45 protein-coding genes, 2 tRNA genes and 2 rRNA genes (2 of these 49 only partly in view) are annotated in these 57,671 nt (G+C 35.3%); 9 read left to right on the top strand and 40 right to left on the bottom strand.

The features are described from left to right. The 27 genes from C1A40_RS11075 to mraZ all read right to left on the bottom strand — a co-directional run. A protein-coding gene (locus C1A40_RS11075) for a CusA/CzcA family heavy metal efflux RND transporter (protein WP_102995942.1) crosses the window boundary here: on the bottom strand, positions 1–3,162 show its 5' portion. 1,173 nt of this gene lie to the left of the window's left edge; only the first 3,162 of its 4,335 coding nucleotides appear in the window; its start codon is at positions 3,160–3,162; its stop codon lies off the left edge, out of view. Positions 3,163–3,283: 121 nt separating this feature from the next. Then, positions 3,284–3,760 carry a hypothetical protein gene (locus tag C1A40_RS11070; protein WP_241910388.1) on the bottom strand — a complete coding sequence of 159 codons (477 nt, stop codon included), beginning with the start codon at positions 3,758–3,760 and terminating at the stop codon, positions 3,284–3,286. Between the two features lie 188 nt (positions 3,761–3,948). Continuing rightward, positions 3,949–4,890: an endonuclease I family protein gene (locus C1A40_RS11065; protein ID WP_102995940.1), complete on the bottom strand. Its 942-nt coding sequence runs from the start codon at positions 4,888–4,890 to the stop codon at positions 3,949–3,951. A 164-nt stretch (positions 4,891–5,054) separates the two neighbouring features. Continuing rightward, positions 5,055–7,907 (bottom strand): type I restriction endonuclease subunit R, encoded by a 2,853-nt coding sequence (locus tag C1A40_RS11060; RefSeq protein ID WP_102995939.1) that lies wholly within the window; start codon positions 7,905–7,907, stop codon positions 5,055–5,057. Between the two features lie 6 nt (positions 7,908–7,913). Next, a complete protein-coding gene (locus tag C1A40_RS11055; protein ID WP_102995938.1) occupies positions 7,914–8,825 on the bottom strand; it encodes an Abi family protein in 912 nt (303 codons plus the stop codon). A 162-nt stretch (positions 8,826–8,987) separates the two neighbouring features. Continuing rightward, a complete protein-coding gene (locus tag C1A40_RS11050) occupies positions 8,988–10,244 on the bottom strand; it encodes a restriction endonuclease subunit S (protein ID WP_102995937.1) in 1,257 nt (418 codons plus the stop codon). Beyond that, positions 10,244–11,845: a type I restriction-modification system subunit M gene (locus C1A40_RS11045; protein ID WP_102995936.1), complete on the bottom strand. Its 1,602-nt coding sequence runs from the start codon at positions 11,843–11,845 to the stop codon at positions 10,244–10,246. Before C1A40_RS11045 ends, C1A40_RS11050 begins: the two co-directional genes overlap by 1 nt. A 222-nt stretch (positions 11,846–12,067) precedes the next feature. Then, the gene (locus C1A40_RS11040; protein WP_102995935.1) at positions 12,068–12,781 is read right to left on the bottom strand and encodes an ATPase; all 714 of its coding nucleotides are present in this window, start codon (positions 12,779–12,781) and stop codon (positions 12,068–12,070) included. Beyond that, positions 12,778–13,443, bottom strand: a complete 666-nt coding sequence (locus tag C1A40_RS11035) for a hypothetical protein (RefSeq protein ID WP_158651340.1) — start codon at positions 13,441–13,443, stop codon at positions 12,778–12,780. The genes C1A40_RS11040 and C1A40_RS11035 overlap by 4 nt, the downstream gene beginning before the upstream one ends. A 136-nt stretch (positions 13,444–13,579) precedes the next feature. Further along, the gene (locus C1A40_RS11030) at positions 13,580–13,855 is read right to left on the bottom strand and encodes a helix-turn-helix domain-containing protein (protein WP_068603910.1); all 276 of its coding nucleotides are present in this window, start codon (positions 13,853–13,855) and stop codon (positions 13,580–13,582) included. Between the two features lie 606 nt (positions 13,856–14,461). Continuing rightward, on the bottom strand, positions 14,462–15,307 hold the full coding sequence (locus C1A40_RS11020; RefSeq protein WP_102995932.1) for an RteC domain-containing protein: 846 nt from the start codon (positions 15,305–15,307) through the stop codon (positions 14,462–14,464). A 140-nt stretch (positions 15,308–15,447) separates the two neighbouring features. Beyond that, on the bottom strand, positions 15,448–16,707 hold the full coding sequence (locus C1A40_RS11015; RefSeq protein WP_102995931.1) for a site-specific integrase: 1,260 nt from the start codon (positions 16,705–16,707) through the stop codon (positions 15,448–15,450). 221 nt (positions 16,708–16,928) lie between these two features. Next, a tRNA-Arg gene (locus C1A40_RS11010) sits at positions 16,929–17,002 on the bottom strand. A gap of 75 nt (positions 17,003–17,077) precedes the next feature. Further along, positions 17,078–17,527, bottom strand: a complete 450-nt coding sequence (locus C1A40_RS11005) for a GatB/YqeY domain-containing protein (protein WP_102997199.1) — start codon at positions 17,525–17,527, stop codon at positions 17,078–17,080. A gap of 143 nt (positions 17,528–17,670) precedes the next feature. After that, positions 17,671–19,662, bottom strand: coding sequence for a cell division protein FtsZ (gene ftsZ / locus C1A40_RS11000; protein WP_102995930.1), 1,992 nt, complete (start codon positions 19,660–19,662; stop codon positions 17,671–17,673). A 106-nt stretch (positions 19,663–19,768) separates the two neighbouring features. Continuing rightward, positions 19,769–21,097, bottom strand: coding sequence for a cell division protein FtsA (gene ftsA, locus C1A40_RS10995; protein ID WP_102995929.1), 1,329 nt, complete (start codon positions 21,095–21,097; stop codon positions 19,769–19,771). Positions 21,098–21,100: 3 nt separating this feature from the next. Continuing rightward, positions 21,101–21,793 (bottom strand): cell division protein FtsQ/DivIB, encoded by a 693-nt coding sequence (locus tag C1A40_RS10990; RefSeq protein ID WP_338418048.1) that lies wholly within the window; start codon positions 21,791–21,793, stop codon positions 21,101–21,103. 16 nt (positions 21,794–21,809) lie between these two features. Beyond that, a complete protein-coding gene (gene murC / locus C1A40_RS10985) occupies positions 21,810–23,162 on the bottom strand; it encodes a UDP-N-acetylmuramate--L-alanine ligase (protein WP_102995927.1) in 1,353 nt (450 codons plus the stop codon). After that, positions 23,163–24,251, bottom strand: coding sequence for an undecaprenyldiphospho-muramoylpentapeptide beta-N-acetylglucosaminyltransferase (gene murG, locus C1A40_RS10980; protein ID WP_241910387.1), 1,089 nt, complete (start codon positions 24,249–24,251; stop codon positions 23,163–23,165). Positions 24,252–24,257: 6 nt separating this feature from the next. After that, a complete protein-coding gene (locus C1A40_RS10975) occupies positions 24,258–25,451 on the bottom strand; it encodes an FtsW/RodA/SpoVE family cell cycle protein (RefSeq protein ID WP_102995925.1) in 1,194 nt (397 codons plus the stop codon). An 11-nt stretch (positions 25,452–25,462) separates the two neighbouring features. Beyond that, complete coding sequence (murD, locus tag C1A40_RS10970) at positions 25,463–26,851, bottom strand: UDP-N-acetylmuramoyl-L-alanine--D-glutamate ligase (RefSeq protein ID WP_102995924.1); 1,389 nt, start codon at positions 26,849–26,851, stop codon at positions 25,463–25,465. A gap of 38 nt (positions 26,852–26,889) precedes the next feature. Beyond that, positions 26,890–28,131 (bottom strand): phospho-N-acetylmuramoyl-pentapeptide-transferase, encoded by a 1,242-nt coding sequence (mraY, locus tag C1A40_RS10965; RefSeq protein WP_102995923.1) that lies wholly within the window; start codon positions 28,129–28,131, stop codon positions 26,890–26,892. Positions 28,132–28,172: 41 nt separating this feature from the next. Continuing rightward, positions 28,173–29,636, bottom strand: coding sequence for a UDP-N-acetylmuramoyl-L-alanyl-D-glutamate--2,6-diaminopimelate ligase (locus tag C1A40_RS10960; protein ID WP_102995922.1), 1,464 nt, complete (start codon positions 29,634–29,636; stop codon positions 28,173–28,175). Beyond that, the gene (locus C1A40_RS10955; RefSeq protein ID WP_199287702.1) at positions 29,633–31,651 is read right to left on the bottom strand and encodes a penicillin-binding protein; all 2,019 of its coding nucleotides are present in this window, start codon (positions 31,649–31,651) and stop codon (positions 29,633–29,635) included. The genes C1A40_RS10960 and C1A40_RS10955 overlap by 4 nt, the downstream gene beginning before the upstream one ends. 9 nt (positions 31,652–31,660) lie before the next feature. Continuing rightward, positions 31,661–31,984 (bottom strand): FtsL-like putative cell division protein, encoded by a 324-nt coding sequence (locus C1A40_RS10950; protein ID WP_102995921.1) that lies wholly within the window; start codon positions 31,982–31,984, stop codon positions 31,661–31,663. Next, positions 31,984–32,883, bottom strand: coding sequence for a 16S rRNA (cytosine(1402)-N(4))-methyltransferase RsmH (rsmH, locus tag C1A40_RS10945; RefSeq protein WP_102995920.1), 900 nt, complete (start codon positions 32,881–32,883; stop codon positions 31,984–31,986). The genes C1A40_RS10950 and rsmH overlap by 1 nt, the downstream gene beginning before the upstream one ends. After that, positions 32,870–33,340 (bottom strand): division/cell wall cluster transcriptional repressor MraZ, encoded by a 471-nt coding sequence (mraZ, locus tag C1A40_RS10940; RefSeq protein ID WP_067150094.1) that lies wholly within the window; start codon positions 33,338–33,340, stop codon positions 32,870–32,872. The genes rsmH and mraZ overlap by 14 nt, the downstream gene beginning before the upstream one ends. Positions 33,341–33,666: 326 nt before the next feature. Between mraZ and C1A40_RS10935 the strand changes: the two genes are divergently transcribed. Then, positions 33,667–34,431 (top strand): alpha/beta fold hydrolase, encoded by a 765-nt coding sequence (locus C1A40_RS10935; RefSeq protein WP_102995919.1) that lies wholly within the window; start codon positions 33,667–33,669, stop codon positions 34,429–34,431. Positions 34,432–34,473: 42 nt separating this feature from the next. Beyond that, a complete protein-coding gene (gene yihA / locus C1A40_RS10930; protein WP_102995918.1) occupies positions 34,474–35,082 on the top strand; it encodes a ribosome biogenesis GTP-binding protein YihA/YsxC in 609 nt (202 codons plus the stop codon). A 42-nt stretch (positions 35,083–35,124) separates the two neighbouring features. Here the strand turns inward: yihA and C1A40_RS10925 are convergent, their stop codons facing one another. Next, positions 35,125–36,219, bottom strand: a complete 1,095-nt coding sequence (locus C1A40_RS10925) for an ABC transporter permease (protein WP_102995917.1) — start codon at positions 36,217–36,219, stop codon at positions 35,125–35,127. A gap of 9 nt (positions 36,220–36,228) precedes the next feature. Further along, entirely contained in the window at positions 36,229–38,379 is a 2,151-nt protein-coding gene (locus C1A40_RS10920; protein ID WP_102997197.1) for a carboxy terminal-processing peptidase, read from the bottom strand. Between the two features lie 178 nt (positions 38,380–38,557). Between C1A40_RS10920 and surE the strand changes: the two genes are divergently transcribed. From surE to C1A40_RS10895, 5 genes are all read left to right on the top strand, one after another. Next, on the top strand, positions 38,558–39,334 hold the full coding sequence (gene surE, locus C1A40_RS10915; RefSeq protein ID WP_102995916.1) for a 5'/3'-nucleotidase SurE: 777 nt from the start codon (positions 38,558–38,560) through the stop codon (positions 39,332–39,334). Then, complete coding sequence (locus tag C1A40_RS10910) at positions 39,327–39,611, top strand: hypothetical protein (protein ID WP_102995915.1); 285 nt, start codon at positions 39,327–39,329, stop codon at positions 39,609–39,611. Before surE ends, C1A40_RS10910 begins: the two co-directional genes overlap by 8 nt. 45 nt (positions 39,612–39,656) lie before the next feature. After that, the gene (lpxB, locus tag C1A40_RS10905; RefSeq protein WP_102995914.1) at positions 39,657–40,769 is read left to right on the top strand and encodes a lipid-A-disaccharide synthase; all 1,113 of its coding nucleotides are present in this window, start codon (positions 39,657–39,659) and stop codon (positions 40,767–40,769) included. Between the two features lie 6 nt (positions 40,770–40,775). After that, positions 40,776–41,351: a C40 family peptidase gene (locus C1A40_RS10900; RefSeq protein ID WP_102995913.1), complete on the top strand. Its 576-nt coding sequence runs from the start codon at positions 40,776–40,778 to the stop codon at positions 41,349–41,351. Between the two features lie 122 nt (positions 41,352–41,473). Beyond that, on the top strand, positions 41,474–43,414 hold the full coding sequence (locus tag C1A40_RS10895; RefSeq protein ID WP_241910386.1) for a ComEC/Rec2 family competence protein: 1,941 nt from the start codon (positions 41,474–41,476) through the stop codon (positions 43,412–43,414). Positions 43,415–43,455: 41 nt separating this feature from the next. Here the strand turns inward: C1A40_RS10895 and C1A40_RS10890 are convergent, their stop codons facing one another. The 4 genes from C1A40_RS10890 to C1A40_RS10875 all read right to left on the bottom strand — a co-directional run bounded on the left by C1A40_RS10890 (position 43,456) and on the right by C1A40_RS10875 (position 49,456). After that, positions 43,456–44,004 (bottom strand): thioredoxin family protein, encoded by a 549-nt coding sequence (locus C1A40_RS10890; protein WP_102995911.1) that lies wholly within the window; start codon positions 44,002–44,004, stop codon positions 43,456–43,458. Positions 44,005–44,090: 86 nt separating this feature from the next. Then, positions 44,091–45,668 carry a peptide MFS transporter gene (locus tag C1A40_RS10885; protein ID WP_102995910.1) on the bottom strand — a complete coding sequence of 526 codons (1,578 nt, stop codon included), beginning with the start codon at positions 45,666–45,668 and terminating at the stop codon, positions 44,091–44,093. Between the two features lie 15 nt (positions 45,669–45,683). Further along, the gene (locus C1A40_RS10880; RefSeq protein WP_102995909.1) at positions 45,684–47,234 is read right to left on the bottom strand and encodes a peptide MFS transporter; all 1,551 of its coding nucleotides are present in this window, start codon (positions 47,232–47,234) and stop codon (positions 45,684–45,686) included. 29 nt (positions 47,235–47,263) lie between these two features. Beyond that, positions 47,264–49,456 carry a S9 family peptidase gene (locus C1A40_RS10875; protein WP_102995908.1) on the bottom strand — a complete coding sequence of 731 codons (2,193 nt, stop codon included), beginning with the start codon at positions 49,454–49,456 and terminating at the stop codon, positions 47,264–47,266. Positions 49,457–49,796: 340 nt separating this feature from the next. Between C1A40_RS10875 and C1A40_RS10870 the strand changes: the two genes are divergently transcribed. Beyond that, the gene (locus C1A40_RS10870; RefSeq protein ID WP_102995907.1) at positions 49,797–51,164 is read left to right on the top strand and encodes a hydroxymethylglutaryl-CoA reductase, degradative; all 1,368 of its coding nucleotides are present in this window, start codon (positions 49,797–49,799) and stop codon (positions 51,162–51,164) included. Positions 51,165–51,190: 26 nt separating this feature from the next. Beyond that, positions 51,191–52,099: a GYDIA family GHMP kinase gene (locus C1A40_RS10865; RefSeq protein ID WP_102995906.1), complete on the top strand. Its 909-nt coding sequence runs from the start codon at positions 51,191–51,193 to the stop codon at positions 52,097–52,099. Positions 52,100–52,109: 10 nt separating this feature from the next. Here C1A40_RS10865 and C1A40_RS10860 read toward each other — a convergent pair whose 3' ends face one another. From C1A40_RS10860 to C1A40_RS10830, 7 genes are all read right to left on the bottom strand, one after another. Next, complete coding sequence (locus C1A40_RS10860) at positions 52,110–53,201, bottom strand: bile acid:sodium symporter family protein (RefSeq protein ID WP_102995905.1); 1,092 nt, start codon at positions 53,199–53,201, stop codon at positions 52,110–52,112. 201 nt (positions 53,202–53,402) lie between these two features. Continuing rightward, positions 53,403–54,602, bottom strand: a complete 1,200-nt coding sequence (locus C1A40_RS10855; protein WP_102994338.1) for an IS4 family transposase — start codon at positions 54,600–54,602, stop codon at positions 53,403–53,405. Positions 54,603–54,769: 167 nt separating this feature from the next. Next, positions 54,770–55,714, bottom strand: coding sequence for an ISAon1 family transposase (locus tag C1A40_RS10850; RefSeq protein WP_422395598.1), 945 nt, complete (start codon positions 55,712–55,714; stop codon positions 54,770–54,772). Positions 55,715–55,745: 31 nt separating this feature from the next. Continuing rightward, the gene (locus tag C1A40_RS10845; RefSeq protein ID WP_422395610.1) at positions 55,746–56,051 is read right to left on the bottom strand and encodes an ISAon1 family transposase N-terminal region protein; all 306 of its coding nucleotides are present in this window, start codon (positions 56,049–56,051) and stop codon (positions 55,746–55,748) included. A 419-nt stretch (positions 56,052–56,470) separates the two neighbouring features. Next, positions 56,471–56,543, bottom strand: a tRNA-Lys gene (locus C1A40_RS10840). 114 nt (positions 56,544–56,657) lie between these two features. Then, a 5S ribosomal RNA gene (gene rrf, locus C1A40_RS10835) occupies positions 56,658–56,765 on the bottom strand. A gap of 186 nt (positions 56,766–56,951) precedes the next feature. Further along, a 23S ribosomal RNA gene (locus C1A40_RS10830) occupies positions 56,952–57,671 on the bottom strand (it continues 2,099 nt past the right edge of the window).

Genomic DNA, 57,671 nt, shown 5'->3' with positions numbered 1-57,671 from the left:
GATAAAAGCTATAATGGTAGTAACTGTAATTACTTTTTTGTTATCTCTAAAATGGAATGATTTGTTTTCTACCCAATGATACAATATAGGTAAAACGAATAAGGTTAATAATGTAGAAGTTAACAAGCCACCTATTACAACTGTTGCTAAAGGCCGTTGTACTTCGGCTCCAGCTGATGCTGAAATTGCCATAGGTAAAAAGCCTAAAACATCTGTAAAAGCGGTTAACATAATAGGCCTAATTCTTCGTTTAGTTCCTTCTACAATTCTATCTTTTAAGTTTGTTACGCCCTCCTCTTTTAATTCATTAAGTCCACTAATCATAACCAAGCCGTTTAAAACAGCAACACCAAACAAAACAATAAACCCAACACCTGCCGAAATGCTAAATGGCATATCTCTTAACCACAATGCTACGACTCCACCAATGGTTGCCATAGGAATTGCGATATAGATCATTAAAGTTTGAGGTAAGGATTTTAAAGCAAAATAAATAAGAACAAAAATGAGTAAAAGCGCTATTGGCACAACCGTTAGCAAGCGATTACTGGCACGCTCTAAATTTTCAAAAGCTCCTCCATAGCGAATAAAATAACCTGAAGGCAGTTCTAATTTTGCATCTAGTTTAGTTTTAATTTCACCTACCAAAGATTTTACATCACGACCTCTTACATTAATCCCTACATAAGTTCTTCGGTTTGTATTGTCTCTACTGATTTGCATTGGACCAGCTTTGTAACTTATATCAGCTACTTCGCGAAGCGGAATTTGCGCACCAGAAGGCAAGTTGATATACAAATTTTGCACATCTGTTATGTCTTTACGATTACGAGAACTTAATCTAACTACTAAATCAAATCGCTTTTCACCTTCAAAAATAACACCTGCTGTACCACCTGCAAAGGCTGTTTGAACGATTTGATTTAAGGTATTTATTTTCAGTCCATATTGGGCTAATTTATTTCTGTTATAGGTGATTGTTAATTGTGGCAATCCGGTTGTAGCCTCTGCTTTCATATCGCCAATACCATCTGTACCTGCTATAATTTTACTTATTTCTTCTGCCTTTTGCGACAATACATTGATATCTTCTCCATAGAGTTTTATAGCAATATCTTCTCTAACACCTTCAAGTAATTCATTAAAACGCATTTCAATAGGTTGTGTAAATTCATAATTTACTCCAGGAACCATTTCTACGGCTTTTTTCATTTGTTCGATGAGTTCATCTTTAGATGTTACAGTAGTCCATTCGCTTTTTGGTTTCAGTATTACAAATACATCTGCAATATCCATAGGCATGGGATCGGTTGGAATTTCGGCAACTCCAATACGGCTAACAATTTTTTCGACTTCAGGAAATTTAGCTTTTACAATTTGCTCAATTTTTGTCGTTGTTTCAATAGTTTCTGTAAGGGAACTTCCTGGTTTTAAAATGGCATGGAAGGCAATGTCACCTTCATCCAATTGAGGAATGAATTCTCCACCCATTCTCGTGAACATAAAGACTGCAATACCAAATAGCATGACTGCAATGCCAATAATCCATTTTCCTTTATGTAAGGCTTTGACCAACAAGGGTTGGTATTTGTCCTCAACCCAATGCACAAATTTATCGCCATACGACAGTTTGTTATTTTTAGGTGCTCTTAAAATCAAGGCGGACATCATTGGTACATACGTCAAACAAAGTACCATGGCACCAATCATTGCAAATATAAATGTTAATGCCATCGGTTTGAACATCTTGCCCTCAATGCCTTCTAATGCTAATATGGGCAGGAATACTATTAGAATAATTAGCTGACCAAAAAATGCAGCATTCATCATTTTTTTTGAGGCATCGGCAGCAACAGTATCACGTTCTTTTGATGTCAATTTTCGTTTTTTTAAGACTTGAGAAGCTATTAAAAAAACAGTACTTTCTACAATAATTACTGCCCCGTCGACAATGATACCGAAATCTATGGCGCCTAGACTCATTAAATTAGCCCATACATCAAACACATTCATTAGTATAAATGCGAATAATAGCGATAAAGGAATTGTTGAAGCGACTATTAAACCACCTCTCCAATTACCTAATAAAAAAATTAGAACAAATATTACTATAAGTGCACCTTCAACAAGGTTTCCTGACACTGTTGAAGTTGTTTCTGCTATTAATTTACTACGGTCTAACAAGGGTTCGATAATCACACCTTCTGGCAATGATTTTTCGATTTGAGCCATTCGTTCTTTTACATTCTCGATAACATCATTTGAATTTGCACCTTTAAGCATCATTACTAACCCCCCAACAACTTCGCCTTCGCCATCTTGGGTTAATGCGCCATAACGAATAGCAGAACCAAATTGTACTTTAGCAATATCTCCAATGGTAATTGGAATATTATTGATGGTTTTCACGGTGATTTTTTTAATATCATCTAAGCTTCGTACCAAACCTTCACCTCTAATAAAATTAGCTTGATGGTTTTTCTCGATATATGCACCACCTGTGTTTTGATTGTTGGCTTCAAGGGCTTCAAAAACCTCGGTAATTGTTAAGCCGATCGCTTGGAGCTCGTTGGGGTCGACAGCGACTTCATATTGCTTAATTTTGCCACCAATGGCATTAACTTCAACAACTCCCTCTACCATTGCCATTTGACGTTGCACAATCCAATCTTGCATCGTTCGTAAATCGGTTACCGAATATTTGTTTTTATATTCCGGTTTTACTTTAAGAGTGTATTGATAAATTTCTCCCAAACCTGAAGAGATTGGTCCCATTGATGGCTCACCAAAACCATTTGGTATTTGGTCTTTGACTTCGTTTAGTTTTTCAGCCACTAATTGACGTGGTAAATAGGTACCCATATCATCGTCGAAAACTATAGTAACTACAGATAAACCAAAACGAGAAATGGATCGAATTTCCTGAACCTGGGGCAAATTACTCATGGCCACTTCTACTGGGTAGGTTACAAATTGCTCAATGTCCTCGGTCCCCAAATTAGGTGCTTGCGTAATCACTTGAACTTGGTTATTGGTAATATCTGGAACAGCGTCGATGGGTACTTGGGTCATACTCCAAATGCCTGCTCCTATTATGGTAAGCGTTAGCAAACCAATAATGAATTTATTATTGATTGAAAAATCAATGATTTTATTAATCATAGAAAATGTTTTAATTCAGTTAAACTTTTCGATACAATTCTGATAAGAAAATAGAATTGCTCGAAATGAAAAGAACCTTAGAGGTTCAAAATTGGATAGAGTTATCCTTAAAAAAACTGAATTATGCCCTTGGAGGCTGGAAAAGCGATTCCAAATATCTGGAAGTAAAGTTTACTTTATGTAAGTTATACTGTTTTTTCTCATCAAATTTTAGTTGATTGGTTATAGCCAAAGTGTTGTTCGCTATAATTAATACCAAAGGGTGGCAACATTGATTATGAGAATGGACTGGTATATTTTCCTTATCGTGGTTATGAGGATGCTCTTCATTTTCAGTATCACTGGCAAAGTAGTCTTCAACGACATATTCAAGAAAAGAGTCTCCATAGACTTTATGATCTTGATAATGGGCAATGATGCTTGAAATTTCTTTAATTGACCCACAAAAGTCCATATCTAAACTAATTCCTTGAAAAAGGAATAAAATAGACATTGATATGGAAAAGAATATTTTCATATAATTTAAACAAATATATAAATTAATTAATGCAATGGTTGTGCAAAAAACCTCATTCATTTTATTAACTTTTATTTTCAATTTTAAAATCTATGGAAAACACACATTGCTTTTAATTTATCATTACATTTTCAAAAAAGAGTATTGAATATAAAGCTATTGTTTGACATTAACTTTAATAGGTTGGATGATGGTTTGATTGAATAAGCTTAGAAAATAAATTTCTTAACACCTGTTAGTCATCTCTATTGGGGTTAATGTTGGTATGCCTACCTTTTAACCATGGGAACTACAAACTTCTTAGATGCTATCTTGTTTGGCTGATTTTTAACACAGATATGAACCGATTTTATTATGGGATAAATTGCAATTTCAATTTGTGAAAAATCATCAATAGTGAAAATCCCCCAAGTATCAATAGCTTTAGGGCCATTCCAAATTAACGTTGCTAAATAAGGATTGTCGATAAATGGGTTTCTATTACCTTGGTACTCGGCTATTTTATTATTTCGGTATATTTCTTCTTGAGACACCGGATCTTGTTCGTTCCAAGTTAATAGGATATCGGGCAAAGCATCGTTTTTAGAGTAATTGATGGACCCACCTGCAACGGCGGTTGGCAAGCATTGTGTTGGGTAACGTAGATACATATACATGATTATTCTAGCGACATCACCTACCCACTCTTCTCCTGGATAAAAATCACCCATACTAGTTACTGTTGCATTACCAGAACCAACATTGTACATTCTATTGCTACGGTATGAATTCATATCGCTATCGGCTGGCTTTAGATTATGTACATCGGTACCAGCACCTGCATAACTGGTTGCTAATTTTGGTGCTGCTAATGATTTTGGAAAAACATGTTCTCTTGTCCAATAGCCTTTACAAGAGTTTGTATGACAAGATAGACTTTTACTTCGGGTTCTGTGATTTCTAATATTAGAATCGGCATTATTGTAACCATAAACGAGTAGCACCTCAGCAGAATTTACTACCACTAAATCACTTTCTTTTAAGATATCCCAAGTATCGGTACTTGTTGAGGTATAAGGTATTTGGCCTGTATGCGTTTGTGTAATTAGGATTGAAAGCTGCTCCTTTATTTCGATTGGGGTTTTAGTGAAGTCGATGCTATTGTAATACTCTGGGATTTGAGCAAAACAACATAACGGGAAAAGAAAAAGTAGATTCAGTAATTTAGGCAATTGATAAGGGTTACATTTTAAGGGTGTAAATTAGTTGATTTTGGCAGTTAAAACAAGATTTATGATATTGAGATATCCCACTGCGTTCGATATGAAAAGTGTATTTGAAACCCCCATAAGAAAACTCAACTCGGAATTTATTCCTTACATGTTACTGTGTTTCATTAATTATCCATTCCGTTGATGAATGTTTGAATGAAATCTTTAATTTTTTGAGTTACTCTTGTACTTATAGATTCTCTATGCAATACACTTGGGCGTTTTTCTAGGGCGGCAATAACCTCATCTTCAGTAGCCATTCTTCCTGTAAAAAGAAAATCGTTTATAATGTTTTCTACCTTCTCTTGCTTTAAAGCTTCGGTTGTACTTAAATCGGCTAATGCATTTTTAGTTTCTTCTTTCCAATAAGTTTTAAATTCATCTTCTACATTATCGTTATCGGTGATTTTAAGCAGATTGTTTTGGATGAATTTTTCTATTAAAACGCGCTTGCTTCTTAATTCTGATTCGCCTGCTATTAAATCGATAATTTGCTTTTTCTGTTTCGCCTGGTCTTTAGGTTTGGCATCTTTTAATTTAGCTAACAGTTTCATAATGTATGCTACATTGATTTCATCGCGATGGATTAATTCTAATTCGAAATCAATTTCATCTAATATAGATACCGATTCTTTTTGGCTATTGGTTTTAATTTTATCGTAGAGGTCTAAATACTTACTTGTATAATCTGCGAATTCCTGATCTTTCATATAGGTATCATCAAAAGTGAATTCGACGAAAGAAGACAGGATGTTTTTTAACCGCATGATTTCACGAAAGGCTTTGGCAAACTCTAATTCATCATTTTCGGTAACTAAATCGTTTACACTGTCTACCGTTGGCGCAATACTCATTAAGACCTTGTAAGCTTCATTAAATTTCTTTATTTGCTCTTCATATGGCGCTATAATTATAGTTTCTTGAGCGTTCTTATCTGAAAACAAAGCAATGGCGTCGTCGGTGTTTTGTTTTAGGTTACGAAAGGCTAAAATGTTTCCTTGAGATTTCTTTTCGTTTAAGATTCTGTTAGTGCGGGAATAGGCTTGAATTAAGCCATGGTAATTTAAATTTTTATCTACGTAAAGGGTGTTTAAGGTCTTACTATCAAAACCAGTAAGAAACATGTTTACCACCAATAAAATATCAATTTGTTTGTTTTTTACACGCTGCGAAATGTCCTTTTTATAGCTAAGAAAGGTTTTACCGTCTTTAGCCGAATGTTTAGAGCCAAATTGCAGGTTATAATCTGTAATGTATTCGTCTAATTTATCTTTATGAGGCATGATGCCATAAGCTGCTCTAGGTTCTGCTGCCATGGGTTGATCTGGAAAATCTTCTTCTGGAATTTCACCAGTAGCCTCCTTATCTTCTGGATTTGGGGCATAGGAAAAAATTGTTGCAATATTTAGACGGTGTACTCCAGCTTCTTTTTTAGCCTTTAATAGCTCGTAATATTTAATTAGAATATCGACACTGCTTACACAAAACATGGCTGTAAATGCTCTGTGATGTGTTTTACGGTTGTGGTTTGCTATGATGTAATTGGTAATGGAATTTAAATATTCATTACTTTCATATACTTCTTGCTTATTGATATCTTCAACTTTAACATCTTCTATGCCTTCTTTATTTTTGAAAACATTGTAATATTCAATTGAAAATTTTAAAACATTTTCATCTCTAATAGCATCTGTGATTACGTATTGGTGTAAACACTCGTGAAATAGGTTTGCGGTGGTTTGTTTTATGCTTTTTTTACTAATGGCATTTTTAACAAAAATAGGTGTACCCGTGAAGCCAAATAATTGATGGTTGGTAAAGAAATTAACAATACGTCTATGAGTATCGCCAAATTGAGAACGGTGACACTCATCAAAAATAAAGACTATTTTTTCACCTTTTAAAGCTTCGATTTGTTTTTTAAATTTGGCTTTAGATATGGCACTATTCAATTTTTGTATGGTGGTTACTAAAAGTGGCCTACTGTTATCTAAAAATTGTTTTACTAGTGTTTTGGTATCTTCGGTACCATCTATACTTTCTTTATCGAATGCCTGAAATTCTCTAACGGTTTGGTCGTCTAAATCTTGTCTGTCTACTACAAAAACAACCTTTTTAATTTTAGGGTTATGTGTTAATATTTGACTTGCTTTAAAGGATGTAAGTGTTTTACCCGATCCTGTTGTGTGCCAGATATAGCCGTTTTTATCGCTATTTTTTACCCTATCGATAATTGATTCGACTGCATAAAATTGATACGGCCTAAGTACCATAAGAGTTTTATCGCTTTCATGCAGTACCACGTATTTGGTTATCATTTTTGCGATGTGACAAGGCTCTAAAAAGATATTGGCAAAGGGCTCTAATTGTGTGATTTTTTTATTCTTTTCATCGCTCCAGAACGAAGTAAATTTGAAGCTTTGTTTTTGACTATTCGCATAATACTTAGTATCGACCCCATTACTTATAACAAAAATTTGTACGTAATTGAACAGTGCATTATTGAAAGCAAAGGATTCCTTTTGATAGCGTTGAATTTGATTAAAGGCTTCTTTAAGTTCGATACCTCTTCGCTTTAGCTCAATTTGAACTAAAGGCAATCCGTTTATTAGAACAGTAACATCGTAACGGTTTTCTCGTTTGCCATTTATAGTTACTTGATTGGTAACCTGGAACTGATTTTGACACCAGAAATCTTGATTGATAAACTCGATATATGCCTTGTCGCCATTATCTTTTTGAAGGACATATTTATCGCGTAATGTTTTCGCCTTATCGAAAATATTACCTTTAGAAAGGTGTAATAGAATACGGTTAAACTCTGGTGTGGTAAAGGTGGTTTTATTATGCTTTTCTAACTGTGTTTTTAGGTTGCTTAATAAATCATCTTCCGTTTTAATAGTAATTGGTTTATGACCTAGCGCTATTAACTGGCTTACTAAATTATTTTCGAGTACTTGTTCTGGTTGGGTTGTCATAAATTATTATTTCCACAAAGGTTCATTTTGCCAATTGGGTTTCATACCTAAAGCGTTTGGGTCGACGTTAGGGTATTTAACAAACAGGGCATTCAATTTATTAGCGAATTCATTTTTAGGCAAAATCGTATTTAGCATATACCGCATTAAACACATGTGCACATATAGTTTTGAAAACTCATGTTGTTTAGGCACATTTAAAGGGTCTAGTATCCATGGGTTAGGTGGTTTAGGCAATAATTTTACGGTACCTGGTAAATTACGGTTCCATAATCTTGAATGGTGCGCACAAAAGTTACGAATTTGAGCAATAGACTGTAACCAACTTGGCAAATAGGTATGATTTACAGCACCAAAATCTTTAGCTATATCATTTTTAGCTTTAACACCATTTTTTAAATTACCATACAACTTTGATAATGCACCAAAACTGGTTTGCTCTAAAGATTTCCATGCTGGTGGAAACCTACCATCTTCCTTATGTTTTTTAAGGTGTTTTTTTATTGATTCGTCTTTAGTACGGGTTATTTCTTCTTCTAAATTAGAAAGTGTTTTTACTAAGGCCTTACAATCATTAAATAGTTCGAAATTTTGAAACCACCAAGGATCGGATTCATGGGATAAATAGTAAATTAATTTGGTACGTAAACTAATTTCAATTTTCTCTATCACATCAAAAAGCAGGAGCCTGAGTTCGGCATCAAAATTATATAAAGCAATAGCGTCTTCGAATTTACTATTAGGTTTAAATATATGTTTTTCTTTATCGGATTGCATGACATACCAATATTCACCTAAACGGTAATAGCTAATATTTATCAGGTATTTTTCGGCAATACGTGGGTGCTTAATAATTAAACCACGCTCTTGTAGTTGCTCTACTTGTTGGGAAAGTGTAAATGCAGGTTTACTAAACATAAGGTTGATTTTGAGCTAAACGTACCTTATAAAAAGCAAAAGACACACCCTGGGACGCTGTTCTAATGGGTAGCGTGGTGTGTACTGTTGCCACAAAAGTATACTTTTTATACCATTTAGCCATAGGTATTAACATTTTTATTAAAGTTTTTAAATTTTATGCTACACAAACATTTGCTGTAATAAGCCCTTTTTAAAGCTTTGTGCCTTTTCTATTTTGGTGGTTACGGCTTCTATTTTTTTATCGATATCTGTTAAGAAATTAGCGATTTTAATTTGCTCATCAAGACAGGGAATTAAAACTTGTAAATTTTTCATATCAGAACCGTATAAATGATAAACCGTTGAACCTGAAACTAATTTCATTACATCATTTCTAAAATGTTTGATATAATGTGCCAGATATACACCTTCAATCTTTTTAATATCTTGTCTAATAATTAATACATCACCACCCAAAATAACATCTGATTCTTTAATACAACTTGCTGTTGCTAAACCATTAGGTGTAACATCTGAAGTAGGCATTAAAACATCGTTTACCTTTGACAGAATAGTCTTATCATTATCATTTGTTCTACTAATTATATTATCAATTAACTCATTATATTTTGTGAAAAGCTCTCCATAGTGAATACACTTATATTGACCATCACATACTATTTCACTTTTAGGCAAACCTTTTCCTTTTAAAAATTTTACTGATTTACCTAATTTGTTTTTTTGCCAATTAGGAAACTCTTTACCCTCATCATCTTTAAATCGTAATTCTTGATTAAAGATTTTTTGCATGATGCCTTTTTTGTATTGCTCTAAAAGGGTTTTCTTTTTTGTGAGTTGGGTTATTTTAGTATCTACATCTGTAAGGAATGCTGCTATTTTTTGTTGTTCTGGAAGTTGAGGTAAATAAACTTTTAATGATTTAATATCATCGGTTTCTAATTTGCCAGCACCAATACCTGTGCCAACAACCATATTAAGTATTTTATTCTCTTTTGAACAAAACCATTGGTACAAATATTCAACAGTTACTTTTTTGTTAGGAATTAATGACTTTAAATCTTGATTAAAAGCAACATCTTTTTCTGTAATACCAATTGGTATTTTATTATAAAGCATACTACCCCTTACTAAAAGAAGTAAAGTGTTTTTTGGAGCCAATTTAGATCCTCTACTCAACCCCTCCTCTGTTAACGTCCTCTCGGAATTTGAATAAAATTTTCCAAGCATAGAAGATGCACTTATCCAAGGGATATTTCCATTCCAATAATTCGGATTATCTTTTTTTGGAGTACCTCCTGATTTGAACTCTACTAGACTTAATACTTTAACTTCTTTTATTTTTTCCTCAAACTCTGGAAACCTCAACTGTGGTATATTTCGACTAGGCACAATAGAACTTAATTGTTTTTCCATCATTAAAAAGGCGTTTTAATATTTAGCTCAGCACAATAAGAAGCGATGCGTTTATCCGTTTCAGCAATTTCTATATCTAACGCTTGTATCTCTTCTGCAACGGCATTAATATCGATGGGCTCTTCTTCTTCAAAGGTATCGACATAACGGGGGATGTTGAGGTTGTAATCGTTATCGGCTATTTCTTGTAAGGTGGCTCTATAACTGTACTTGTCTTTCACCTCCCTGTTGGCATAGGTGTTTGTAATTTCGGCAATATGCTCTGGTAATAGCTTATTTTGATTGCCTTGTTTTTCGAAATGATTGGAGGCGTCTATAAACAGAACATCTTCGTTTGCCTCTCGGCATTTTTTAAGTACCAGGATACAGGTTGGTATGCTGGTGCCAAAAAAGATGTTTGCCGGCAAACCTATAACGGCATCGATATAATTGCGGTCTTCTATTAAATATCGCCTAATATGGCCCTCGGCACTTCCTCTAAATAACACGCCGTGTGGCAGTACGGTTGCCATGATTCCGTTTTCGTCTAAATGATGTACCATGTGTTGCACGAATGCGAAATCGGCTTTGGTTTTTGGGGCTAGTTTACCGTATTGGCTAAACCTATCGTCTGTACTAAAAATGCCTTTTGCCGACCAGTTTGCAGAAAAAGGTGGGTTTGCTACAATGGCTTCTGCTTTTAAATCAATATCGAGGTGCTGCGGTTCTTCTAGGGTGTCTTCCTGCTTGATGTCGAACTTGGAGTAGTGTACTTCGTGCAGAATCATATTCATACGTGCTAAGTTGTAAGTGGTACGGTTAAGTTCTTGACCGTAAAACATACCTACATCGTCTACTTCTTTAGCTACACGCAGTAATAAGGACCCACTACCACATGTTGGATCGTACACCGATTTGATTCGTTTTTTACGTGTGGTTACAATTTTTGCCAATATGGTTGATACTTCCTGAGGGGTATAAAATTCGCCTGCTTTTTTACCTGCTCCTGCCGCAAACTCACCGATTAAATATTCGTAGGCATCGCCTAACAAATCGCTTTCTGTATCTTGTAACTGAAAGTCTATTTCATCTAAATGGGTAATGATTTTGGCTATGATTTCATTTTTAGCTTTTACGGTTTTTCCTAATTTGGAAGATGTTAGGTCTAAGTCTTCGAAGAGTCGGATGAAATCGTCTTCGGAGTCGGTACCCATAGTACTTTGTTCGATATTATTTAGGATGTGTTCTAAATCTTCGATAATAAAAAACTGTGTTGCTTCGTCGTTATCGTTGGTTTGTATATCACTTAGGTTATTTCCTTTTTGAGCAATAGAGGTAAATAATTCGCTGGGTTTTAAGAAGTAGCCTAAATTTTTAATACATGCTTTTTTAACAGCATCGATATATAATTTGCCATCTGCAGTATTCTCGTCTATTTGCTCGTAGGTTATATTGTCTGGTTCTAAAATCTCATCGGCATATAGGTGTAGTTTTTCGGAAAGGTATTTAAAGAATATAAAGCCTAAGATGTAATTTCTGTAATCGTCTGCATCCATCTTGCCTCTTAACAAGTTAGCTATAGCCCATAATTGTTTTTCGAGTTGTTTTTTCTGTTCTTCTGACATTGATTGTATTGGATTGTATAAGAAAGCTTAAAAATAGGATATTTAATTGTATTGGGATGGTTGGTTTTGGAGGGAAATTTGCAGTGGATAGAAAGTCCTTTATGTTTTCCTTGCGATTACTTCCTATTTTAATCACAACGGGTTTATAGACTCTTGGCATAAATTTCATTGTTAGAAAAAGAAATTGAACACACCAAAAACTAGAAATTACGACGAACTACATTATTTTCTCTTATCTCTAGTATTGTCATCAAAAGCAATAAGATTAAACATACTGCGCATTCGGGAACGAACACGCTCGCCGTATTTTTCTTCTAACTCTTGAGCGTTGAGGTTGGTGGTAATGTGGGTGAAAATTTTCCTTTTAGATGTTTGGCTGGGAATATGACCAGAATCGCAAAAGAGATCGTAACGTGACAAAATAATTTCCCCCATGACATTGCAGTCGGTACCGTAATGTTTTCCTTTTTGTTCGACTCCTAAATCGTCGAAACAGTAAGTATCCTGGTCGGTGTAATCTTCAATAGTTTTATACCCAATGTTATTAAAACTAAACACAATGTTTCTTGCTGGAATACATTTGAATGGTCGTTTATGAGGTGCGACAAAAGGAAGGAGTTTCATTAATGTTGTTTTACCACAGCCCACGGGACCCGATAAAAGAATACCTTTTTTGATATCGATACCCAAGTTGACACAAAAGGCCTCGTCATGCACATAATAACTTATTAATTTTAATAGCACTTCATGGTCTTCTTGATGGATTTTAAAATGCTTGCCAAAAAGCAATTTACCTTTAGCTTCTAGGTAGATTAAAATTTTCTGAAAGTTGTAATTGATTTGATTTCCCTTTAATTCGCCCAACTGATAGGTAATTGCACCTTCAACGATAATGTGCGGTTTTTGTGAATTGAAAATGGTTGTTGAATGATTCATAGCGGTTGGTTATAATTTTTATTGCGGATAGTATGAAGGCTGTCTGTTGCTTTTTGTTCGACATTTTTTGTTTTCTCTAAAGCTTCAGCTTGAAGCATCCAACTTTGTGCTGCTGCTTGCCAATTTTCAATTTGACTTTTTCCTTTTTTCCAACCTACAGACTCGTAATGATTGAAAAATTTCGCAGCATGATTAGTATGCCAATTTTTTGAAATAAAAAAATCAGTAACATTTTCTAAATTTTTTGGTTTAAAAATGTTTACCGGTTTTTTATGTTTAGTATTGTTTATATAACGCCCCGATACTTGTACAGGGCTTGTACCATTTTTGGTACAATGTCGCACCTCTACTTGTTCTGTACTTGTACCTAAAGCGAACATCTTAATTTTACTTCCCATTTGCGGGTTCCTTGAAGGCAGATATTTAAAATATTGCCAGGTATCTAAATCCCTCATGCATTTATGATAGGTTCCTTTAGAGCCTATTTTAGACAACAACATAACATCGTTACGGTTTATAAAAAACTCATCAGCAAATCGGGCATTATTCCAGAAATGAAAAAGCGCCATATACATGCTTACATGGGTCGTGTTTAATCTGCTATCTGATGAAAACACATTAAAGACTTGATTTAAATGGCTTATATAATTAATGGATTGCATAGCTCTTTATTTAAATTACGGCATGACTAATACCCTCCAATTTCATAAAACTGGAGGTTTAGCATTGATTAAAACTTAAGAGAGAGAATTTAAAAGCGATTGCTTTTTAAATATAAAACTGGAGAACTAAATCTATTTAGGAACCTTGAATGTGATTACTTTCGAGGATTTCATTAATTAAGTGGGCATTGTAATAAATGACACTTCCAAATTTTGTGTAGGGTAAAGTACCATTGATTCTAAGATTTTGAAGTGTTCCTGCTGATATACTTAGCATCTTTCGAACTTCTGATGACTTAATCCATTTTTTAGGTTTTTCGTTCTGAGGCTCGGCCATTAAGTTTTGGATATCACCAAGTAATTCTGATTTAAATTCATTTAAATCCTCTAGCGTTAAAATTTTAATGCTCATAGTTTCGTTAATAATTGAGTTTAAAAGTTTACCTTTTTAAAAAAAGGTTTTTAATGGTTAGTATTAGTTGAATTTGACTTTCGTTTGGCAAATTTGCAACTCCTTTTTGAAAATTATCCACAATGATATCGAAGTTGGGATTATATGGGTGCAGTAATGTTTGGTATAATTTGTAACATATTATATTACTATATAATTGAGCTTTTAAACTTATTCCAACAAAATCCATGTGTATGATTTTATTTACAAACAAATTTACCTATACACAAGTTGGGTACTAGTTGGGTGTTTATGACTATAAACAATAAACCTAAAAAACATAGTTGTCTATTAATGGTTTAGACTATTTTACTTTAGTAAACAGAACTATAAAACACATTTAAAAGTCAATAAATTACGGGAAACCCGCAGCAAGAAAATCAAGTAACATGCAAACATGTTCGTAATTTTAGAGTATTACCTCCAAATAGAACTTAATTAGAATAAAATGAATTAAAAATTTTTATTTTTTTTTCTTAATAAAATACCATAGCTCTACAAAAAATTACTTTCTAAGGCTAAATGCTCATTATTTTTAGCTAAAAAACGTATGAAATGTAAATGGATTTACCTTCTCGTTTCTAACGAATTTTCAATCCTATTTTCTAAAGTTTCTTTTAAATTGTCTATAAACTTGGTTTTTTGTGTTCGGGATTGTAGTTCGTAATAAACTCTGGAATAATCATCTAATTTCAAGCTAAAAGCTTCCTTTAAAAAAGTTGCTAATTCCTTTAATGTGACATTCCCATTATTTATAGCATTACTTGAATGCAGCGCATACAATAACTCCACTAAATCACTTTTGGTTGCCGTCCATTTTAAATTATTATTAAAACCTTTATGGCTATTTAAAACCTGCTGACTATAGTTTGTCATCTCCTGCTTTACATACATAATAATCTCTTCATTTGCCATAATAGTGGCAAGAATGGTATCATGGCTTGTTGAAAAATTATTATCTGTACAGAAATACGCAGCTTCTGGATAGAGTTTTAAATCGATTTCACTTCTAGTGAAATATTGTTGATCATACATCGAGCTCTCCGTTCGGTAATAGTTATAAAAACTAATATTTGAATCGATATAATCCTGAAGACCTACAATATAACTTTTGTAGTATTTTAAAATGGCCTTATCTGAAATTGTTGGTTTTCTATTTTCTAAATTATAAAGCTGAGAAAAGGTAATAACTTTGCTCAAGACATAAGGCTTTATGTGTTTAAAAAACTCTATTTCCTTTTGTTGATTGAGTAAATTACTATTAGAATAATGTTGTTTAAGTTCTTTAAGAGCTTTGTAAGACACTGAATAACTTCGCTCTAATTTTTGGATGGTATCATCGTTGGATTGATCAATGTCTTCTAGTTTTTGATTTAAAAGGTTTGTAATAGTTTTGTAAATCGTTAATTCCATAGTTTTGGGTTGGTTATTTAGTTTAATATAAATTGAGGCCTAAAACTAACAACTCCTAAATAACAAACAACTTTAATTTGTATGAAAAAAAAAGCAAGACAAATAAAACTATCTTGCTTTTTAAAACATAACACCCTTCTTTAACCTAATTTGGAAGCACTATCATTATTTTTAGATTTACCTTCTAATTGCTGCCTTAAATTGTTCATATCTTGACTTAGCTTGTCTTCTAATACACGGGCGTATATTTGAGTGGTTGCTATTTTAGTGTGGCCAAGCAATTTGGAAACAGTTTCAATTGGCATACCATTACTTAATGTGACCGTTGTAGCAAATGTATGTCTTGCCATGTGAAAAGTTAGATTCTTTTTAATACCACAGATATCTGCTAACTCCTTCAAATAAGCATTTAGTTTTTGGTTTGTAATTATTGGAAATAACGTTTGAGCACTAGTGGTTAACGGATGATTTTCATACTTTTTTATGAGGTTTTCTGCTTGTTGCAATAAGGGGATTTTAACCTTTGATTTCGTTTTTTGTCGGTGTGTAACAATCCAAGTACTGCCATCCATTCCCTTAACTAAATTAGAATCTGTTAGCTGCATAATATCTACATAACTAATACCGGTATAACAACTAAAGACAAACAAATCGCGAACACGCTCTAATCGCTCTATCTTAAATGAAAGCGTTTCAAGATTAGACAATTCATTTTCTGAAAGGAATTCTCTTTCTTTTTTCTCATATACTTGTTTCCACTTAACAAAGGGGTCTTTTTCAATCCACTCGATATGATAAGCTAAAGTTATAATCTTACGAAACCGTTGGATATGTTTCATTACCGTATTTTGACTCATAGTCCTTGGATGCCCCTTTGGCCAATAATCGTATAAGTAACTTTCAAAGTCACATAGAAATTTATAATCTAATTGATTTAAATAAATATCTGTAGTTCTTCTGCTCTTAAGTAAAAATCGATTTATATAATTTTCGGTAACACCAAAATTTTCTATAGATCCTTTTGCTAAAGTATTTTCTATTTTTTTAGCATGATATTTAAGGAGCTCTTGAAGGCTTTTGGACTCATTAGTCTCACCTGTGTAATGTGATTTTATAAGATGAGCTGTTATGAGTTCACCTTTAAACTTTAAATCTTGATAAATTTGAAAAAGCTTGGTGTGGGTCTGGTCGATTGATTGATTTATTTGCCGAGCCTGAATGGAATTGCCTCTAACCCTTTTTTTACTAGAATCCCAGAGTGAAACAGATACTTTACGTTTTAAACTTATATTTAAACGCTTACCATTTACAGTAATTCTAGCATAAATTAATGCTTCATTGTTTATAGCCCTTGAAGTTTGTAACCAAAAGAGTATAGAAAAAGTGTTTTGCTTTTGCATAGTTGTCGTAATTAAAATGATTAAGTACGAAAGTCAATTCAACTATACTATTACAAAGTTTTTTTAAGGTGTCTGCTAAGCAGACACCTTAAAAAAAAGGTAACCGATTGGCAACCATTTAAGATGAAATTATACCAATTCAAATGAATTGCCATAATTCTCAAAACCTTTGTAATTCATAAGAATTACATGGTTTTAATGCTTTTTAAACAAGCTACTTGTGACCGCGAAGGGATTCGAACCCCCAACCCTCAGAGCCGAAATCTGATATTCTATCCAGTTGAACTACGCAGCCATTTTAATTTTTAGTTATTGGTTATTGGTAAATAACAACAACAACTTTTAACTTTTAACTTTTAACTTTTAAAAATTAAGACAATTGTGCTTTTACAACATTAGAAATGGTTTTGCCATCAGCTTTTCCTGCTAACTCTTGAGTTACCACGCCCATAACTTTACCCATATCTTTCATACCTACAGCACCTAATTTCGAAATTGTAGCATCAACAATTTTCACGATTTCTTCTTCTGGCATGGCTTCAGGCAAAAATTGTGCGATAACCTCTACTTCTGCTAATTCTGGATCAGCTAAGTCTTGTCGGCCTTGCTCAATATAAATAGCCGCACTATCGCGACGTTGTTTTACCTGTTTTTGAAGTATTTTTAATTCTTGTTCTTCTGTTAATTCCTCTTTAGCGCCACTTTCTGTTTGCGCTAATAAAATAGCAGATTTTACTGCACGTAAGGCTGTTAAAGCGGTTTGATTTTTAGATTTCATGGCTTCCTTTAAAGCCGTCATTATTTCTGCTTGTAAACTCATTTCAATCATGTATTAGAGGAAGCGAAGATACTAAGAAAAAATGAAGTCTCTTAGACTTGTAATTAGCAAATTTTACACATAAAAAAACCGAAAAGTCATTTTTAATCACTTTTCGGTTTTCAACAAAGTTAGTCACCTTGCCCCTAATCTACATTGTCATGTAAAAAAGAGTTATTACTTCGTAATTTGATATCATCATTATCATCAAAACCTATACTTGTTCTAGACATATTGGTCTCTGAAGAGTGCTTTCCTGCTTTTAGGTCGACACCTTGACGTTTGTAGGCTGGAACCTTTTCAATATCATCAATTTTAGAACTGTTAAACTTATAGTTAAAATCTTTCATTTTACGTCGACGCTCTTCAGCACGCTCTTTAAGCAATTCAGAAATTGGGGTGTTCATAGGATCTACCTCTTCAACCTCCTCTACTTTTGGCATTTTTTTAGCCACCGTTTTTCTTTCAAAAACGATTTCATCTTCTTCGATATCTAAAACATGTGAAATCTTAGATGTTGATTTACTTTTTGAAGGCTCTACGTCATCGTAATCATCTAAAGCATAACGAATATCACCGTTTTCGTTGGTTTCAGTTACTGGAACAACCTCTACGTAACCTTTTACTGGAATATCATTAACAACATCTTCAATTAACTCGTGAGATATGATATCTTCAACCTCCTCCTCGATCTCCTCCGTTTTTGAGGAAATAGGCATATCAAAGGTTAAAGTGATTTGCTGTTCTTCTTCAATAAAATCGGAAGTCACTTCGGTTTCCTTTTCTTCCGAAGTGTGAGACGTATCACGAGACACCGTATTAATCACAAAATCATCTTCATCATCAATAAGGTCTTCACGTAGCTTATCTGTCACTTCTTCGTAAGTCACTCCAATATTTCTAATGATTTCTGAAGTTGGAATTAAATCTATATTTTTTTTTGGAGCCCCTGGTCTTGATGCTTGTGGTTTACTCTCTGGAGCATCGTCCTCTAAAGTATGACGCACAACAACAGGCGCTTGTTTTTTAACCTTCATTTCTACCTGTGGCGGAATCACTATCGGTTTCTTTTCTTGAGCCTCAGTTTCCTTATCTTCATGTAGAATATGTTTTACTTTTTTGGTTTCGGTATTAGAAATTTCATCTTGCTGTTCGATATTAAAACCCGTAGCAATAATGGTTACAGCGATAGATTCTTCTAAACCTTCATCTTCACCCACTCCCATAATAATTTCGGCACTGTGTCCGGCTTCATTTTGGATATGGTCGTTAATTTCACCAATTTCATCAATAGTAATTTCCTGAGCGCCAGAAACGATAAGCAGCAATACTTTTTTGGCCCCAGTAATTTTATTATCATTTAATAATGGTGAATCAAGAGCTTTTCTAATAGCTTCTTGAGCACGATTTTGTCCTGAAGCTAAGGCAGACCCCATAATAGCGGTTCCACTATCACTTAACACCGTTTTAGCATCACGTAAATCAATATTTTGCGTGTAGTGGTGTGTAATAACTTCGGCTATACCACGAGCAGCGGTAGCTAAAACTTCATCTGCTTTCGAGAATCCAGCTTTAAAACCTAAATTACCATAAACTTCACGTAGTTTATTATTGTTTATTACAATTAATGAATCGACAACAGCTCTAAGGTTTTCGATACCTTTTTGAGATTGTTCAAGACGCATTTTACCCTCAAACTGAAATGGCATAGTCACAATACCTACGGTTAAAATGTTTCTATCCTTAGCCATTTTAGCAATAATAGGAGCCGCTCCGGTACCTGTTCCACCACCCATTCCTGCAGTAATGAACACCATTTTGGTATTGGAGTCTAACATTTCAGCAATTTCTTCTACACTCTCTTCGGCTGACTTCTCTCCAATTTCAGGATTAGCACCTGCTCCCAAACCTTCTGTAAGATGTAATCCTAATTGAATTTTGTTTGGAACACCACTATTTTCTAGAGCCTGAGCATCGGTATTACAGATATAAAAATCTACACCTTTAATACCTTGCTGGAACATGTGATTGATGGCATTGCTTCCGCCGCCGCCAACGCCAATTACTTTAATGACATTCGACCTGTTTTTAGGGAGATCAAATGCGATTTTTGTTTCGAATTTTTCATTGCTGCTCATAAATTCTGTTTTACTAGGGTTTGTACTTAATATTTTATTCTATGGATCAATATAATTGCCTCTTGGCAAAATCATTAAAATTGTTAACTAGACAATTTTTACATTCTTATTCGGCGTCGTCTAAAAATTCTTTAAGACGATCGGTTAATTTATCGAGAAACGAACGGCGTACTTTTGGTGCTTTCACTACAGGCTCCTCTTCTACTTCTGGTTGCTCATTAGTAACCGCTTCTTCGGCTATAATCTCTTCTTCTTGTTGTTCTACTTTTTTTCTTTCTTGGCGCTTTAGTCCATCTAAAACTAAACCTACTGCCGTGGCATACAAGGGACTTGTAATATCTTCATCACTATCGCCAGCCAAATGCTCGTTAGGATAACCAATTCGAGTATCCATGCCTGTAATGTATTCTACCAACTGTTTTAAGTGCTTCAATTGACTTCCACCACCTGTTAAAACAATACCGCCAATAAGTTTTTTCTTTTGTTCCTCATGGCCATAGTTTTTAATTTCGGCGTATACTTGTTCTATAATTTCCACAACACGAGCATGGATGATTTTAGACAAGTTTTTAAGCGTAATCTCTTTCGGCTCACGACCTCTTAAGCCCGGAATGGAAACGATTTCGTTATCTCTATTTTCACCTGGCCAGGCCGATCCGAATTTTACTTTTAATAATTCGGCTTGTTTTTCAATAATCGAACAACCTTCTTTAATATCTTCGGTAATCACATTTCCACCAAAAGGAATCACTGCAGTATGACGAATAATACCATCTCTAAAAATGGCTAAATCTGTGGTTCCTCCACCTATATCAATTAAAGCCACACCGGCTTCCTTTTCTTCATGGGTTAATACTGCATTAGAAGATGCCAAAGGCTCTAAAGTGATGCCTTCTAAATTTAGACCGGCGCTTTTAATACAGCGGCCCACATTTCTAATGGATGATACTTGACCCACTACGACATGAAAATTAGCCTCTAATCGTCCGCCATACATTCCTATAGGTTCTTTTATTTCAGCTTGACCATCAACTTTATATTCTTGAGGCAATACATGAATAATTTCTTCCCCAGGAAGCATCACCAATTTATGCACCTGATTGATAAGCATTTCTATATCGTTATCATCAATAACCGTTTCGGAATTCGATCTTGTGATATAATCGCTATGCTGTAAACTTCTGATATGCTGACCAGCAATACCCACCGTTACATCTTCAATTTTTATATCTGAAGAGGCTTCAGCTTCTTGAACGGCCTGTTGAATGGATTGAATGGTTTGTGTAATATTATTTACAACACCCCGATGCACCCCTAAGCTTTTAGACTTTCCTATACCTAGAATCTCTAATTTTCCGTAGTCATTTTTACGGCCAATCATGGCCACAATTTTTGTGGTTCCTATGTCTAATCCTACTGCTAAATTATGCTCCATGGTCTAAATTTTGGTACATATTACTTGGTTATCAAACTGTAAATTAACTTTACTATAGTCTTTCAATATATTATCCTTAAGGGCTTTTTTATAAAAAGCTTTTAGGTTATTTATTTTTTTATCTAAGGCGTTTACCTTCCCTAATTGTACGGTAAAGTCGCACTTTCTAAGTTTTAAAAAAAGCTGTTTATTTTCGTCTTGTCGAATCTCATAAACATGTTTTTTTAAAAACTCGTCATTATTTATTTTTCGGGCGATTTGATAGACACTTTCCAAATTATTTTTTTCAACATAACCCGTAACCAAGGGCACTCTTGCAGAATAATTATTAGACAACGGCATGTATTGACCGTCGGCATCAACATAATAAGACGCATTGGTGTTAACTCTTGCAATAGGTGTTTTTTGTTCTATTTCGGCTTTAAGTGTCCCGTTTATAGCAACATACACTTCTGCAGTCTTAATCATGGGATTAGATTTGAGCGCTTTCTCTAATGCATTCAAAGCTAAAGTTTCTTTCTTCACGTTTGAAGCATTCCCGTAATTTTGTATTAACAATTTACTAACAGCCTTACTGGTTATAAAAAGATTGTTTTCGCCTACAAACTTCACCTGAGGTTCGGAAACAAGCCGCACCGCATTTCGTCCTGAAGCAAAGGCGAAAAGAAAAATCACCAAGCCAAAAATGCCAATCATTTTTATGTAATTCCAATTAATTCTCAAGGCTAAACTCCTTTTTAATACGTTTTACTTCAGCACCAATATCACCTGCTCCTATAGTTAAAACCACCTGAGCATCACTCTCATGAATGGCATTTAATAATTGTGCTTTAGTTACAAGTTGTTTATTATCATTATTAATTTTTCCTAACAGCCAGTTGGAGTTAACACCTTCGATAGGCAACTCTCTGGCTGGGTAAATATCGAGCAATAATAACTCGTCAAATTTCGACAAACTTTCGGCAAAATCATCAATAAAATCGCGTGTTCTACTAAATAAATGAGGTTGAAAAACGGCTAATACTTTTTTATCAGGATACATTTCTCTAACCGCCTGATGCACGGCACTTATTTCTTGCGGATGATGCGCATAGTCATCAATAAAAACAAAATTTTCGGTTTTTATCTGATAAGAAAACCTGCGTTTAACCCCTTTGTAGGTTGCCAATCCCTTGGCGAGCTGCTGGTAGGAGCAACCATATTCCACAGCCATCGCCAAGGCTATTAAGGCGTTCGACAAATTATGTCGACCTGGTAGGTTAAATTCTAAATTCTTAATTGTATCTTTTGGTGTTTTTATATCAAAAATGTAAGCACCGTTTTGTATTCTAATATTTTGAACTGCATAATCAGAATCATCTTCAATACCATATGTTATCCCGTCTAAAGGCAGTCCATTTTTAATAAAAAGTTTACCATTTGGCTTCAGTCTTTCGGAAAAAGCAACAAACGATTTTTTCAATTCAGCGGCATCACCATAAATATCCAAATGATCGGCATCCATAGAGGTTATGCATGCAAAATCTGGTGACAAGGTTAAAAACGAACGATCAAACTCATCGGCCTCGACCACCGATACTTCTGTACCGTTTAAAATAAGGTTTGAATTGTAATTTTCACTTATCCCCCCTAAAAATGCAGTTAAAGGCACCTCACAAGTATTGAGTAAATGCCCTAAAATACTCGTGGTTGTTGTTTTTCCGTGTGTCCCTGCCACTGCCAAACAGAAAGTATGTTCGGTAATTAATCCTAAAATTTGAGAACGCTTCATTACATGAAATCCCTTTTCTTTAAAGAAATTTAATTCCGCATGATCTTTAGGCACTGCTGGCGTATAGACTACAAGGGTGTTTTCTGGGTTTAAAAATATCTTATTGATACGCTCAACATTATCCTCAAAATGTATCTCTATACCCAAATCTACAAGAGCGTCGGTAAGGTCGGTTTGCGTTCTATCATAACCAGCTACTTGTTTCTTATTAGCAAGAAAATAACGTGCAATAGCACTCATACCGATACCTCCAATACCAATAAAATAGACGCTATGTATGGTGTTTAAATTCATTTATTTTTTAAGTAGTTTTTCAACTTCATTAACAATATCTTTTGTTGCATCAACCAAAGCTAATTTGCTTATGTTTTGACCTAACTCTTTCTTTCTTTCAGGCTGAGCGATAAGTTGCGAAAACTTATTTTCAAAATCAGCATCCAAATCTTCTTCCTTTATAATCAAGGCAGCATCCTTATTCACTACGGCCATAGCATTTTTGGTTTGATGATCTTCAGCCACATTAGGAGAAGGTATAAAAACCACCGGCTTACCAACAATACAAAGTTCTGAAACCGAACCTGCTCCTGCTCTTGATATAACCACATCTGCAGCAGCGTAAGCAAAATCCATATTATTTAAAAACTCATACACTTGTACATTTTTGGTATTGTCATACAATTTATATTTATCGTAGTACAATTTCCCGCACTGCCATATGATTTGCACATTCTGTGTATCAAAAAAATCAAGTTCTTTTTCAATCAATTCATTGATACGCCTTGCACCCAAACTACCACCAATAACTAAAAGTGTGCATTTGCCTTCTTTAAGATCGAAAAACTTTTTCGCCTCCTGTACTTTATTATCAATATGCAATAAACCTTTACGAACAGGGTTTCCTGTTTTTACGATTTTTTCTTTTGGAAAAAAACGCTCTAAACCATCGTAAGCCACACAAATTTTGTCAGCCTTTTTTGCTAACAATTTATTAGTAATGCCTGGATAGGAATTCTGTTCCTGGATAAGCACTGGAATGTTTGCTAATTCGGCCATCTTCAACAGAGGTCCACTAGCAAATCCTCCGGTACCAATCACCACATCGGGTTTAAATGATTTGATGATTTTTCGAGCCCCCCATAAACTACTAATCACTTTAAAAGGAAAACTCAAATTCTTCAAGGTAAAACTACGTTGAACCCCTGTTATCCAAAGCCCTTTTATAGGATAACCTGCCTGAGGCACTTTTTCCATCTCCATTCTATCCTTGGCTCCTACGAACAAAATTTCGGAATCTGGATACCGTGATTTTATCTCATTGGCAATCGCAATGGCAGGATAAATATGACCTCCTGTACCTCCGCCTGACATTATAACTCTATACATACGCTTTTAAATTGCTTCTGATAAAACATCCAAAGGATTTTCTTCTACAAGCTCCTTTTCTTTTATTTCTTCTCTTTTGGCACTTACACTTAAAATAATCCCAACAGCCAAACAAGTCATCCAAATTGAAGTTCCCCCACTACTTAACAGCGGTAATGTTTGCCCTGTAACAGGAAATAACTCCACAGCAACAGCCATGTTTATTATTGCTTGAAAAACGATTGGCAACCCAACACCCAGCACCACTAATTTTCCAAAAACCGATTCTGATTTCTGAGCTACTATAACGATTCTAAACAAGAACAACAAATACAAAAACATGACAAAAAACCCGCCTAGCAAACCATATTCTTCAATAATGATGGCAAAAATAAAATCTGATGACGATTGTGGCAAGAAGTTCTTCTGAGAACTTTTACCTGGACCAACACCCCAAATTTCACCAGACGCTATGGCTATTTTAGCTTTTTCTATTTGATAATCGGCTTCGGTATCTTCAGGGTTTGAAAAACTTTCAATACGCCCCATCCAAGTATCAACCCGATTAGGCATAGCTTCTGGAAACGCTTTTGCAATTACAATAAACAACGATAAAACCAAAACACCTGTACCTATAATAACTGCCAGGTATCGCAATGGATAGCCGCCTAAAAAAACCAACACTACAACCATGGTAAACATGATGGCCGTGGTTGAAAAATTTGCTGGCAATATGAGAATCAACACTAAAAAAACAGGCATCCATAAAGGCAATATGGTTTCTTTAAAGGCGATCTTTTTATCGTAAATTTTAGACAAATATCGTGCGATATAAACCATTAGAACCACCCCTGCCAAGGTGGATGTTTGAAACGACATCCCCACAAAAGGTATCTGAATCCATCGGCTAGCGTTAGCACCTCCAATAGTTGTACCCTGAAGCATGGTTAACACTAACAAGACCAAAACAACAGGCATCATAATAAGCGACAATCCCTTAAAATAATTATAAGGAATTTTATGTACCCCATATATAATTGCAAAACCTAATGCTAGGTGAAAAAAGTGTTTTATAAAAAAGGAAAACGTATTAGTACCCGCACCTTTATAAGCCAAATTACTAGCCGCACTATACACAGGCAAAAATGACACTATAGCTAGCAGGGCCACTATAGCCCAAATTAGCCGATCACCTTTTATGTTTTTGTATATGGATTGCAAATTTTTATTTTTTACAGATTTCTTACCGCTTCTTTAAATTGACGTCCTCGATCTTCATAGTTTTCAAATAAATCGAAGCTTGCACAAGCAGGTGACAATAGTACATTATCTCCTGTTTCAGCTAATTTGTAAGCTATTTTTACCGCTTCATTCATACATTGCGTTTCCACAATAACATCGACCATATTTCCAAAAGTGTTTAATAATTTTTCATTATTAACACCCAAGCAAATGATGGCTTTCACTTTTTCATTAACAAAAGAAAACAACTCTTGATAATTATTTCCTTTATCCACCCCTCCCACAATCCATATGGTTGGAGCTCCCATACTTTCTAAAGCATAGTATGTCGCATTAACATTGGTTGCTTTCGAATCGTTTATATATTGAACTTTATTTATTTTTAGAACTTGTTCCAAACGGTGTTCTACACCTTGAAAGTTCTCTAAACTCTCACGAATGGTTTGTTTTCTGATCTTTAGTAGGTGCGCCACAGTAGAAGCTGCCATAGCATTTTTTACGTTGTGCTTTCCTTCTAATGTAAGATTTGATGTTGGCATAATGATCTGATTATTATTTATTGTTATTTTAATATTCTCTTTTTCTAAACATGCGCCATTTTCTATATTTTTTTCTAGTGAAAACGGCAATAAAATGGCTTTAACTGCGCACTTTTTAAGATGATTAACGATCACTTCGTCATCGGCATCATAAATTAAATAATCCGCTTCGGTTTGATTTTCAGTAATTCTAAATTTTGATTCGATATAATTTTCAAACTTGTAATCATAGCGATCTAAATGATCTGGGGTTATGTTTGTAATCACGGCGATATGCGGCCTAAAATCGATGATATCATCCAACTGAAAACTACTGATCTCTAACACGTAATTCGGATAATCATCTTCCAGAATTTGCTTAGCAAAACTATCGCCAATATTACCTGCCAGCCCCACATTTAGCTCTTGCTTTAACAAGTGATGCGTTAAAGTAGCAGTAGTCGTTTTTCCGTTACTACCTGTGATTCCTACAAGGGTTGCCTCAGTGAAATTTGACGCAAATTCAATTTCTGAAACTACTGTAATTCCAGCCTTTCTAATCTGCTTAATCAACGCCACCTTATCAGGAATGCCAGGGCTTTTCATAACCACATCGGCCTTCAATATTTTAGATTCGGTATGATTTTCATCCTCCCAATCAATCTCATTTTGTATAAGAACTTGTTTATACTTGTCTTTTATTTTTCCCTTATCGGAAACAAAAACATCGTAGCCCTTTGCTTTTCCTAAAAGCGCTGTGCCCACACCACTTTCTCCTCCTCCTAAAACAACCAAAAAACCTCCTTCAATCCCACTTGAGGAGCGCTGCTCACTTTCTTGTTTTATATGACTCTTTTTCATTTTATAAAGCTTACACTGTCGTGGAAATGACTAATTTATTATCTAATCTTTAAGGTTACAATGGAAACTATAGCCAATAAAATTCCAACAATCCAAAATCGCGTTACAATTTTACTTTCGTGATAGCCTTTCATTTGATAATGATGATGCAAGGGCGACATTTTTAATAAACGCCTGCCTTCGCCATATTTTTTCTTGGTGTATTTAAACCACCCCACCTGAATAACAACCGATAAGTTTTCTGCTAAAAACACACCACAGAGCACAGGAATCAACCACTCCTTTCTTACCGCAATAGCTATAACCGCTATAATACCTCCAATAGTTAAACTCCCTGTATCCCCCATAAAAACTTGTGCGGGATAGGTGTTATACCATAAAAATCCGATTAACGCTCCCACAAAGGCCGCGATATAAATCGTTATTTCCTCAACACGAGGGATATACATGATGTTTAAGTAATCAGCAAAAACAATATTCCCAGAAACCCAAGCAAAAATTCCCAGCGTCAATACAATAATAGAAGACGTTCCTGCTGCTAAACCATCAATCCCATCGGTTAAATTTGCTCCATTAGAAACGGCTGTAATGATAAAAATCGTCACCAACACAAAAACGATCCATGCATACTTTTCTAAAGAAGGATCGATCCAAGTGATGACTTTAGCATAGTCAAATTCATTATTTTTTATAAATGGAATGGTGGTATACGCCGATTTCGTTTCTGGCTTAAATAATTTTGAAGCTGCAATATTTGGATTTTGAGTCAATAACTCTTGACGAACCTCAGGTAGCACTTGCTCCTTCATGGTTACATCTTTATGAAAATACAAGGTCGCCCCTACAATAAGTCCTAAGCCAACTTGCCCTAACACCTTAAACTTTCCTTTAAGACCTTCTTTATCATTTTTAAACTTCTTAATATAATCATCTAAAAACCCGATAACCCCCATCCAAACAGTTGTAACAATCAAAAGAATGATGTAAATATTACTTAGTTTACAAAGTAAAAGCACCGGAATTAGCGTAGCCAGAATGATAATAATACCACCCATGGTTGGTGTCCCAGCCTTTTCTTGTTGTCCTTCTAAACCTAAGTCACGAATTGTTTCACCTACTTGTTGCCTCATTAACATATTAATGATACGCTTACCATAAATCGTTGAAATTAAAAGAGATAAAATCACAGCCAAGGCAGCTCTAAAAGTTATAAAACCAAAAAGCGAAGCCCCTGGTAACTGAAACTGCTTTTCTAGATACTCAAACAAGTAGTACAACATCTTTTTTCTATTTTTTGGTTACTTTAGTTTACTTACCCCTTTTACTTTTCCAACTGATTTAATAATTCTCGAACGGTTTCTAAATCGTCAAAATGAGAACGCACTCCATTTATTTCTTGATAAGTCTCATGACCTTTACCCGCTATTAAAATGATATCATTAGGGCCCGCCATTTGACAAGCGGTTTTTATAGCCTGTCTTCTATCCTGAATGGTTAGCGTTTTTTTAAAATTTTGAGGTTCTACACCATTTTCTATTTCCCTTAAAATATCTTCAGGGTTTTCTGTTCTAGGATTATCACTAGTAAAAATGACTTTATCACTTAAAACCGAAGCGATGTTCCCCATTTCAGGGCGTTTTGTACGATCTCTATCACCACCACAACCCACAACAGTAAAAAGCTCTTCATTTTTTGTACGAATGCCATTGATGGTTTCTAACACATTTTTCAAGGCATCGGGCGTATGTGCATAATCGACGATCGCCGTTATTTTTTTATCAGAAACTATATATTGAAAACGCCCGCTTACACTCTCTAAATCACTTATCAACCTCAGCACCTCAACCTTTTCAAGACCTAACAATTCTGCTGTAGCATAAATAGCCAACACATTATAAGCATTAAACTTTCCAATTAAGCGGGTCCACACTTCACTGTCGTTCACCTTTAAAAGCAATCCGCTAAATTGATTTTCTAGGATTTGACATTTATAATCTGCATACTGTTTTAAAGCGTAAGTAAATTTTCGCGCTTTTGTGTTTTGCAGCATGAACAAACCATTTTTATCATCTACATTAACAACGGCAAAGGCTTTTTTTGAGAGTCCGTCGAAAAAACGTTTTTTCACATCTCTATATTCAGCAAACGTTTTATGATAGTCTAAATGATCGTGCGTGATGTTTGTAAAAATTCCGCCTTCAAAATTCAATCCTTCCGTACGACACTGATGAATGCCATGAGAACTTACTTCCATGAAACAAAACTCAACACCGGCCTCATTCATTTCTTTCAAATAAGCATTAATTGTAAGTGAATCAGGAGTCGTATGAGTTGCTTTATATTCTTTAGCGTCTACCATAATTTTCACGGTAGACAACAACCCTACTTTATAACCAGCCTTTTTAAACAACTGATACAACAAACTCGCAATGGTCGTTTTTCCATTGGTTCCAGTAACACCAACCAATCTTAAATTTTCTGAAGGATTCCCGTAATAATTTGCAGCTATGATGGCTAAGGCTTTATGCGAATTATCGACCTCAACATAAGCAACACCTTCCTCTAAATGCTCTGGCAGCACTTCGCAAACAACACTTTTAGCGCCATTTTTAATAGCTACATCAATAAACTTATGCCCATCAACAACAACACCATCTATAGCCACAAATAAGTCGTTAGCTCCAATATGACGCGAATCAAAGGCCACAGCATTAACCTCTGTATTGGTTCCACCCGTAACAGAGTTTATTGCAACCTTGTATAATATGTCTTTTAATGCGATCATGATGCTTTTAAAACTATGGTTTGGTTATTTTTTAACTTGGTATCTTTTAATATGGACTGCCCGTTTATCACGCCATCTCCATTTAGCTCTACCCGAACATCAACTTGCATATTTTCAAGTAATGCAACCGCATCCATAGCAGGCATACCTACAACATTAGGCATAATGGTTTTATAGGTTTGAGCCGTTTCATAAAAATGCTCATAGTCTTTTTCAACAGCTACAGACTCTATACCTAAAGACTCAATTTCGTCGGTAATTGGAGTTGCCGTAAAGATTTTTTGTGCCACTTTTTTAAAGACTGGTCCAGAAACATCGGCACCATAATACCCCACACTCTTATCCGGCTCGTGAACCACAACAATACAAGAGTATTTTGGGTTTTCAGCAGGGAAATATCCAGCAAAAGATGAGATATAAGCAAGCTTAGACTTATCGGAATAATTTTTCTGACAAGTCCCTGTTTTTCCAGCCATTGAAAAATATTCAGAATACAGCCTATGTCCAGTACCATGATCTTTATCTACAACGTTTTTCAATAAGGCTTGTAATTTCCCTATAGTTTCTTTAGAACATATTTTTTCATTAATCACCTCACTATCAAAGGTCTCGATAACCTTATCAAAAGATTTAACTTCTTTTAAAAATCGAGGCTTAACCATAACCCCGTTATTAGCCACAGCATTATAGAAAGTAAGGGTTTGCAAAGGCGTAAAAGACACACCATAACCATAAGCCATCCACTGCAGTGCAATACCACTCCATCGGTTATTTTTTACCCTTGGATCTGGGATAACAGGTTCTGGCTCACCTATAATTGGTAAATCCAAGTTTTTATTGAGATTCATTTCATAAAGTCTGTCTACAAATTTCTCTGGATTATTACTATACCCTTTATCAATAACTTTTACAATACCCGTATTGGAAGACACTTCGAATGCTTTTGAAACGGTTATTTTTCCATATCCACCATACTTAGAATCGCGTACTTTTTTTCCGTAAAAAGTAAGAATCCCCTTTTCTGTATCTACTACATCACTTGTATCGGCAACTTTATCTTCAAAGGCCGCCGCTAAAGCCATTAATTTAAAGGTTGATCCCGACTCATGACTCTCACCTACCGCATAATTTAAACGCTCATAATACTTACCATTTTTATTTCTACCTAAATTAGAGATGGCACGAATTTCACCCGTTTCGGTTTCCATAACAACCACACAACCGTGATCGGCTTTATACTTTTCTAGTTGCTCCAGCAAGGCGTGATGTGCTATATCCTGAATATTTACATCGATAGTGGTATACACATCATAACCATCCTTAGGTTCAATTTCATTAGCATCTGTTAAGGGCTTCCACTGTCCTTTACCGATGCGTTGTTTTTTACGCTGACCATCGACACCTCTTAAATAACGAATACCAAAAGCCCCATCAATCCCTGGTCGCGTTACATTACCTTTTTCATCGATACGCTCATAACCAATAGTGCGCTCGGCGATGCCTCCCATGGGATGTTCGCGCTTGGTAGTTTGTTCCACAATTAACCCACCTTTAAAAGCCCCAAGCTCTAAAAGTGGAAATTTTCTTAAACGTATATAATCTGAATAACCTACATTTCTTGCTAACAAATAATATCTATTTTTATTAGCTCGTGCACGTCTTAATCGTGCTTCAATTTGAGAAGAAGACCGATTTCCTTTGTATTTCGCAAGCGAATCGGAAAGCGCTTTAATATTTTTCTCAAAAACTCTAACCGAAGGTGTTAAGGCATCAAAACGAATATCATACTTAGGAATTGAGGTCGCTAATAAATTTCCATTCACGGAATACACATTACCTCGATTAGCAGGAATCACAACATTTTTAACCACACGTTTTGTTGCTAAGGCTTTATATTTTTCACCTTGAACAAACTGAATCGTTAATAGTTTAAACACGACAGCAACAGCAAAAATGAACATACATCCTGCTATAAAATACAAACGATTTAATATGTTTTTATCGTTTACTGCCATTTGTTTAAATCAATCTTTTTTACTTGCGGTTACTTTTATTTTTTTTGGAGGCGTCTCAGAACTCGATAAGCCTTTTTTATTCATAACACTTACAACGTGCGACTCCATTTTAAGCCTCATTAATCTTGATCGCCCATCTACAAACTGCGATCTTATTTCTTTTACTTCATTTTTCAAATGCGCAATCTCATATACTTTTTTATCTGCGTTATGAGAACTGGCAATCATAATTAAGGCCAAACCCGAAATAAAGAGAATGACGCGCCAATTTTTAAACGAATCGTCACTCACCAAAAAAGTACCTCGCAATACGTGATAGATGCTTTGCTTCATTATCTTTTTTCTGCCAATCTTAACTTGGCACTCCTTGCTCTATTATTTTCTTTAATTTCAGCCTTTGAGGGCACAATCAATCCATTCACCTTTTTTAAAGGCACCTCAAAATTCCCAAAAATATCACGTTCAGGCTCCCCTTCAAACATCCCATTTCTAATAAACCTTTTCACAAGACGATCCTCAAGTGAGTGATAAGAAATAAAGCTCAACCTACCTTGTTCATTCAATAATTCTGGTGTTTGCATCAAAAATTCCTTTAACACTTCAATCTCCTGATTCACCTCAATACGTATGGCCTGATATATTTGAGCCAACACCTTATTAGCATGTCGAGGTGGCAAAAACTTTTTAAGAACTTTTTTTAATTGTTCGCTGGTTACAATTGGCTCAACGGTTTCGCGATACTCAACAATTAACCGAGTCATTGCTGGCGCAGCGCGCAACTCACCATATTGGTAAAACACATTTTTAAGCTGCTCTTCATCATATTCGTTAACTACATTAAAAGCCGAAAGCGCACTACTTTGATTCATTCGCATATCTAAATCAGCCTCAAAACGTGTTGAAAATCCGCGTTTAGCCACATCAAATTGATGCGAAGACACTCCAAAATCAGCAAGAATACCATCCACTTTTTTCACACCATGAAACCTTAAAAAGCGTTTTATATATCTAAAGTTTTCATGAATTAAAGTAAACCGCGCATCATCGAGCGCATTTTCTAGTGCATCGGCATCTTGATCGAAAGCAAATAGCTTACCTTGATCATTTAACCTAGATAAAATCTCTTTACTGTGACCACCACCACCAAAAGTCACATCAACATACACGCCGTCAGGCTTAATATTTAAACCATCAACCGACTCTTTTAATAGTACTGGATTATGATATTCCATAGTCTTCCTCGTCTTGTCCCATTACTTCTTCGGCTAAATCTGCAAAATCAATCGCTGCATCATCAATAGCCTTTTCATATAAATCCTTATCCCATATTTCAATAATATTGATGGCAGATGCCACAACGATATTTTTTGAAATATTTGCAAACACAATTAAATCTTTTGGCACCAACAAACGACCGTTCACATCAACCTCAACCATTTTAGCACCCGCAGTAAACCTTCTTATAAAATCGTTGTTCTTTTTCTTAAACTTATTTAGCTTGTTCATTTTTCGCATGAGCGCTTGCCATTCAGCCATAGGATACAGCTCTAAACACTGCTGAAACACCGATCGACGTAATACAAATCCTTCTTCCAAAACACCAGACAGCTGTTTTTTGATGGAAGCAGGCATCATCAATCGCCCTTTTGCATCAACTTTACAATCGTATGTCCCTGTAATTAAGTCCAAAGCAGTTCAATAAAAATCTAAACGTTTAAGTGTCAAATATATTGAAAAATATACCACAATTTACCACATTATACCACATTGTTAATAAATTATCGACTAACTCACCATTAAAACCCACAAAAAACGAAACAAAAACCTCACGCCCCCTATTATTATCGCATTACAATAATTAATATGTTTATTTTCACATATTGTTAACATCTTGAAACGGACTTAACCCTTTTTAATTCAATTTCTTAGACATTTGATATTCTTGACACTAATTATTTTGGTGGAAATATGAATGAAATACCTATATTTGTTTTTAATGATAGACTATAAGATTAATGACGAATCATTTAAAAAAAGAAGGTAAATTCAGTTACATTGAAGCCGGAGAAGGCACTCCTATAATCCTACTACACGGACTTATGGGCGGGTTAAGTAATTTCGAGGCAGTAATTGATTTTTTTAGCAATAAAGGCTATAAAGTTCTTATACCAGAACTGCCACTATACTCCTTATCCTTACTAAAAACAAACGTAAAAAACTTTGCAAATTACTTGCATGAGTTTATTCTTTTTAAAGGATATGATAGCGCTATTCTTTTAGGCAACTCACTTGGTGGCCACATTGGCTTATACCATACAAAAATGTATCCAGAAAGCGTTAAAGCCCTAATTATAACAGGGAGTTCTGGATTATATGAAAGCGCCATGGGCAGTGGCTACACGAAAAGAAGTGATTACGAAGTCATCAAAAAGAAAGCTCAAGATGTATTTTACGACCCTGCCATAGCGACTAAAGAAATTGTTGATGAAGTATACGAAACGGTTAACGATCGTAACAAACTTATAAAAACACTCGCTATTGCTAAGAGTGCCATTAGGCATAATATGTCTAAAGATTTACCCAAAATGAATACCCCAACATGTATTATTTGGGGTAAAAATGATCAGGTGACTCCGCCAGAGGTTGGGGAAGAATTTAACGATTTACTACCCGACTCTGATTTGTTTTGGATTGATAAATGCGGACATGCTGCTATGATGGAACATCCAGAAGAATTTAACCAAATTATGAGTACTTGGTTAGAAAAAAGAGGGTTTTAAGACACCCCTTATATCATTAGCTAACAAAATAAATATTCCGTTTTGAAAATTAAGTCTGCCGAATTTGTAATGAGTAATTCTGATGTTGCAAAATGTCCTAAAAGTAGACTTCCAGAATATGCTTTTATAGGACGAAGTAATGTGGGTAAATCATCACTCATTAATATGCTAACGAGCCGAAAAAGTCTTGCAAAAACTTCGGGTCGACCAGGAAAAACTCAACTTATCAATCATTTTTTAATTAATAAAAACTGGCACCTTGTTGACTTACCAGGCTATGGATATGCTCGGGTTTCTAAAAGCTCCAAAAAGGTATTTCAAAAATTTATAACCCAATATTTCGGCTTACGAGAACAACTTGTTACTGCTTTTATTTTGGTTGACATCCGCCATACCCCACAACCTATCGATTTAGAATTCATGCAATGGATGGGAGAAAACGGCGTCCCTTTTTCCATCATTTTCACTAAGGCCGACAAATTAAAACCAAAAGCCATTGAAAACCATGTTGAAGCCTATAAAAAAATCTTACTAGAGTCTTGGGAAGACATGCCCAACTATTTTATAACGTCATCGAGTAACGAAACAGGGAAAGAAGATGTGTTAGCATATATAGATAGTCTAAACAATAATATGGAGCTTGATAATTAAAAACACGCGTTTTTTTCAGTTGCCTTCTTTCTGACTTATCTTCTACCCCTTTACATCTAAAGCATCACGCAAAGCATTTCCAATTAACATAAAAGCCATCACCAAACTCATAATACACAACCCAGGAATGATCGCCAAATAAGGTTTTCCTAAAATAATATAATTATAATGATCTTTTATCATTGCTCCCCAACTCGCCATAGGCGATTGTGCTCCAATACCTAAAAAGCTCAAACCACTTTCAATTAATATTGCTGAAGCGAAATTAGCTGCTGATATTACAATAACAGGAGCCATAATATTTGGTAATATATGCTTGGTAATAATTCTAAAATCGTTATATCCTAAAGCTCTTGCGGCAGTAACGTATTGCATTTCCTTCACACTAATAATTTGCCCCCTAACCACTCTTGCTACTTCAACCCACATGGTTAAACCTACGGCAATAAAAACCTGCCAAAAACCTTTACCTAATGCCAAGGTAATAGCAATTACCAATAATAAAGTAGGAATGGACCAAGTTACATTTATCACCCACATAATAAGCGCATCCACTTTTCCACCAAAATATCCTGCCAGACTCCCCATAAAAAGACCAATTACTAAAGCAATAAAAACCGCTACAAAACCAATAAAAAAAGAAATTCGCGCTCCAACTAAAACCCTACTTAATAAGTCGCGACCATATTTATCTGTGCCAAAAAAGAAAGTTTTTTGGTTGATAAACGCTCCTCCAGAGTTATCTGTAAAATGATTTAGTTCTATTGATTTTTCTGCACCTTCAAGTCCGTCGGGAGCATATTCGGCATACACCAAACGGTCGTCTTCGACCCTATATTTTGAAATTGGAATTTCGGCATCTGTATTTTTTCGTCCAAAGAAAATCTTATCTAAACCACTTTGCTCCACATGTAATTGAGAGGATATAGTAAGCATAGTGACTTTAAAACCTGGCCTTTTAGAGTGAATAGCCAAATGCATTTGATTGGCATGCTGCGTGTTATCGGGTGCTAATACGTAAGCAAAAACAGAAATTAACCCAACCAAACCAATAAAACATAAACTAAACACGCCCCAAAAGTTCTTTTTAAACTTTTGGAGCGCTAATTGTTTTAGTGATTTTGATTTATGATTCATTTAGCCCAACTACTTTTTTTCTGATGCTCTATTAGTAGCTGCTACTTTTTTTGTTGTAGAGGTTAATTGTAAATCTTCTAAGACATGAAGTGCTTCCTCAACATATACATCCTGACTTAAATACTCATGCCAACGCTCTCTTTTCTCTTTTAAATCGGTGGTATCTTGAGTAAACAGCGACCTCTCATAAGAAGTCGAATTAAAGGTTAAATTCGTTTGGTAATCTGATATGGCATCAAACCTTGCAGCTTCAGCCTCATTACGTTCATTATCGGCGTTATAGGTTTCATAATTTAAGGAGTATACACTTTCATCGATTTTGGTTTTCACCCATTTTGCGTTTTCAGCGATAAGTTTTAGTTGTTGATTTCTACTCATGCGCTTTTTACTTCTTTTTATGGTTTCATCAAAATCATAATAACTTTTCCATGGTGTAAAAGGAGCTGCATCAATTTCATCCCAAGGCAAAGGGTTTTCTTTATCCTTTTCACCTACATCAATATAACTAAAACGTCCTGGCACTTCCACATCGCTTTTAACCCCTTCCAATTGCACGGAGCCTCCTGTAACTCTATAATATTTTTGTGTCGTTACTGCCAAAGCACCTAAGTCGCCACTGGTGTTGTTTCTAAGCATGTTATTTAAATTAATAACATTTTGAACCGTACCTTTTCCATAGGTTTGTTTTCCTCCTATAACAATAGCACGCTTATAATCTTGCATGGCAGCCGACATAATTTCTGATGCTGATGCCGAGATTTCATTAACTAAGATTACTAAAGGACCGTCCCAAGAGATGGACTTATCTTTATCTTTTAAAATTTCCTTAGATTCTCCCGAAGAGCGCACCTGAACCACTGGACCTTCTTTTATAAACAAACCAGCCATTTCAACCACTGTTGGTAAAGACCCTCCACCGTTATTACGAAGATCTAAAACAAGGCCTTCCATGCCATCTGCTTTTAAGTGTTCTATTTCTTCTTTAACATCTTTAGCGGCGTTCACGTTTTTATAGTCTTTAAAATCTACATAAAAAGCAGGTAAATTAATGATTCCAAACTTTTTACCATCTTTCTCTACTATAGATGATTTCGCATAAGTTTCAACCAACTCGACTACGTCTCTAACAATTTCAACATCTTTTATGGTGCCATCAACTTTTTTAATGGTTAGAATAACTTTAGTCCCCTTTGGACCTTTAATATATTTTATAGCATCACCAATGCGCATCCCTACAATACTTACAGGATGTTCTTCATACTCTTGACGTACTTTTAAAATCACATCTTCAACATCCAGTTTTTTACTTCGCCAAGCCGGACCTCCTGATATGAGTTCAACAATTTTAATATAATCCATGCGTTTTTGCAGTCTAGCACCAATACCTTCCAATTTTCCTGACATACGCTGATCGAAATCCTCTTTACTTTTAGGAGCAAGGTAATACGTGTGCGGATCGTACTCTTCAACAATAGAATTCACGTATACTGCGAAATAATCTTCACGTTTTAAATCGTCAATATTATCATGATAATGAATATCAATGGATCTTAGAGTAGATTCTCTAGCTTCTTTTTCAATTTCTTCTTCCGATTTCATGACGTAATTCGGATCTTTCTCCTTAGCCAATCTTTCCTGCTTAAGCAAATCATCATAATTAGAAATGGTAGAAAACTTCAATAATTTCCTCCAACGCTCACGCATTTGCTGCTTGTATCTTACAAAGGATGTTTTCTCATAATCTGTTTCATAAGATTCATCTATTCGGTAATCAAAAGGTTTAGAAAGCACATCCTTATACATTTCTTCACCTTCTGCAATACGCTCTAATAAACGTTCATGAACCACATCGAAAAAGGTAATTTCTTTATTTTTTATTTGTTCGTCTAATAAAAACTTGTACTTCTCAAAATACTCAATATCAGAAGCATAAAAATAACGCTTAACGGGATCTACAGCTTGAATATAATGGTTGAATAACTTTTCAGAAAATGTATCATCTAGTTCTATCGGGTCTACATGCCCTTGTTCTAATACAAAGGTTATTATTTGAATAAGTAATTTATCTTTATCAGGGTTGCTAAATTTTTTAGTGGTAAAACTACAAGACGCAAACGCCAGTAAAAGCAATAGCGAAAACACTTTATAATTCCTTTTCATAATTTTCTTCATCATTAAAATATTTGGTTGCAATTTAAAGCAAAGCTTATTTTGTCACTAAAATAAAGAAAAAACTATGCCGTCCTTTAGAATTGTAACTAATTTTTTGTTAAACCAAAGAAATTAGGGCCAAACACTCGAAATTACGTATTTTAGCCCTGCTATTTAAAAGATAAAAATGACAAAAAGACCGCTTATTTTAGTGACCAACGATGATGGTATTAGTGCGCCAGGCATAAGGCGTTTAATTGGGATAATGAATAAGATTGGAGAGGTTGTTGTGGTAGCTCCCGATAGGGCGCAAAGTGGCATGGGGCATGCCATCACACTTAACTCCACCCTTTACGCCGAAGAAGTTTTTATAGATGATGGTCCTCAAAAGGAATTTAGCTGTTCTGGAACTCCTGCCGATTGTGTGAAAATTGCTATTAGAGAAATTTTAGATCGTCAACCAGATCTTTGCGTTTCGGGTATAAATCACGGTTCGAACTCCTCAATAAACGTCATTTATTCAGGAACGATGAGTGCGGCTATTGAAGCAGGTTTAGAAGGCATTCCCGCCATAGGTTTTTCGCTTTTAGACTACAGTTGGAATGCAAATTTCGAAGGCTGTGACAACTTTGTAAAAACCATAACTGAAAACGTTTTAAAAAACGGCATCCCTCAAGGCATCGTTCTTAATGTTAACTTACCTAATTTACCAAAAGCCGATATAAAAGGCATAAAGGTTTGCAGACAAGCTAAGGCCAATTGGGTGGAAGAATTCGACAAACGCAAAACACCTCAAGGAAAAGATTATTACTGGCTAACTGGTAAATTTGTTAATTTAGATGGCGGAGAAGACACCGATGAATGGGCCCTAGAAAACGGATACGTCTCGGTAGTTCCCACACAATTTGACCTTACCGCCCATCACTTTATTAAAGACTTAAATACTTGGAATTTAAATGATTAAAAAAGATGTTTTTATTGGAATGCTTGTTGGCTTAATTGCCAATGGTATCGGACTTTATTTAACAGCGACTTTGTTAGGACAGGGAGACGATTTTTTAACGGTAATTAAAGCAGCAGCTAACGAAGGGTTTCTTGGGAAATTGATCAGTTTAGGAGCGATTTTAAACCTCATTGCATTTTTTGTTTTTATAAGAAAAAAACAAGATTATAGAGCAAGAGGCGTTTTATTAATAACTGTTTTTATCGCTGTATTCACCTTTGTTTTCAAGTTGTTTTAACGGGTAAACGCTCCTTTTTAATAACTTATTCAATAATATGACCTTATGAAATATTATATCATAGCTGGAGAAGCATCGGGCGACTTACATGGGGCCAATTTAATAAAAGCTTTGCTTAGCATTGACAAGCAAGCCGCTATTAGATGTTGGGGTGGCGATTTAATGCAAGAAGCTGGAGGAACCCTTGTAAAACATTATAAGGAACGTGCTTTTATGGGTTTTTCTGAAGTCGTTCTGAACCTCAATAAAATTTTCAAGTTGATTTCATTTTGTAAAACCGACATTGAAAAGTTTAATCCAGATGTGGTCGTTTTTATTGATAATTCGGGTTTTAACTTACGAATTGCCAAATGGGCTAAAGCAAACGGATTTAGAACCAATTATTACATTTCACCGCAAGTATGGGCCTCTAGAGCCAGTAGAGTTCAGGCTATAAAACGTGACATTGACGACATGTTTGTCATTCTGCCTTTCGTAAAAGATTTTTACAAAACATATGATTTCAAGGTCAACTTTGTTGGTCATCCTTTAATTGATGCCATTACGAACAGAAACCCTGTTAATGAATTCGATTTTAGAACAACTAACAACCTGAGCGACAAACCCATTATTGCGCTTCTTCCAGGAAGCCGTAAACAAGAAATTACAAAAATGCTTTCTGTGATGCTAAGTGTCGTAACAAGCTATCCGGACTATCAATTTGTAATTGCTGGAGCTCCTAGTCAGGAATATGAGTTTTATAAAGGCTTTATCCAATCCGACAATGTTAAATTCATTGCCAATAAAACTTACGACTTGCTCAGTATTTCGTATGCAGCCCTCGTCACTTCTGGAACAGCGACTTTAGAAACCGCACTATTTAAAGTACCTCAAGTGGTTTGCTACAAGGGTAGCGCTATCTCATATCACATCGCCAAACGCATTATCACCTTAAAATTTATTTCACTGGTAAATTTAATAATGGATCGTGAAGTTGTTACAGAATTGATTCAAAATGATTTTAATAAAGAAAAACTTCGCATAGAGCTCGATAAAATCTTAGATCACACCGTTCGAGAAAAACTCTTTTTAGATTACTATGAATTAGAGCGCGCTTTAGGCGGAAAAGGTGCTAGTTTAAAAACAGCTCAATTAATATACAACGGTATAAAAGTTTAGATATTTATGAAAAAAAGCCTCTTTATCCTTATTATAATTATCAGTTTTAGCAGCTGTAAACCATCTAAATCGGCTAAACGAAAAAAAAATACGCCAGATCGTGTTGAAATAAAAACAGATGCTGAAGTTGCTACAGACTACCATATCGAACCCAAGGAAACTATTAAAAAACGATCTAAAAGAAGACCTTCACCGGAACCTAAAGCCGACCAAATTATAGATTATGCTTTAAAATTTGAAGGCACACGTTACAAGTGGGGAGGCACGACCAAATCTGGAATGGATTGCTCGGGTTTAGTTTTTGAATCTTTTAGAACCCATGATATTTTGTTGCCTAGAATATCGAGAGATATGGCAAAAAAAGGCACGAAAATTCCTTTAAAAAAAGTCACTCAAGGTGATTTATTATTTTTTAAAACAGGAGGACGAAGAAATGCAATAAACCATGTTGGTTTAATTGTAGCGATTCGCAACAATGATATTGAATTTATTCACGCCACAAGCAGTAAAGGTGTAATCATTTCACATTTAAACGAATCGTACTGGCAAAATGCCTTTGAAGAAGCTCGACGTATTTTGTAGGATTTTTTGTATATTTCGCAGCTATGAAGCTGCTTAACTTTACAATAATAAAACTTTTAATATGCCTTGTAACCGGTATTCTTATCGGTTATTTTTTTGATATCAAGTTTTCAAACTTGATAATGATTAACACTATTGGTTTCATTAGTGTTTCCATAGCTTATTTTAGGGCGAAACAACAGTTTATAAAAACCATTTGGTTTGACGTTTTTTCATTTCTAACCATGATGAATATTGGGGTTTTAACCACCCATTTTCATGATGAAAAAAACTTATCGAACCATTATTCGCATAGCCTAACTTCTAATACCGAGGCCTTACAAACCATTACTTTTAGAATCAAAGAAATACTAAAACCATCGATGTATGAGAACAAATACATCGTAGACATTTTAAAACTCGACAAAAAGGAAGTCGTAGGCAAAACTTTATTAAGTATTAGAAAAGACACTACCAATTTAGAGGTTCACATCGATGATATTTTAGTTAGCTGCACATCTTTTAACCCCATCCCATATCCATTAAATCCGAACCAATTTAATTACAAGAGGTATTTATCAAGACAATACATTTATCATCAAATCAGATTAAACCCTTCTGAGTTATTAAAAGTAAAACCTGGCAAACCAACGCTATTTGGCCTTTCTGAAAACATTAGAAAACATATTATTACCAGTTTAAGCCATTATAATTTCAAACCTGATGAACTTGCTATCATTAACGCCTTGTTTTTGGGGCAACGACAAAGTATCAGTGAAGAAGTGTTTAATCAATATAGCAATGCAGGAGCTGTACATATATTAGCCGTTTCTGGGTTACATGTGGGTATTATTTTAATGGTATTTAACTTTGTATTACAACCTTTAGAACGAATTAGAAATGGAAAACTTATTAAAACCTTTTTGGTTTTGGCCTTACTTTGGTCTTTTGCTGGGATAGCAGGATTATCGGCATCTGTGATTCGGGCGGTAACCATGTTTAGTATCATGAGTATCGCCATGAACTTAAAACGCCTCACCAATATTTACAACACCTTAGCCATTAGCATGTTTATATTACTGCTTTTTAGGCCACTTTATATATTCGATATTGGGTTTCAACTAAGTTATATAGCTGTTATAGCCATTGTAAGTATCGACCCTTATTTGTATAAATTATGGCAACCAAAAAACAAAATTATTGATATCTATTGGCATACTTTAACCGTTACCGTAGCTGCTCAAATAGGCATTCTTCCGTTAAGTTTATACTATTTTCATCAATTTCCAGGCTTATTTTTTATTACGAACATGGTGATTATTCCTGTTTTGGGAGGTGTTTTAGGCCTTGGTATTATTGTCATACTACTAGCTTGCTTAAATATGCTACCCCATTTTATCGCTGCTTTATTTGGGAAAATTATAAGTTTAATGAATGCCTTTATGGCTTGGATAGCCCATCAAGATCTATTTATTTTTCATGATATCCCTTTCGGATGGATACATTTAATAGCCTTCTATCTCATCATTTGTACTGGTTTTAACTTTTTATTGAAGAAGCATTACAAATCGATTATGGTTTTATTAGTCTCAATTATAGGCATTCAAATCATATGGATTCATACGAAATTAGACACTGTTTCAAATGAATTTGTCATTTTTCACAAAAGCAGGCACAGTCTAATAAGTCATACCAAAAAGCACCGTATTTTTATTGCTCATGATTTTGATAGTTTATCCGCTAAAAAAGACAAAGTCATTACAAACTACGTGTTAGAAAATCAAATAAACAAGCTCCATAAGGAGCCATTAAAACCAGTTTATCAACTTAATAATAAACTTTTATTTGTTATAGACAGCTTTGGAGTTTACGATATAAAACAGAGTAATCCAGAATACATTTTACTCCGCCAGTCGCCGAAAATTAATTTAAATAGACTAATAGAAACCTTATCACCCAAGCACATTATAGCCGACGGCAGTAATTATAAAAGCTATATTAATCAATGGGAAACGATATGTAAAAAACACAAACTTCCATTTCATCATACCGGAAAAAAAGGGGCTTTTATTTTAGCCTATTAAGTTTTTTAATAAGAAGAAAAAAATACAGTTTTATAAATTCTTTATCCTTTAAACTCTGGCTTAAAGGCTTGATAATATTCATTAAATTGTTCTTGAGTAGTGATGTTTTTATGTTCGTCCTTATAAAACATTTTTAGATATAATTCCAATTGATTAGGTTGTTGGTACCCACGAATAGGAGCTATAACTTCAGAGTTTTCATCAAAAAACACAACAGTTGGGTAGGCACTAACTTGTAAGTAGCGTGTTAAATCATGAACTGCATTCCTTCTGTTAGCTAATTTAGGATCGTACTTTGGGTTTTCAAATACTTTTCCTTTATACGATACTTGAGTGTTACCTTCAGCATTAAATTTTACAGCATAAAAATTTTTGTTAACGTAATTCGCCACATCAGCATTCTGAAAGGTGTTTTTATCTAACATTTTACAAGGACCACACCAATTGGTGTAAACGTCCATCATGATTTTTTTAGGTGTTTTTTTTTGAAGTTCTAATGCTTCATTAAGCGATATCCAATGAATCTCTTGCCCTATACTTTTAAAGCTTATAAAACCAAAAACCAGAATAAAAAGTATCTTATTTTTCATATTGTATTTGTTGCAAAACGAGTTTCGAACTTACAAAAAATGCTCCTAAAAAGGAGCATTTTATATAAATTTCTATCAGGTAGTGCTTATTTCACACCATGCATCAGTTTTTTCATAACTGGAGTTAACCCCATTACTATTAATCCTGCTACAACAGGCACAATGGTAAAGATTAAGAAGAAGGTTGCTAAATCATATTGTGCTGTAATTTTATCAATCATACCCCCCATAGTTCCCGCTGCTTTATTTCCTAATCCCACAGCAATATACCAAAGTCCGAACATCATACCAATTTTAGCTGCCGGAACTAATTTACTCACATAAGATAACCCTACTGGTGACAAAGAAAGCTCACCTAGCGTATGTAATAAATAAGCCAAAATTAACCAAACAATACTAACTGAAGCTGTTTGAGCGCCTTGAGGTATTCCTGAAGAACCATAAGCTAATACGCCAAAACCTAGTCCCAGTAAAACTAGACCAATACCAAATTTTACGGTGGCAGGCGGATTGTATTTACTTTCCCAAATTTTTGAAATTAGCGGTGCAAAGGCGATAATATAAAAGGAGTTTAAAATGGAGAACCAAGAAGCAGGTACTTCGGTTTCAACTTCTGAAAATTGATTCTTAAGCATCCATATCACAATACCCCATATAATCACAAAACTAGTTCCGAGAAAAAAGTTTGACAAGGCATATTTACTAAATGTTATTCTAAATAATTGCCACAAAACATAGGTAATAATTAAAAGTGGTACTACGGTTAGTAGTGTATTGGCCACTCTAAAAATATTAGCTGCATTGCCTTCTAAGACACGATCTGTATAATCTGCTGCAAAAATAGTCATAGAACCCCCTGCTTGTTCAAAAGCTGCCCAGAAGAAAATAGTAAAGAAGGCTAAAATTCCAACGACAATGTAACGATCGCGTTGCACGTTGGCAGGTACAACGGCTTCCTCAACAACAGGATCTTCACTTTGAGTTTCTATAGCATCATCATATTCTATGGAATCTGAAGGTGACAATCCGATACGCCCAAAAATCTTTTGAGAAAACCAAAATTGTAGCATTCCAAAAAACATAAAAATACCTGCTAATCCAAATCCATAATGCCATCCTACCATTTCACCTATATAACCACAAAGTAAAATACCCAAAAAAGCACCTGCATTGACACCCATATAAAAAATGGTAAAAGCACCATCCTTTTTATCTTGAGCATTTTTATAAACACCGTTGATGATCGAGGTAATATTTGGTTTAAACAATCCGTTACCGGCCACCAATAAGCCAATTCCTAAATATAAACTCCATGGTGTATCTAGCGCCATAGCCGCATGCCCAGAAGTCATAATAAAAGCACCGATAGCAACAGCTTTTCTATACCCCAGAAATTTATCTGCAATAAAACCACCTAAAATTGGAGAGAAATATACTAACATAGTATAAGTACCGTAAAGTCCTAGAGCTTCCTCTCGAGACCATGCCCAACCACCATCAATTAAAGAGGAGGTTAAAAACAATACTAATATGGCACGCATCCCATAATAGGAAAAGCGCTCCCACATTTCGGTGAAAAATAAAACAAATAAACCTGAAGGGTGTCCCATTAATAGTTTACGATTCATATCGGAACCCTCGAATCTCACTTTAGTCATTTCCATTTAATATATTATCTTTTAATGTTCTGCAATTTCCATTTCTTTAGCTTCAATAATATGCTCATTATCTTCAGCCCCATGTGTAAGGCGTTTTAATGGTTTCAATATTAATATAAACAAGCCACCAACAACAACAGTAAATACTAATATCCCGGCAAAAATGGTGTATTCCCCGAAATCTGATGCGGACTCGCCTATAATCCCAGCGACTTTATTGCCTAAGCCCGAAGAGGCAAAATAAACCCCCATCATTAATGATGCATATTTTGCAGGTGCTAGTTTAGTGATAAACGATAATGCTACTGGAGATAAACATAATTCTCCAAGGGTATGAAAAAGGTAAGCCAAAACCAACCAGATCATACTAGAGGTACCAGATTTTTCAAATTCCATTACCGCAAACACCATAAACAAAAAGCCAAAGCCCATAATAATGATACCTAAAGCCATTTTAAATAATGAAGAAGCCTCTTTTCCTTTTAGTTTTCTTTTAGCCCAAAACCCAGCTACGGCAGTCGCAAAAAGAATGATAAATCCAGCATTTAAGCTTTGAAACATAATAGTTGGCACCTGCCAGCCACCAATCATTCTGTTGGTTTTTGTGTCGGTATAAATATTCATTAAGCCTCCTGCTTGCTCGAAAGCCCCCCAGAAGATAATCACCATAATAAACGAGAGTAATAGCACAATAAAACGATCTTTATAAATCTGTGAATCTAATTCTCTATAAATCATCATTAAAAGTGCTGCAATGGCTGTTAAAAACAAGAACAACAAACCATAACCCCAATTCATGAAATACCATCCTATAAATGAAGCTACTACTAAAACTGCTGTGATAATAAGATGCTTTGGAGAATTGAACAATTGGCCATATAACTTCCCATAGGACACTTCATCTTTAGGATTTTCAACTACCGTATGATTACCAACTTGAACTAGGTATTTTTGTCCGCCTAAATAGTTAATCAAACCTAATACCATCACGATACCGGCCAATCCAAAACCAGCGTGCCAGCCATAATTGGCAACAACAACACCAACTATTAAAGTCGCTAAAAGTGAGCCTAAGTTAATACCTATATAAAAGATACTAAAACCTTTATCTCGACGAATATCGCCTTGTTGATACAAGCCTCCTACCATAGTAGAAATATTAGGTTTTAATAATCCAACCCCTAAAATAACCAAGCCTAGACCTGTGTAAAAGGCCCAAATATCGGTAAGCACTAAAACGCCGTGCCCTAAACAAAGAATTATAGCGCCATATAAAACGGCTTTTTTCTGTCCGATGAGTTTATCGGCAATCATACCTCCAGGAATGGCTATAATATAAACCAGCATGGTATACCAACCATATAGCGCAAGTGCTTCTTTGCTCGTCCAACCCAGTCCAACTCCTCGAGCATCAGCTCCTAATTCTGTCGAGGCTACCATATATAACACCAATATGGCACGCATCCCATAATATGAGAAACGCTCCCACATTTCAGTTAAAAATAAAATATACAACCCTATTGGTTGTCCGAATAGTTCCTTTTGATGTGGTTTTATTACCGTATCTGACATAGGTTTCTTTATTGGTTAATAATTATTGGTTATTCGTTGTTTGTCAATAATTTATCTTCTATAAATGTAGACATTTTTTTAAACAAGTGTAATCTGGTATTGCCGCCATAAATCCCATGATTTTTATCTGGATAAATCGCCCAATCGAATGGTTTATCGGCTTGAATTAAAGCTTCTGCTAAGCGCATGGTGTTTTGCACATGCACATTATCATCAGCCGATCCATGAATTAAAAGAAAATCCCCCTTTAGATCCTTGACATGATTTATTGGGGAGTTATCATCATAGCCACTTGGATTTTCTTGAGGCGTTGTCATGTAGCGTTCTGTATAAATAGAGTCGTAAAATCGCCAGCTAGTAACAGGTGCTACGGCAACGGCCATTGAAAACACATCATGACCTTTAAACAAGCAGTTACTACTGATAAAACCACCAAAACTCCAGCCCCAAATACCAATCTTATTCTTATTAATATATGGGAGATTACCTAACTCCTTTGCTGCAGCAATTTGATCTTCTACTTCGTACTTCCCTAATTCATTTTGGGTGACTTTTTTAAACTTAGCACCTTTAAAACCTGTTCCGCGGCCATCAATACAAACCACAACAATTCCCTTTTGAGCTAGATATTGATACCAGTAATCATTAGAAGAATTCCAATGGTTTGCAACTTTTTGAGATCCAGGCCCAGAATACTGTGTCATGAATAACGGATACTGCTTGTTTTCATCAAAATTAGCAGGCTTTATCATCCACATATTTAAATCGTTTCCGTTTATTGAAATGGTACTGAATTCTTTAACTGAAGTTTGATAATCCTTTAATTTATCGGTTAAAGCCTTATTGTTTTTAATGTTTTTAATTACAGCTCCTGTTTTAGAATTGTTTAAGGTGAATTCTGGTGCTGTAGATGCGTTAGAAAACGTATTAATAAAAAATGAAAAATCGGCACTAAATGCCGCTTCATTCGTACCTTCTTTTTCAGACAAACTCTTTTTATTGCGTCCGTTTAATTTAATGGCGTAAACATCCCTATTAATCGATCCGTTTTCTACAGATTGATAGTAAATTATATCTTTTTCTTCATTATACCCGTAGTAATCGGTCACTTCCCAGTTGCCTTTTGTCACTTGATTAATCAGTTTTCCTTTTTTATCATAGTGGTAAATATGATTAAACCCATCTTGCTCGCTGGTCCAAATAAAACTATTATCTTCTAAAAAAGTTAAGTTATCGGTAACATCAACATAAGCCTCATCTGTTTCAGCTAGAACTAAATTGGATGTCATTTTTTTTGTATCAATCATCCATAAATCCAAGGCATTTTGGTGTCTATTTAAAAACTGTGCACTAAACACATCAGCATCATTGGACCAAGCAATTCTGGCGATATAAAAATCTTCATACTTTTTATTTACAGCAATATCTGTAAGTGCTTCCGATTTTAAATCATATAAATGAAGTGATACTTTAGAATTAGCTTCTCCGGCCTTAGGATATTTAAAAACTTGTTGTGTTGGGTAAAGCTGTTTTCCATAAACATCCATTGAAAATTCAGGAACTTCCGTTTCATCAAATTTAATAAAGGCAATTTTATTACTATCGGCGTTCCAGTCGAAAGCCCTTACAAAGCCAAATTCTTCTTCGTAAACCCAGTCGCTAATACCGTTAATAATTTTATTCTTTTCGCCATCAAAAGTGATTTGCTTTACCGTATTCGATATCAAATCCTTTACAAACAGATTGTTTGCTTTGGCAAATGCTACTTTAGTACCATCGGGTGAAAATGTTGGCTCTTGAATACCAACTTCAGAAATTCGTGTTAATTTTTGTTTCTTAACATCGTAAACGTAGTATTCACCAATGGACGAGCGACGATAAATAGCCTGTTCATTACTGGCTAAAATGACTTTTTGTTCATCGGCACTAAACGTATAATTAGTAAAATATGCCAAATCGTTTAAGTCTCTTGAAGACACTAAAGTTTTTACTTTTTCTAGTGTTTCATAATCGTAAATATCTACTGAAGTACTTCGTGAGGCAAGATCGAAATTTAGTACAGAATACTGTTTACCATTGGCCATGGAATGTAAAGCATCCATATATTCTGTTCTAAACCTGCCGTACTTCCAAATGTCTTCAAGGGTAATATTTTTGGTTTGCGCCGATATTAAAGAAGTTATAAATAAGCAAACACAAAAAGATAATTTTAAATGATTCATGTAGTATTTTGGTTGATTACGAAACACATAAAACGTTCAAAAAACCATCATTTATTAAGGTTACCTTTTGACGATTATAGGTGTTTCTAGAAAAAAATATTTTTTATTCAAAAATGATGTCAAGGTTACTAAAAATTATACAAAAAACAGGCATTATTAACAGTTAAATAACATGATTGAAACAATTATTCCTTTTTTAGTTATAATATGTTACTAGACTTTTTAAGGTAAAATCTTTTTCAGACTTCTGTTTGCGCCCTATAATCAAACCTTCAAAAAGCCATTTACGAAGTAAAATACCAAATAAAAATGCAAACAAGCACTTATATTAAAAAGCGACATGCAGAAATTACTAGCAGGAACACTATATTTGTCGAGCAAATTACAGGTTATGAGTAAAACAATTTCTGGCTTTTCAAAACTATCCAAATCAAAAAAAATAGATTGGATTGTTGACACTTATTTTTCAAATGCCGAGGACGCCAAATCCATATTAAAACAATATTGGAACACCAACGATAAGCTGCAACAGCTTCATGATGAATTTATAGAAAACACCATAACCAATTACTATTTACCCCTTGGTGTTGCACCTAATTTTTTGATAAACGACAAGTTTTATACCATCCCTATGGCTATTGAAGAAAGCTCTGTTGTTGCTGCTGCGAGTAAAGCGGCTAAATTTTGGTTGGATCGTGGCGGGTTTAAAACCACGGTTATTTCAACTACAAAAATTGGTCAGGTACATTTTATGTACAACGGAGATACCGAAAAACTGAAACGCTTTTTTCAAGATGTAAAGCCTAAGCTTTTTAAAGAATCGGAGGCGATTACCAAGAACATGACTAAGCGTGGAGGCGGCATTTTAGATATTGAATTAAGAGATAGAACGGCCGAAATTGATAATTACTTTCAACTACATGTGTCGTTTGAGACCTTAGATGCCATGGGCGCTAATTTTATCAATTCCTGTTTAGAACAGTTTGCAAAAACCTTTAAAAAGGAAGCTTTAAATTTTGATTTGTTTACAGAAACCGAGCAGCAAATTGAAATTGTGATGAGTATTCTTTCCAATTATGTTCCCGATTGCTTAGTACGTGCCGAAGTGAGTTGCCCTGTTGAACAACTAAGCGATCATTCTGAAATTTCTGGTGAAGCTTTTGCTCGTAAATTCATTCAAGCCGTAAATATTGCTGAAATCGAACCTTACCGTGCCGTTACACATAACAAAGGCGTAATGAATGGTATTGACGCTGTAGTACTTGCTACAGGAAACGACTTTAGAGCTATTGAAGCTGGCGTACATGCTTATGCCGCTAGAAACGGACGTTATAGTAGTTTATCTCATGCTAAAATTGAAGACGGCATTTTTAAATTTTGGATGGAAATTCCATTGGCTCTAGGTACGGTTGGCGGACTTACAGGTTTACATCCTTTAGTGAAATTGTCCTTAGAAATGCTTCACAAACCTTCAGCCCAAGAATTAATGCAAATTGTGGCTGTTGCTGGGCTAGCACAAAATTTTGCAGCCTTGCGCTCGTTAACCACTACAGGCATTCAGCAAGGGCATATGAAAATGCATTTAATGAATATTTTAAATCAGTTTGAAGCTAACGACAAAGAAAAACTAAAACTCACAGCCTATTTTAAAACGAAAACCGTCACACACAATGCGGTTATTGAGAGGTTGAAGGAGTTGAGGAGTTGAAGAAGTTAGGGTGTTAAGTCTTATTTATGTTTGATAGTAAAACCATTTATAGCAACGGGAAATTATTGATTTCTGGAGAGTACGTCGTTCTTGATGGTGCTGTTTCTTTGGCGGTTCCTACGAAATTCGGGCAATTTTTAAACATTATTCCAATAGGTGAAAAAAGACTTGTTTGGACCAGCTTAGATGAAAAAAGCGAGGTTTGGTTTGAAGGAGTTTTCGATATAGATTTATTTTCTTCGGAAGTCGATTGTGAAATATCGCAGCGTATTACACAAATTTTAAAAGCTGCGAAGGATTTAAATCCGAGTTTTCTAGCTTCGACTGAAGGGTTTCATGTATCTACAAAATTAGATTTTCCTAGAAATTGGGGACTGGGCACGTCTTCAACATTGATTAACAACATTGCTGAATGGGCTGGAGTTGATGCCTTTCAGCTGTTAGAAAAAACTTTTGGAGGCAGTGGTTACGATATTGCTTGTGCACAAAATAATAGTGCTATAACGTATCAGTTAGAAAATAACACACCGTTTGTTCTTCCTGTTGAATTTAATCCGTCGTTTAAAAACAACCTCTATTTTGTTCATCTGAATAAAAAACAAAACAGTCGCGAGGGCATTAAACAATACAATGAGACTAAAGTACAGTCGAATTTTTCGGTTGAAGAGATGAACGCTATCACTTCTGAAATGATTTCAAGCGATTCGTTAGAAGATTTTAAAGCATTAATTGTTCATCATGAAAACTACATATCGAAAATCACAAAACAAACGCCTGTAAAAGATTTATATTTTGAAGATTTTGAAGGCGCTATAAAAAGTTTAGGCGCTTGGGGCGGTGATTTCATTTTAGTGGCTTCGGATGAAAATCCGACTTCATATTTTAAAGCTAAAGGGTTTCATACCATTATTCCATATCGTAACATGGTACTTTAAACTGAGTTCCTTATTCCTCTTCTAGATCGGCTGGTTTTTTATGCCAATAAGAGGCCAATATGGATCCTGTTATATTCATAAGCGGCCCAAAAACAGCGGGTGCAAGTCCCATAGTTGCTATTTTCCCTAAGGAATTAGCAATACCAGATGCCAAACCTCCATTTTGCATACCAACTTCCAAGGCGATGGTTCTCGAATCCTGATGATTTAGTCGTAATAATCTCGCATACCAATAGCCCAAAAAGTAACCAAACAAATTATGAATTAACACTAGTACCATTAAAAGAACACCTATTTCCAATAAATTATCACGGCCAGCTGCAGTGATAATCACGATAATAGCACCAATTCCAAACATGGAAATTAATGGTAAAATACGTCTAAACCCATCTATCTTCTCTTTAAGCAATTGATTAACTAACAAACCAGCGCCAATAGGAAGAATAATCATTTTAACAATACTCCACATCATAGCATACACATCAATTTCAACAAACTCTCCAGCAAAAACTTTCATTAAAAGCGGGGTTACAAAAGGCGCGATTAATGTCGCTATGGAAGTAATTGTGATCGAGAAAGCCAGATTTGCTTTTGCCAAATAAGCCATAACATTAGAAGCGACACCACTAGGCGAAGAACCAATTAACACAATACCTGCCGCAATTTCGGGAGGGAACCCACTAAACTTGGCTAATAAAAACCCCATGATAGGCATGATACCTAACTGCGCCGATACGCCAACAAAGACACCTTTAGGCGATTTAATAACCGCTCCAAAATCGCGAATACTCATAGACGTTCCCATGCCAAACATAATAAGTTGAATAAGTGGGATAATTAGTATGGTTAATTGCACGTCTCCAAGGCTTACAAAGTATTTTGGATAAAATAAGGCCAAAGTTACCCCTGCAAAAATTACAGCAGTAAAAACAAAACCATTTAATAAATCGTAACCTTTAAATCCTATGGCTAAAAAAATAAAGAAAGCCACTAAAAAGATTCCAGATTGTTGAATATTATCCGATAATATACATCCGAAGAAAATTAGTAAAAGTATGACTGAAATTCCTAAGGCAAGTTTATGAATATTTTTATTTCTCATAATAGGCTTTATGCGTCTAAAATATGAACCGAAATGCATTAATAGTACACCTCTAAAATAATAAGAAAAAATTCAGCAAAAAAAAAGTGCTTTATTAAAATTAAAATTATTGTTGTCCGATAAAAAACAGAATTAGCTAAAAAAGCTTTGGTGTTGGCCTTTTTTATTGATCGCACTCTTTATTTTGAAAACAGAACCTCCTTATGGGTCAAAAAGGCTTAATTGCCCAATGTTTTTGGTTGTAATCTCTTCCCAATTAGCTTCTGGGTTTTTCAGGAATTTGAACAAATCGATATATGTCATCAAATGGTATCGTATGACGGACATCATATTGGAATAAGCCCAGTTTCTTTGGGCTTTTCTTTGGATCACAAGCATAATGAGCTGGATTATCAAACTGACCCAGATTTGTATTTCGATGGCATTTTGATTGTCTCCCAAAAAATACTTTAGCGGAAAGTTCTGTTTAAGCCGCTTGAACATCGTCTCAATCTGCCACCTATTTTTATAGATGTCGGCTATTTTGTCTGCATCAAGATCATAATTATTAGTGATGAACTCATAAACTTTTTGGTGCTTTTCGTGCCAAAAAGCGATTCTCCTCAGGGAAAAAGCATTGCCGTTTTTGTCCGTAAGCCCTATTTTTTCGTCCTTTAAGACAGCATCGTCCACTTTATTGGAGATATCAAACTCTTCAAGGCTTGTATAGCGAGCATTGTCCTTTTGCCGAGTCACAAAGTAAACATCTTCCAGTGTCCATTTTTGGTATTGCTCATAATCCACATACCCTTTGTCAAAAACCACATAAGAGCCCTTCTTGAGTTCCAGGTCTTTTAAAAAGGTGTGGTCGTGCGTGGCCGCGCTTGAAAACTTAATCAGACAAGGAACGTCTTCCATGGCGTTTATCATAGTATGCATCTTGATACCTCCTTTCTTTTTGCCGTTGAGCGGGTTCCTTCCTACACCTTTAAGAATGTCACTAAATAGGGGGATGGTCGAGGAATCAACGATTTTAAGGTTCTTCACTGCAGGTTCTAAGGGTCTGCTGTCCGATAAAAAGCGATGGTAACGTTTGTAGAGTAAATGATAAATATCGGCAAATACTTCAGAGCTTCTTCTCCTGTTAGCATCTGACAAGGTACTGCGTTTTGGAAAGTCCGTGAGTCCTAGATGGTTGATCTTTCCCTCGCAGGCAAGCATAATACTGGAAACCTCACGAAGTGAGCTACAGCCACTGATCACGGTAAATACCATAGTGGCCAAATGCTCATAGGTGGTAAACTTTTTGGTATAGCGATCGCTGTTGTGCTTTTTGGCTGTCCGATGAACATCTTTGGGCAAAATGAAATTTAATACCTGTTTGATTATGGGTTGTCCGCTAAAGTTTTTACTTTTATTCATATCTTGGATGTGTGATAACTTCAAGATACAAAATAAGCGGGAAATCCTATCTTGGAAATCCCGCTTTTTAAATCTTTTATCGGACACTAATGAATTAAAATAAACTTCGTTCTGTACTAGACATCTTAATTTTCAGTTAATAGCGGATCAGTCCTAAAAGTTGGGGACTAGGCATAAATTTGTGCTAATCTAAAGAGGAAGAATTCCTTATTTCTCACACCTCTAAGTTGTTGTCTAAAGGCTTTGATCTTTGCATTAAAAGATTCAGCAGCCGCATTGGTACTTCTGTTGTCAAAATAGTTTAATATTCCCCTGTAATTTAGGGAGATTGTGTTCATAACAACTCTAAAGCTTTTAAAGCCACTATTTTCAATTTGATTGTACCAAAGTGCCAATTTAGTCATTGCTATATTTTTGTCTGTACAAGTATTGTAAATTACTCTTAGCTGGTTTGACAAGTCATAAGCTTCCTTTATCATAGGGTATTGCTTGAATAAAATTCCTGCCCTTTCCTTTTGGGAACTAGTCCATTTGTCAGGACTTTTGAATAGAAGATACCTACTTCGTGCTAGCAGTTGTTTGCGCGTATCCCCGTTACTAAATACTTCTGCTAGATACTGGTAGTTATTATTTTTAGCTGTCTTGATAGCCTCATTTTCTAGTTCTAGAGCTTGCCAGCGGTATTTTACTCTAATATCTTGTACAGCATCAGAAGCTAGTTGTTGTACATGAAAGCGATCAATGACTTGCACGGCTCTTGGGAAGCTCTTCTTTGCAATTAGTTTCATGCCACCGGCCATAACTAAGGTTATTTCTTCTACCAACCTCCGCTTGCCTTCAGGTATCTTTTTAAGATATTTAATAACCTCTTCAGACTTAGTTCCTGAAATAATAGCTACAATAGAACCTGCTCTACCTTTGGCTTTTTTATTGGTTACTACGGTGTATAACTCTCCTTGTGAAAGTGCTATTTCATCTATAGATAATCGTTTGCCAATATTTTGAGGGTAGACTAACCATTTGGTGGATTGCTCAAGGTATTCCCAATCTTTAAATTCACTTAAATAATCTCGATATTGGCGCTGTAGCTTTTTACCATCTAAACCATACAAATTAGCTATAGTTTGCGTGCTAGTATTGTTATTATCGATTAATTTCTTTTAAAAAAGCGGCAAACTCGGTGGTCATACGAGTGCCTTTTGCTACATTATTCCAGTCTCTTTGCAGGGTTTCTTTTGTGTCTACATCACGCCATCTGCGGCGCTTTAAATGCAGATAAACTAGTTTCCCCCTAAGTGGAAAATCCTCGATAATTATTTCTTTATGAAAACCTTTAGATTCTACTTTACGTGTTTTAAAACTATTTGGGATAATGTTCTTCTCTTCGAAATACAACCGAAGTTTATCTTCTTTTGAAGAACTATTTTTAAAACTAAAATGAGCTACCAGAAAATCAGGTAGTAATAAGGATAATAAATCTTTAGAAATTTCTACGGAATTTAATTTTTTCCAAAGATAAAATTATTTTTACTCCCCAACTTTTGTGCTTGATCCCTTAGAGAGGCTACCAAAAAATGGTCGATGCCTATTAGGAACTGGGGCATTATTTTAAACCAGTTTTTAACTATATTTGAAAAAAGGGTTCAACTTTAAAAAAGCTAAACCCTAGATTTATAACTTACACACTTTTCGGGATAGTGTCCCTCTATAGATTAACTACTATTTTTGCTTAATTCTAAAATCCCCCAACTTTTGCTCTTGATCCAACTTTTGTTCTTGATCCGTGATAATTTCTAATCAAGGTTCCAGAAAGTATCAAACAAAAAAAAGCCTCCCTGCAAATTGCAAAGAGGCTTTAAAGTTTACTGTGACCGGGCTGGGGCTCGAACCCAGGACCCTCTCCTTAAAAGGGAGATGCTCTACCAACTGAGCTACCAGGTCAGTTTTGGTTGTTGGTTTCTGGTTTTTAGTTATTGGTGTTACTAATAACCATCAACCAATAACTAGTAACCATTAAAAATAAAAATCCTCAACAAATAAATGTTGAGGATTTGAAAAAGGCAACGACCTACTCTCCCACTAATGTAGTACCATCGGCGCTAATGGGCTTAACTTCTCTGTTCGGAATGGTAAGAGGTGAGCCCCATCGCTATAACCACCTTAAGTTGTTCAATTCCTGCGTAGGCAGGAATCTCTTTAAAGAACCTTTACCCTAGCTTGGAAAAGATTCCCGTTTACACGGGAATAAATATTTTAACATATTGAAATAAGATCATGATTTGATAATAATAATGTATTGAACTCTACTTCCTAGCACTGAGCTTGTCGAAGTGTTTAAAAAAACAGGCGTACAATAAGCCTATGGGTTATTAGTACTACTCGGCTATGACATTACTGCCTTTACACCTATAGCCTATCAACGTGATAATCTCTCACGACCCTTTAAAGAAATCTCATCTTGTGGTGGGTTTCGCGCTTATATGCTTTCAGCGCTTATCCCTTCCAAACGTAGCTACTCTGCAATGCTCCTGGCGGAACAACAGATACACCAGAGGTTTGTCCAACTCGGTCCTCTCGTACTAGAGTCAGATCCACTCAAATTTCTAACGCCCACTGTAGATAGAGACCGAACTGTCTCACGACGTTCTGAACCCAGCTCGCGTGCCACTTTAATGGGCGAACAGCCCAACCCTTGGGACCTTCTCCAGCCCCAGGATGTGACGAGCCGACATCGAGGTGCCAAACCCCCCCGTCGATATGAGCTCTTGGGGGAGATCAGCCTGTTATCCCCGGCGTACCTTTTATCCTTTGAGCGATGGCCCTTCCATGCGGAACCACCGGATCACTATGCTCTACTTTCGTACCTGATCGACTTGTAGGTCTCTCAGTCAAGCTCCCTTATGCCATTGCACTCTACGCACGGTTACCAAGCGTGCTGAGGGAACCTTTAGAAGCCTCCGTTACTCTTTTGGAGGCGACCACCCCAGTCAAACTACCCACCAAGCACTGTCCCTTCAAAAGAAGGTTAGACTCTAGATAAGCAAAGGGTGGTATTTCAACAATGACTCC

This window comes from Tamlana carrageenivorans (genome assembly GCF_002893765.1).
In the GTDB taxonomy this organism is placed as follows: domain Bacteria; phylum Bacteroidota; class Bacteroidia; order Flavobacteriales; family Flavobacteriaceae; genus Pseudotamlana; species Pseudotamlana carrageenivorans.
The sequence above is the reverse complement of the archived record's forward strand: the minus strand, read 5'-3'. Positions and strand labels throughout refer to the sequence as shown.

What these genes read in the sequence shown, in the direction of transcription:
- C1A40_RS11035 (WP_158651340.1), bottom strand. Translation starts at nt 13,443, where the DNA reads ATGCAATCCATTAATTATATAAGCCATTTAAATCAAGTCTTTAATGTG.
- ftsZ (WP_102995930.1), bottom strand. Translation starts at nt 19,662, where the DNA reads ATGAGCAGCAATGAAAAATTCGAAACAAAAATCGCATTTGATCTCCCT.
- C1A40_RS11055 (WP_102995938.1), bottom strand. Translation starts at nt 8,825, where the DNA reads ATGTTTAGTAAACCTGCATTTACACTTTCCCAACAAGTAGAGCAACTA.
- C1A40_RS10870 (WP_102995907.1), top strand. Translation starts at nt 49,797, where the DNA reads ATGCAGAAATTACTAGCAGGAACACTATATTTGTCGAGCAAATTACAG.
- C1A40_RS10935 (WP_102995919.1), top strand. Translation starts at nt 33,667, where the DNA reads ATGACGAATCATTTAAAAAAAGAAGGTAAATTCAGTTACATTGAAGCC.
- C1A40_RS10990 (WP_338418048.1), bottom strand. Translation starts at nt 21,793, where the DNA reads ATGATTGGCATTTTTGGCTTGGTGATTTTTCTTTTCGCCTTTGCTTCA.
- C1A40_RS10885 (WP_102995910.1), bottom strand. Translation starts at nt 45,668, where the DNA reads ATGGAAATGACTAAAGTGAGATTCGAGGGTTCCGATATGAATCGTAAA.
- C1A40_RS10875 (WP_102995908.1), bottom strand. Translation starts at nt 49,456, where the DNA reads ATGAATCATTTAAAATTATCTTTTTGTGTTTGCTTATTTATAACTTCT.
- C1A40_RS10925 (WP_102995917.1), bottom strand. Translation starts at nt 36,219, where the DNA reads ATGAATCATAAATCAAAATCACTAAAACAATTAGCGCTCCAAAAGTTT.
- lpxB (WP_102995914.1), top strand. Translation starts at nt 39,657, where the DNA reads ATGAAATATTATATCATAGCTGGAGAAGCATCGGGCGACTTACATGGG.
- C1A40_RS11060 (WP_102995939.1), bottom strand. Translation starts at nt 7,907, where the DNA reads ATGACAACCCAACCAGAACAAGTACTCGAAAATAATTTAGTAAGCCAG.
- surE (WP_102995916.1), top strand. Translation starts at nt 38,558, where the DNA reads ATGACAAAAAGACCGCTTATTTTAGTGACCAACGATGATGGTATTAGT.
- C1A40_RS10880 (WP_102995909.1), bottom strand. Translation starts at nt 47,234, where the DNA reads ATGTCAGATACGGTAATAAAACCACATCAAAAGGAACTATTCGGACAA.
- C1A40_RS11020 (WP_102995932.1), bottom strand. Translation starts at nt 15,307, where the DNA reads ATGGAATTAACGATTTACAAAACTATTACAAACCTTTTAAATCAAAAA.
- C1A40_RS11050 (WP_102995937.1), bottom strand. Translation starts at nt 10,244, where the DNA reads ATGATGGAAAAACAATTAAGTTCTATTGTGCCTAGTCGAAATATACCA.
- C1A40_RS10950 (WP_102995921.1), bottom strand. Translation starts at nt 31,984, where the DNA reads ATGAAGCAAAGCATCTATCACGTATTGCGAGGTACTTTTTTGGTGAGT.
- ftsA (WP_102995929.1), bottom strand. Translation starts at nt 21,097, where the DNA reads ATGGAGCATAATTTAGCAGTAGGATTAGACATAGGAACCACAAAAATT.
- C1A40_RS11045 (WP_102995936.1), bottom strand. Translation starts at nt 11,845, where the DNA reads ATGTCAGAAGAACAGAAAAAACAACTCGAAAAACAATTATGGGCTATA.
- murG (WP_241910387.1), bottom strand. Translation starts at nt 24,251, where the DNA reads ATGTATAGAGTTATAATGTCAGGCGGAGGTACAGGAGGTCATATTTAT.
- C1A40_RS10960 (WP_102995922.1), bottom strand. Translation starts at nt 29,636, where the DNA reads ATGATCGCATTAAAAGACATATTATACAAGGTTGCAATAAACTCTGTT.
- mraY (WP_102995923.1), bottom strand. Translation starts at nt 28,131, where the DNA reads ATGTTGTACTACTTGTTTGAGTATCTAGAAAAGCAGTTTCAGTTACCA.
- C1A40_RS10860 (WP_102995905.1), bottom strand. Translation starts at nt 53,201, where the DNA reads ATGAGAAATAAAAATATTCATAAACTTGCCTTAGGAATTTCAGTCATA.
- C1A40_RS10890 (WP_102995911.1), bottom strand. Translation starts at nt 44,004, where the DNA reads ATGAAAAATAAGATACTTTTTATTCTGGTTTTTGGTTTTATAAGCTTT.
- C1A40_RS10865 (WP_102995906.1), top strand. Translation starts at nt 51,191, where the DNA reads ATGTTTGATAGTAAAACCATTTATAGCAACGGGAAATTATTGATTTCT.
- C1A40_RS10920 (WP_102997197.1), bottom strand. Translation starts at nt 38,379, where the DNA reads ATGAAAAGGAATTATAAAGTGTTTTCGCTATTGCTTTTACTGGCGTTT.
- C1A40_RS10895 (WP_241910386.1), top strand. Translation starts at nt 41,474, where the DNA reads ATGATTAACACTATTGGTTTCATTAGTGTTTCCATAGCTTATTTTAGG.
- C1A40_RS11030 (WP_068603910.1), bottom strand. Translation starts at nt 13,855, where the DNA reads ATGAGCATTAAAATTTTAACGCTAGAGGATTTAAATGAATTTAAATCA.
- C1A40_RS10855 (WP_102994338.1), bottom strand. Translation starts at nt 54,602, where the DNA reads ATGAATAAAAGTAAAAACTTTAGCGGACAACCCATAATCAAACAGGTA.
- C1A40_RS10900 (WP_102995913.1), top strand. Translation starts at nt 40,776, where the DNA reads ATGAAAAAAAGCCTCTTTATCCTTATTATAATTATCAGTTTTAGCAGC.
- C1A40_RS10910 (WP_102995915.1), top strand. Translation starts at nt 39,327, where the DNA reads ATGATTAAAAAAGATGTTTTTATTGGAATGCTTGTTGGCTTAATTGCC.
- C1A40_RS10955 (WP_199287702.1), bottom strand. Translation starts at nt 31,651, where the DNA reads ATGGCAGTAAACGATAAAAACATATTAAATCGTTTGTATTTTATAGCA.
- C1A40_RS11015 (WP_102995931.1), bottom strand. Translation starts at nt 16,707, where the DNA reads ATGCAAAAGCAAAACACTTTTTCTATACTCTTTTGGTTACAAACTTCA.
- C1A40_RS11040 (WP_102995935.1), bottom strand. Translation starts at nt 12,781, where the DNA reads ATGAATCATTCAACAACCATTTTCAATTCACAAAAACCGCACATTATC.
- murD (WP_102995924.1), bottom strand. Translation starts at nt 26,851, where the DNA reads ATGAAAAAGAGTCATATAAAACAAGAAAGTGAGCAGCGCTCCTCAAGT.
- C1A40_RS11005 (WP_102997199.1), bottom strand. Translation starts at nt 17,527, where the DNA reads ATGAGTTTACAAGCAGAAATAATGACGGCTTTAAAGGAAGCCATGAAA.
- murC (WP_102995927.1), bottom strand. Translation starts at nt 23,162, where the DNA reads ATGAATTTAAACACCATACATAGCGTCTATTTTATTGGTATTGGAGGT.
- rsmH (WP_102995920.1), bottom strand. Translation starts at nt 32,883, where the DNA reads ATGGAATATCATAATCCAGTACTATTAAAAGAGTCGGTTGATGGTTTA.